We start from the raw sequence: 55,610 nt of genomic DNA, 5'->3' as shown, positions 1-55,610 counted from the left end.
TCTGGACGACGGCAAATCTGTGGCGGGAGACGCTGTTCGTCACCGTACTGGTTCTGGTCGTCTTCCTGGCATTGGACTTCTTCCTGCACTGGCGTGAGGAAGGCCAGCCGAAGATCAAGGATCCGACGCCGCATTCCAAGGTGCGCCTGCGCGGCCTGCCCAACCTGCCGTTGCTCGCCGGCGTGATTGCCGCGATCCTGCTCTCGGCTTCGTGGAAGCCGGGCATCGATATCCCGGTGTTCGGGGTGACGCTGGGACTGCAGAACTTGGTGCGCGACGCGATCATCCTGGCTCTCGCCTTCATTTCCCTGGCGGTCTCGCGCAGCGAATATCGCAAGGCCAACGGCTTCGCCTGGGGACCGATCGCCGAAGTGGCAAAACTCTTCGCCGCAATCTTCATCTGCATCGTGCCGGTGATCGCAATCCTGAAAGCGGGAACCGACGGCGCCCTCGCCCCGCTGGTTGCCCTGGTCACGGGAGCGGACGGAACCCCCAACGATCTCGCCTATTTCTGGCTGACCGGCGCGCTGTCGTCTTTCCTCGACAATGCGCCGACCTATCTCGTCTTCTTCGAACTGGCCGGCGGCGATGCGCGCCATTTGATGACGGAGCTGGCAACGACGCTCGCCGCGATCTCGGCAGGCGCTGTCTTCATGGGCGCCAACACCTATATCGGCAATGCACCGAATTTCATGGTCTACGCCATCGCACGTCACCAGGGTGTCAAGATGCCCGGTTTCTTCGGCTATATGCTATGGTCGGGCGCGGTGTTGATCCCGACTTTCATCCTCGCCGGGTTTGTCTTCTTCCGGTGAGGCTGTAGACCAAGCACAGGACGGCATTGCCACGTCGTCTCCAAAGACCAACGGCGAAAGGATAACAGATGACGCCAAAAGCCGTCTTCTGGGACATGGATGGAACGCTCGTGGACAGCGAGCCTCTGCACGATGCCGCGCTGGTTTCGGCGATGCGCAGCGTTGGCCTGACCGCGCCGGCCGACCTGCACGAACGCGTGCTCGGCAAGACCGCCGCCTTCGTCTACGACATGATGCGCGACGAGTTCGGCCTGACGCTGCCGTTCGATCAATGGATCGCGCTCAAATATGATTACTACATGGCCAATGTCGGCGGCCTGCAGCCACGACCGGGCGCGATCGAGATCTACCAGGAACTGAGGGCGCTCGGCGTGCCGCAGGCGGTGGTCTCGAACTCCGACCGGCTGATCGTCGATGCCAATCTCGGCGCGGTCGGTCTTTCGCATGCCGGCATGAAGACGGTGAGCCGCAACGACGTGCGTGAAGGCAAGCCGCATCCCGAACCGTTCCTGCGCGCTGCCTGGTTGTTCGATGTCGATCCAGGAGAAGCTGTGGCGATCGATGACAGCGTAACGGGTGCCATGTCCGGCCTGGCGGCCGGTATGAAGACGATCTTCTGGCCGGAACGGCCGATGCCGGGTCCGGACGGCGCGGTCGTCCTCAACACCGTGGAAGAGCTACGCGCCGAACTCGGGCTATAAACGTCAGTTCCGGTAGACTGGCTCCTGCTCATCGAGGATCGCCTTCAGTTCGGCAAGATGCCGTTCCGCCTGGCCCGGATAGTCGTCCATCTCGGACGCCGTCTTTTCGGCGACCTCGTCGGAAAGCACCCGCAGCGGCCGGCCCGTCCACAGAGCCTTGATATAGGTCTCGGCCGCACGCTCGAAATAGAACATGCGGTTGAAGGCATCGGCCACGCTGTCGCCGATCACCAGCACGCCGTGATTGCCCATGATCATCACCTTGTGCTTCGGATTGGCGAGCAGTTGCGAACAGCGTTCGCCCTCCTCCTCGAAGGCAAGTCCGCCATAGTGCTCATCGACGACGGTGCGGTTGAAAAAGGCGGCTGAATTCTGGTCGATGGGCGGCAATGTGGAATCGGCCAGCGACGCGAGTACGGTGGCATGGATCGAATGCACATGCATGACACAGCGCGCGTGCGGCACGTTGCGATGGATGGCGCCGTGCAGGCCCCAGGCCGTCGGATCAGGCGCATTGGGACCTTTCAGCGTTTCAGGGTCGTTGGCGTCGATCAGGATGAGGTCGCTCGCCTTGACGCGCGAGAAATGCACCTGGTTCGGGTTCATCAGGAAACGCGTGCCATCCTCGTTGACGGCCAGCGAGAAATGATTGGCGACCGCTTCATGCATATTCAGCCGCGCAGTCCAGCGGAAGGCACAAGCGAGGTCGACCCGCTCGTCATAGAAAGGCAGATTGGTCAGCGGGTCCTTCAAGCGTGCCAGGCTCATCGTCTCTTTCTCCGTGAAGAGGCAAGCATGCCGCGCCCTTGACCCAGCGGCAACCGGAAACAACTGATCCAGCTTTCGATCAGGTCGGAAACTGCGAAATGCCAATGATCGCGAATCCCGCACCGATCAGCAGGCAGAGCGGTGAATAGAGGCTCCGGTCGAGCCGCGCAAAGGGTTGCTCCGGTGTCTGCCGACGCCACCAGGGCGTGAAGCCCAGCATGCCTCGGCCGAAGAAAACCAACGCAATCATCACCGATGTCGCGGCAAGGCCTTGCTGCGGAAATGGCGTGGCGAAAACGCCCATCAGCGCCAGCGGCCACAAGGTCGCCAGAACCAGGCAGGCAGCAACAGCGAAACAGGCAAACGTCGGAGGCATCTCGCTGACACCGCGCGTGCCGACGACGGCGCGCGCGCAGGAGGCAGCATCACGACCGGGCCAGATTCCGCCGATGCCCCAATAGACATGCAGGGCCGTGATGAGAAGCAAGACGGCAGAAAGAGCGAAGGCGAGAATGGTCATGGAACGATGCCTGAGATTAGACGGCTGGTTTCGACGGCGGGCGCTATTGGAAGCCGCACACTGCCTGTGACCTCGCCCGGGCCGGGCGACCGAGCACACGGTCCATGTAGGCGTTGACCCGGTCGGATTCTATGCGGAACCTGCCGGCGCGCGCCCAGGCGCCCATATCTCCCAGCATTACGTCGACAGCGGAGAAACGATCGCCCAGCGCATATTGGTTTTCGCCCAAGCGACGATCCAGTGCCTTCACCTCCGAAGCAAAGTCATGGGCCGTAGCCGGGCCTACATCGACGCGAAGTTCGTCCGGCAAGATGAAGCGGTGGCGCAGCTTGTTCCACAGCGGAGCTTCGACCTCCGACTGCGCGAAATGCATCCAGGAATCCATTTCGGCGCGCCCGGCAAGCCCGATATTGGCGCCCATGCCTTTGTCCGCATGCTTGTCGGCCAGATAGGTGCAGATCGCGGCGGAGTCGGTGATGGTCAACTCGTCGTCGATCAGGATCGGCACCTTGCCGGACGGGTTCAGCGCATAAGCTTCCGGCGAGCGCAGCTTCACCGGAACGAACTCATAAGGTTCGCCCAGCTCTTCCAGCATCCACACAACGCGGGAAACCCGCGACCCACGCGATCCGACGGCCTTGTACATCCCCGAACTCCTTTGGACTGCGGAAACCTAGATCATCTTCGATGCCGGCCCAATCCAGCTCAGGCGATCGTGTCGAAGAGCCGCAGGATCCACCACGCCTGATAGATCAGCGTGAAAACAACGAAGCCGAGATGAAAGCGCCGGTTGGTGGTGAAGATGGCGATACCGCACAAAATGACGAACAGCGGTGTTCGGATCAGATATTCATGGCCGAAATGGGCAAAATGCGCTTCGCCTTTAAGCAGAGTGTCAACGACGTCAAGCAGATAGGTCGCCGCCAGCAGACCGAAAAACCAGTTACGGCGCGAGAAAAAATAGTCCTCGTAGCTTCGGTAATCCTGCATCGAATCGGGAAACAGGAAGGCGCATAACAGATAGAGCGTCACCGCGTAGCCGATGATGAAGAGGTACTTGCCGAAGGTCCAATGGACGATCTGATAGAGGCCGAACTCCCACCACCAAAAATGCACCAGCATCAGAAGCAGCGAAGCCACCCAAGCCAGATGCACGGGGTAGAGCTTGTACGCCTTGGGGTGCTGGACGATGCGGGCGACACCGGACAGCAGGCGTGTGACGCCAAGGCCAATCACCATGCCCATGACAATGCGCAGGTGCGGAAAAATGTCATGCGCTTGGGATAGAGACTGCTCCATCAGGATCCCCGGCTCTCTTCGCTGCGATTCCGTTGCCGGTTAACGGCTGCGCCCATCGAATTTCTGCGGCGTCAGCGCGTCGGGTTCGACTCCTTCGAGGCAGCGTGCATTGATGGCAATCGACGTCGTGCCATCCGGCTTGCTTCCGCGGGCGAACGATTCGATCCCGCAGACCCGGCAGAACAGGTGATGAATGACGTGCTTGTTGAACAGATAATCCGTCAGCACATCCTCGCCGGACAGCAAGGTGAAGTTTTCCGCCGGCGCGAAGGTCAGGATGCTGCCCAGCCTGCCGCAGCGCGAACAATTGCAGGAGATGGTGTGATCGAGGTCGACTGTCGCCTCATATTTCACTGCCCCGCAATGGCAGCTGCCCTTGTATGACTTCATCGCCATTCGAAATTCCCTCGCGCGTGTCGCAAAACCTTAGGCGGCGTCAGCCCGCGGCACGCAGCCTTCGGCCTTGAATACCCGCTTGGTCGATGCAGGATATTTCTGCAAGAGGGCGGCCGGCCGGACCGGCCGCGATGAAAAATTACCGCCGCAGTTCGGGCAAACACCCTTCAGCACCGTTTCGACGCAGTTTGCGCAGAACGTGCATTCGAAGGTGCAGATCATCGCGTCCCCGGCGTCAGGTGGTAGATCCTTGTCGCAGCATTCGCATCCAGGGCGCAGTTCGAGCATTTCGTTCTCCCAATCGTCGGAATCCAACGATGAAAGCCAACTTTTCCCCTTGTCGGGAAAAGTTAGCGGTCACGCAAGTTAAGCACATGAACGGGTTTGTCGAGATCGGTTGTTGCCTCACCCGGTTTCGGTTTCTATAGAGGAGGCAGCCTTGATGCTGCCACACCAGGCGGCTCTTCGCGACTATGCTTCTATCGGGAGCAATGAAAGCAGGGGCGTCGAGACGCCTGCCAGGCACGAAATGCGGATTTGGGGGAAGGACTTCGAATGGCTGACGAATTGGCAAACGAGATCATCGCCAAGATCAAGGCTCACGCCGAGCCTGGTGGCGAAGAGATCACGACCAATACCGAGCTGACGGCGCTCGGCATCCATTCGCTGGAGTTAACCGAGATCATCTTCGATCTCGAGGAAGCCTATGGCATCGAAATCGAGATGAATACGGTCGATGCCTGGAGCAATCTCAAGAATGTCGGTGACATGGTTGAGGCCGTTCGCGCGCTGATCGCGAAGAAAGCCTGACCGAGGCTCCATGCGTACACGCGTCGTTATCACCGGCATTGGCGGCATCTGCGGGCTTGGCACGGACGCGACCTCCATCTGGAACGAGATGAAGGCTGGCCGTCCGGCAATCGGACAGGTCGTCAACGCGGATCTGCATCAACTCAAAGTCCAGGTCGGCAGCGAGATCAAGGCGCTGCCGGAACATGGCCTCGAGCGCAGACGGCTGGTGACGATGGACCGCTTCAGCCTCCTCGCCATCCTTGCCGCCAAGGAAGCCATGCGGCAGTCGGGGCTGACGGTCGGTGCCGAGAACACCTATCGTATCGGCGCAACCGTCGGCGTCGGCGTTTGCGGCTGGGAAGCCATCGAGGAAAACTATCGGGCTCTGCTTCTGCAGGGCAAAAATCGCGCCGACATCTTTTCCGTACCCAAGGTCATGCCGGGCGCGGCGGCTGGCCAGGTCAGCATGGAGTTCGGCCTGCGCGGCCCGGTTTTCGGTGTCACCTCGGCCTGCTCGTCCGCCAATCACGCCATTGCCTCGGCCGTCGACCAGATCCGGCTCGGCAGAGCCGATGTCATGTTGGCGGGCGGTACGGATGCCCCGCTGGTATGGGGCATCATGAAGGCCTGGGAAGCCCTGCGCGTGCTCTCCCCCGATACTTGCCGCCCGTTCTCCGCCGACCGGCAAGGGCTGGTTATGGGCGAGGGCGCCGGAATGGCGGTTCTCGAGAGCTACGAACACGCCACGGCGCGGGGCGCCGTCATTCTTGGCGAAATCGCCGGCGTCGGCATCTCGGCGGATGCGTCGGATATCGTCGCGCCCACCGTCGAAGGGCCTGAGGCCGCCATGCGCTTCTGTCTCGCCGATGCCGGGTTCAACCCGGAGGATGTCGACTATCTCAACGCGCACGGCACCGGCACCAAGGCCAATGACCAGATCGAGACCGCAGCGATCAAGCGCGCCTTCGGCGACCACGCCTACAAGCTCTCTGTCTCGTCGACCAAATCGATGCATGGTCACGCGCTAGGCGCGTCCGGTGCACTGGAGATGATCGCCTGCGTCATGGCCATCCGCGAAGGCATCGTGCCACCAACGGCCAACTATCGCGAGCCTGATCCAGACTGCGATCTCGACATCACGCCGAACGTCGCGAAGGAGCGCCCGGTTCGCGCGGCGCTCAGCAATGCTTTCGCTTTTGGCGGCACCAATGCCGTGCTGGCGTTCAAGGCCGGCTGATCCCGGAGGTGTTTCCGTTTTCCACGGAAAGGCGGAGACGCTCCAGTTCCTTGTTTTATACAGTTCCGAGAGCAAAATCGCTGCGCGCTTTTTGCCGAATTGTTTTGGCGCGCCCCTTGAACGCGATGTCGGCGGGTCCAAATCCTGCAAACCACCCAGGCGGAGCGTTCGCGCCGCCCCATTTCCGAGGCAATGATGACCGATCTTTCCGCTTTCCCGATCAATTCGCGCTGGCCCGCGCAGCATCCTGACCGCCTGCAGCTCTATTCCACTGCGACGCCCAATGGCGTGAAGGTGTCGATCGTGCTGGAGGAAATCGGCCTGCCTTATGAACCGCACTTCGTCAACATCGGCCAGGACGAGAGCTGGACGCCGGAGTTCCTGTCGCTCAACCCGAACGGCAAGATCCCGTCGATCATCGACCCCAACGGACCGGGCGGCAAGCCGCTTCCGCTGTTCGAATCGGGTGCCATCTTGCTTTATCTCGCCGAAAAGACCGGCAAGCTGCTGCCTGAGGATCCCGCGCTGCGCTACGAAACCATCCAGTGGGTGTTCTTTCAGATGGCTTCGGTCGGTCCGATGTTCGGCCAGCTCGGCTTCTTCCACAAATTCGCCGGTCGCGAGATTTCCGACAAGCGCCCGCTCGAACGCTATCGCAACGAATCACGCCGCCTGCTTGGCGTGCTCGAAAAGCGTCTCGATGGCCGCAAATGGATCATGGGCGACGACTACACCATCGCCGACATCTCGATGCTGGGCTGGGTGCGCAATCTCGTCGGCTTCTATGAAGCCGGCGAGCTGGTTGGCTTTGCCGACTTCGGCAATGTCGCAGCCTGGCTGGAACGCGGGCTGGCGCGGCCCGCGGTTCAGCGCGGCCTCAACATCCCGGCAAAGCCCTGACCAGTAATCCCAGCGCAGGCGCGGCGGAACTTCTCTAATCAACCCTGCTGGATGACTAGGTCCGCCGCCCGTCGGCGGGCCAGAACGCGCTCGATGTTGGGCATGTCGTTGGACGCGATCCAGGCAATCGCGTCCTCGTCGCTACGCCCATGTTCGTGCCAGCGCTGGCGCAGCCGCCGCTCGAGCTCGCCGCGGGTAACCTCCACGAAAATGCTGAAATCGAAGAGTGGCGCGAGCCGAGCCCACGGCTCTTCGTCCAGCAGCAGGTAATTGCCCTCCACCAGTATGAAGCGAGTGTCGCTGCTCACGATCCCCGCTGCTGCCCGTGACAGCTCGATGCTGCGGTCGAAGACCGGGATGGCGATGTCGGGTTCGCCGGCGCGAATGCGCTTGAGCAGCACTTCGAACCCGGCGAAGTCGAAGGTCTCCGGCGCACCTTTGCGGGCACGCAAGCCCCGCTTCTCGAGGATCGCGTTGTCGTAGTGGAAGCCGTCCATCGGCACCACTTCCGCAGCACCGTCCGGCAAGACATCGTGCAAGGCAGCTGAAAGCGTTGACTTGCCGGAGCCGGGAGGTCCCGCGATGGCCACGACGAAACGCTTCGCCTTGGCAGCGCGCTTGAAGATCGTGGCGGCAATGGTGGCGATCTCGGACATGCGGAACTCCGTTGTCTGCCATTTCCGATTCTGACCTGGCGCGTCGCATCTTGCCGGCCATCCGTGAAACTTTCAAATCTCCGACGACAGGAAAATATCCGGATCAACGGCCTCCGCCGATGCCTAGGAACTCCGCATCATAAGGGGCATCAAGCACGACGTTTCCAACGCTCGTGACGTGGAGCCGGCCGGCGGAAGCGGTAACGTCGCCCACCACCTTGCCTTCCCCAGCCGCAAGCGCACCGATGACATGCCGGAAGGCGACCCGCCGCTCCGGGTCGAGTTCGAAAGCGGTGGCTATGCCTTCGCGCTTCAGCCAGTTGTCGCCCAGCGATGCCGCGTGTCCGACGGCGGTGCGCCCATCCTCGATACCAAGTACACCGCGATGGCGACCGTTCCACGGTGCGTAGTCGCGCCCACCGTTCGAAATCCATAGCATGGTGATCGGCAACTCGGCCGGGTTCTTCAGCACCAGCACGACGTCTTTCTCCGCAATGCGCGAGACCGCCGTCCAGCCAGGACCGCCATGGTCCGCCTCGATCAGCGTGACGAAGTCCTCGTGGCGCCGGTCCAGACGATAGTCGGCAAGGTCGACGACGGTGCCATCCCTGCCTGGAAAATGATGCAGGTCCTCGCTGCGAGCCGGATAGGCAAGCAAATAACTGCCTCTCGCCGGATCCGGCTCCAGCGGATTGGCGTCGGTCACGATCGCGCGTTTTGGTGAGAAGGCGAGGTGTCCGCCTTCGCGCATGATCGTCATCGGGTGATGCGCGACGGAGATCGCACCGTCTCCCCCGATGAAAGCATGCTCCTGATAGAGGAATGGATGGCCATCGCGCAGCGTGATTATCTTCTCGACGGTCGCGCCCATGACAGGGCGTTGCAGTCTGAAGACGGCGCGCCAGCCGTCTGTCGTCGCGGAATTGTCGACAAGCTTCCACGGGCTGTTGGCCGGCCAGCCGTGCAAGGGCGCTTCCTCGACATCGCTGCGTGAGAACGGCGCACAGAGGAAGTCGCCGGAAAGCCTCGTCACGCCATCGGGCAGACCTAGCGGCAGAGTTTCCTGCGGCTCATCGATCCAGGGGGCCCGATGCAGTGGCTTGAGGATACGATCGCCCGATTCGATGGTTAGATCTGCAATATGGCCGACGGCCGTGTCGATCGAAACCGAAATGCCTTTTGCTTTGAAGGTGACCGTGTCCATCGTCCGCTCCGATTCGCGCGCAGTCAGCAAAGCGCGGCAGGAGGCCCTTGCGCAAGATGCGCGAGCGGTAAGACCATCTGCGAGAGGTATTGGAGCGGGGACTTCTCATGACCAGAGGACGCCGCCAAGAGCCTGCGTGGCAGAAGGTGGCAGGAAGTACTGGAGGGTCGCTTGTTTTAAAAGGACTTGTCGGTAATCTCCGCAAAGGGGGCATTGGGGGCTAAAATGCTGGAAGGTATTGCGTTTAAATTTATATCCCAAAGTGAATCGTCGCTTAACGGCTTGAGTTATGGCCTTACTGTTGTCGGAGCCGTCATAGGAGCCTTCCTAATACGGTCCAAAACCGAAATGGCTCGCGCTCCTTATTTTGCTTACTCGGCCTTGATCGTGTTTCTGGCATCCGCCGCACAATTCGTTTGGCTCCAGACCTTTCCTGCGATGGCAGGGGGTTATTTGTGGCTGTTGGTGCTGACTTCGGTGGCAGCAGCACTGATCAGCGGCTTTACCTTGTGCAGTATCGCCAAAGCCCGGTCGCGCGACGCCTATGGACATGCCCGTCTGGCAGCACTCGCGTTCATACCGGTTGCGAATTTCTGGCTTCTGTTGACGCCCTCAAAGAACCGAGAACTTTCGAGCGGCGCTTCGACGCCGTCACTTGTGACAGGACCTATCGGAGTCGTGACCGGCTTTGTCTTGCTGGCGGCAGCCGCCGGAGTTACCGGCTTTTTCAAGCAACAGATGCGGCAGTTGGGCGAACAATCTCAAGTGGACCCCGCTGCCCAGCAGGCCGGAGTTGAATTCGCTATCCGATCGAACGGCCTTAAGGGGGCGCTGAAGATAATGGCCGAGCAGGCAGGAACGCCGATCAAGGTGGATGACAGAACGACGCTTGCCCGCATCGACGCCGAGGGAACGCAATTGAGGCGGACTATCGTCTTCGATGTGGAAGGGGCCACGATGACAGACGATATGCGTCAAAAAGGCATAAATCTCCTCTGCGCCAATCCGCCCTCCGCGCCGCTGTTCCGTGCGGGGGCGACGATCCGCGAGGTTTATGTAGAGCGAAGTGGCCGCGAGATCGGATCGATCACGATAACGCCTCAAGAGTGCGGATTCTGAGATCGGAGGGGCCTGCTCGCGGCGCGCCGTTGCTAGCAGGCCCCCTCGTTAACCACAAATCTCGCCCGGACAACTTAACCGCGTCCGAGTCGATCGGACTGCTTACGTCCGCCGCGGAATTGTGATCTCGATCGGAAGATTTTGGTGGAGCCAATCGGAATCGAACCGACGACCTCTTGAATGCCATTCAAGCGCTCTCCCAACTGAGCTATGGCCCCACTCCGGCTTCCGCCGGCCGCCGTTTCCGGCGGGATAGTCTGGCGAGGTTGGGACCCCGCCGGGTCAGTGCAGGGCGGCTTCTAGCGCCGCCTCGCAGCAATAGCAAGTCTTTCGAAACAGCTTTTTTCTGAAAGCCGGCTCGAAAGTCGGCGGGCGCTCGCACCCGCCTGAAAGTCAGAGATCTTCTTCGTCGTCGCCGACGCCGATCATGTCGGAAACGTCGTCGTCTTCCTCTTCCTCGTCCTCGAGGAAGGTGTCGTCGTCATCGTCGCCCAGGTCGACATCATCGTCGTCACCGAGATCAGGCAGATCGTCGCCGCCCTTCGCCTCGTCGTCGGCGTCCTCGAGCGATACGATCTCTGCGCCTTCGTCCTCGTTGTCGACTTCCTTGTCCTCGACCTCGTCCTCTTCATCGACAGAAGAGACCTTGCTGTCTTCGAAATAGGACCGGGGATAGCTCTTGCCCGTATAGGGAGAGACGATCGGATCCTTGTTCAGGTCATAGAATTTGCGGCCCGTCTCGGGGTCCACGCGTTTTGTGCCAAGTTCGGGTTTTGCCACGGCAAGCCTCGTACAAAAAGATTGGTCCCCTTAATCGCAGTTTGCCGCGCTGTCAAAGCCAAAAGCCGCCGCGTTTCGATGAGCCGTTTTGCCGCCTTTTTTTCGGGATGACGGCTTAGGACAGGCATGTTAGGAACATCCTTGCAAAAACGACCACCCGAGGCCTTGAGCCAAGCTCGGCCCGACAAATCCAGGACATCCGATATGGCGCACGACGCCACACCACAACCTGCGACCGCGCGGCGCTCGCCGCCGCTTTCCGGCACGGCCCGCGTGCCGGGCGACAAATCGATCTCCCACCGCTCTTTCATGTTCGGCGGGCTGGCCTCCGGTGAGACCCGTATCACCGGCCTGCTCGAGGGCGAGGACGTGATGCGCACCGGACAGGCCATGAAGGCCATGGGCGCTCATATCGAGAAACATGGCGACGAGTGGGTGATCCGCGGCACCGGCAACGGCGCGCTGCTGCAGCCGGAAGGACCGCTCGATTTCGGCAATGCCGGCACCGGCTCGCGCCTGACGATGGGCCTCGTCGGCACCTATGACATGGAGACCACCTTCATCGGCGACGCTTCGCTGTCCAGCCGGCCGATGGGCCGCGTCCTGGAGCCGCTGCGCCAGATGGGCGTGCAGGTGGTTGAAGCCGCGCCGGGCGACCGCATGCCGATCACCTTGCGCGGACCGAAACATGCCGCACCCATCACCTATCGCGTGCCGATGGCTTCCGCGCAGGTGAAATCCGCCGTGCTTTTGGCCGGCCTTAACACGCCGGGCATCACCACGGTGATCGAGCCGGTGATGACGCGCGACCACACCGAAAAGATGCTGAAGGGCTTCGGCGCCAATCTCACGGTCGAAACCGACGAACGCGGTGTGCGCCACATTTTCATAGAAGGCCAGGGCAAGCTCACCGGCCAGGTCATCGCCGTGCCGGGCGACCCATCATCCGCAGGCTTCCCGCTGGTGGCAGCACTCATCGTGCCGGGCTCCGACATCACCATCGAAAACGTGCTGATGAACCCGACGCGCACCGGTTTGCTTCTGACCCTGCAGGAGATGGGGGGTCAGATCGACATCCTCAATCCGCGCAATGCCGGGGGCGAGGATGTCGCGGACCTGCGTGTGCGCTATTCGGAACTCAAGGGCGTCACCGTACCCGCCGAACGTGCACCTTCGATGATCGACGAATATCCGGTTCTGGCGGTCGCAGCCGCTTTCGCCGAGGGCGAAACGGTGATGCAGGGCTTGGAAGAGCTCCGCGTGAAGGAGAGCGACCGCCTCGCCGCCGTCGCGAACGGCCTTAAGCTCAACGGCGTCGACTGCACGGAAGGCGAAGCATCGCTCAGCGTGCGCGGTGTGCCGGGCGGAAAGGGTTTGGGCGGCGAGCCGAAGGGGGAGGCCGTGAAGACCCATCTCGACCACCGCATCGCGATGAGTTTCCTGGTCATGGGGCTTGCCAGCGAAAAGCCGGTCACGGTAGACGACCGCGCCATGATCGCCACCAGCTTCCCGGAATTCATGGGCCTGATGACGCGATTGGGCGCCAGGATCGACTAACGGCCAAGATCTCTATCCTGTCATGGACCGGGTGATACAAGCCCGGCCCATGCTCTTCTATTCACTGCCAGGTCAGGCTTTGCCGCCTGGCATTTCAAAGAACGCTCCGAGCCACAAACCATGATCCGCCTCGAAAATATCGGCAAACAGAACGGCAAGCAGATCGTCTTCATCGAGGCTTCGGCCACGATCCAGCGCGGCGAAAAGGTCGGCCTTGTCGGCCCGAACGGCGCCGGCAAGACCACGCTGTTTCGCATGATCACCGGCCAGGAACAGCCGGACGAAGGCCAAGTCGCGATCGATCGCGGCGTGCGGATCGGTTATTTCAGTCAGGATGTCGGCGACATGGCGGGCCGCAGCGCCGTTGCCGAAGTGATGGACGGCGTGGGCCCCGTCAGCGCGCTGGCCGCGGAGATGGCCGAGCTCGAAGCCGCCATGGGCGACCCTGATCGTGCCGACGAGATGGACGAGATCATCACCCGCTACGGTGAGGTGCAGGGCCGTTTCGACGAGTTGGACGGCTATGCGCTGGACGGCCGCGCCCGCGAAGTGCTCGACGGCCTGGGTTTCAGCCAGGAGATGATGAGCGGCGATGTCGGCAAGCTGTCGGGCGGCTGGAAGATGCGCGTCGCGCTCGCCAAGATCCTTTTGATGCGGCCCGACGCCATGCTGCTCGACGAACCGAGCAACCACCTCGACCTCGAAAGCCTGATCTGGCTGGAGAATTTCCTGAAAGGATACGACGGCGCGATCCTGATGACGTCGCATGACCGCGAATTCATGAACCGCATCGTCGGCAAGATCGTCGAGATCGATGGCGGCGCACTGACGACCTATTCCGGCGATTATGAATTCTACCGCCAGCAGCGCGCCATCGCCGAAGTCCAGCAGCAGGCCCAGTTCGAACGCCAGCAGGCGATGCTCGCCAAGGAGATCGCCTTCATCGAACGGTTCAAGGCGCGTGCTTCCCATGCCGCGCAGGTGCAGAGCCGCGTCAAGAAGCTGGAAAAGATCGACAAGGTCGAGCCGCCAAAGCGCCAGCAGACCGTGCGCTTCGAATTCCAGCCCGCACCGCGTTCGGGCGAGGACGTGGCGACGCTGAAGAATGTTTCCAAGAGCTATGGCAGCCGCACCATCTATGACGGTTTCGACTTCCAGGTGCGGCGGCGCGAACGCTGGTGCGTGATGGGTGTCAACGGCGCCGGCAAATCGACATTGCTGAAGCTGGTAGCGGGCGCCTCGGAACCGGACAATGGAACGGTGTCGCGCGGCCCCAGCGTCAAGATGGGCTACTTTGCCCAGCATGCGATGGAACTGCTTGACGGTGAGCGGACCGTCCTGGAATCGCTGGAGGATTCCTTCCCGCAGGCCGGCCAGGCGCCGCTGCGGGCGCTCGCCGGGTGCTTCGGCTTCACCGGCGACGAAGTGGAGAAGAAGTGCCGGGTCCTTTCCGGCGGCGAAAAGGCGCGGCTGGTGATGGCCAAGATGCTGTTCGATCCACCAAATTTCCTGGTGCTGGACGAGCCGACCAACCACCTCGACATCGCCACCAAGCAGATGCTGATCGAAGCGCTGTCGCGCTACGAAGGGGCGATGCTGTTCGTCAGCCACGACCGCCATTTCCTGGCGGCCCTTTCCAATCGTGTCCTGGAGCTCACGGAGGACGGCATGCACGCCTATGGCGGCGGCTATACCGAATATGTCGAGCGCACGGGGCATGAAGCGCCGGGCCTGCGAGGATAAAAACAGGTCTCGTCGGCATCTAGGCTGGCGCGTACTCCAGCGCGACGATGCCGTTGCTGAAGGGCACGGCCGAAATCAATTCTAGTTTCTGCCGTTCGCCGGGCGCGAAGAACGGTTTCCCCTGGCCTACCACGAGGGGATAGCTGAGCAGCCTGATACGATCGACGAGACCGTGATGCAGCAATTGCTGTGCAAGGCTGATGCTGCCGTGGACATAGATGTTGCCGCCAGAGCTTTCTTTCAGCTGCCTCACGGCCGCGGGCAGAGGTCCCTCCAGCTTTGCGGCAGGTTTCCAATCGAGTTCCGTCAAAGTTGTTGACGCGACATATTTTGGCAACGCGTTGAACCGGTCGGCGAAATCTCCTGTTTCGGCGGGCCAGGAAGCAGCAAATATCTGATAGGTCGCGCGTCCCAGCAGCATGCCCCCGCTGTCCGCAAGCTCGTCTTCCTTGAACTTGTCCATCTCGGCGTTCCAAGCGACGCCCGTCAGCTTGTCGACTTCGGCAATGCCGTCGGCGCTGATGAATTCGGTGACGATGACTTTCCTCATTCTGCTCTCCATCGATGGGAAGCCGGAAGAAGGCAACAATAACGACAACGGGAACTCCGTCGAGCCGAGCACTCTTTCGATCCGAGAGAAGTTTGGCCAGGAACACACTTGCTTTCCTTTGGCGTCTCGGCTTGAAGCATGGCCATGCCTCTATCTCTCACCATCGCCATCGACGGTCCGGCAGGCGCCGGCAAGGGGACGCTGGCCCGACGGCTGGCCGACTATTACCACCTGCCGCATCTCGACACCGGGCTGACCTACCGTGCCTTGGCGCAGATGCTGCTTGCCAAGGGATGGCCCTTGGGCGACGAGCCGCATGCCGTGGAAGCCGCCCGCCTGGTCGATCTCAGCAATCTCGACCGTTCGGTGCTGTCGGCGCACGCGGTCGGTGAAGCGGCATCCAAGGTGGCGGTAATCCCCGAGGTGCGCCGCATCCTGGTCGAAAAGCAGCGCACTTTCGCCGTGCAACCGGGCGGTGCGGTGCTCGACGGACGTGATATCGGCACGGTGGTATGCCCCGATGCTGCGGTGAAGCTTTACGTGACGGCCAGTGCGGAAGTCCGCGCGCGGCGCCGTCTGGCCGAGATCGAGGCCAATGACGGTACCGGTGATTTCGCCGCCATCCTTGCCGACATCAACCGCCGCGACGAGCGCGACATGGGCCGCGCCGATTCTCCGTTGAAGCCTGCCGCCGACGCGCACTTGCTTGATACGTCGCAAATGTCTATAGAAGCCGCGTTTCTCGCGGCCAAGGCGATCGTTGACGACGTCCTGGCCAAGAAAGACGAAGCCTGATTGGGTTTTTCGCCGTCTGCGGTTGTTTGCAGCGCGAACCCACCCATATCCGGCAAAACCGGCCTGCCAGCATTCTACTGCGCCGAACTGCCGCTTGATCGCGGCCCAGGGTCTTGACCCGGAATACCGGCAGGTCATCGCAACGCTAACCCACGGCGCCAGCCTCCAGGAGAGGCTTTCAGGAGAAAGTATGTCTCAATCCATTCCGACTCGCGACGATTTCGCGAGCATGCTCGAAGAATCGTTCTCGGACGGTCACTCGGGCGAAGGCCAGGTCGTTCGCGGTATCGTCACCGCGATTGAAAAGGACATGGCCATCATCGACGTCGGTCTCAAGGTCGAAGGCCGCGTGCCGCTGAAGGAATTCGGCGCCAAGGGCAAGGAAGGCGGCCTCAAGCCAGGCGATACCGTCGAAGTTTATGTCGAGCGCATCGAAAACGCGCTGGGCGAAGCCATGCTCTCGCGCGACAAGGCGCGCCGCGAGGAAAGCTGGGTCAAGCTGGAAGAGAAGTTCGCCAAGGGCGAGCGCGTCGAAGGCGTTATCTTCAACCAGGTCAAGGGCGGCTTCACCGTCGATCTGGATGGCGCCGTGGCCTTCCTGCCGCGTTCGCAGGTCGACATTCGTCCGATCCGCGACGTCACCCCGCTCATGCACAACCCGCAGCCGTTCGAGATCCTCAAGATGGATCGCCGTCGCGGCAACATCGTCGTTTCGCGCCGCACCGTGCTCGAAGAGAGCCGTGCCGAGCAGCGTTCCGAGATCGTCCAGAACCTCGAAGAAGGTCAGGTGGTCGAGGGCGTGGTCAAGAACATCACCGACTACGGTGCGTTCGTCGACCTCGGCGGCATCGACGGCCTGCTGCACGTCACCGACATGGCCTGGCGCCGCGTCAACCATCCGACCGAAATCCTCAACATCGGTCAGACGGTCAAGGTGCAGATCATCCGCATCAACCAGGAAACCCACCGCATCTCGCTCGGCATGAAGCAGCTCGAGTCGGATCCGTGGTCGGATATCGGCACCAAGTTCCCGATCGGCAAGAAGATCACCGGTACGGTCACCAACATCACCGACTACGGCGCGTTCGTCGAGCTGGAGCCGGGCATCGAGGGCCTCATCCACGTTTCGGAAATGTCGTGGACGAAGAAGAACGTGCATCCGGGCAAGATCCTGTCCACCTCGCAGCAGGTCGACGTGGTCGTGCTGGAAGTCGATCCGGCCAAGCGCCGCATCTCGCTCGGCCTCAAGCAGACGCTGGAGAACCCGTGGCATGCCTTCGCCGCCAACCATCCGGTCGGCTCGACCGTGGAAGGCGAGGTCAAGAACAAGACCGAATTCGGTCTGTTCATCGGCCTGGACGGCGATGTGGACGGCATGGTGCACCTCTCGGACCTCGACTGGAACCGTCCGGGCGAGCAGGTCATCGAAGAGTACCAGCGCGGCCAGATGGTGCGCGCCCAGGTTCTCGACGTCGACATCGAGAAGGAACGCATCTCGCTCGGCGTCAAGCAGCTTGAGCGCGATACGGCCGGCGATGCCGCCGCTTCGGGCGAACTGCGCAAGAACGCCGTCGTTACCTGCGAAGTCACCGGCGTGAAGGATGGCGGTCTGGATGTGCGGCTGGTCGACAGCGGCATCGACACCTTCATCAAGCGCTCCGATCTGTCGCGCGACCGTGACGAGCAGCGTCCGGAACGCTTCACCGTTGGCCAGAAGGTCGACGCCCGCGTCATCGCCTTCGACAAGAAGACCCGCAAGCTGCAGGTCTCGATCAAGGCGCTGGAAATCGCCGAGGAGAAGGAAGCCGTTGCTCAGTATGGCTCGACCGACTCCGGCGCTTCGCTGGGCGACATCCTGGGTGCCGCGCTGAAGAAGCAGGGCGGCAACTAAGCCAAGCCTTGCAGCCGCCCCTGCGCGGCGCATAGCCAATGCAAAACCCGCCGGAGCGATCCGGCGGGTTTTTTGTTCCCTGCAACGAATGACCAGCCTTGCGAGTCGACAAGCAGCCGGGAACATCCCCTGCCGCCAGCATTCCGAAGCAGTCCTTCGAGGATCGATCCCGGCCGGCCGGCGGGCGCCTTCCGAACCTAGAGCGTTTCCGTTTTCACGGAACGCGGAGACGCTCTAGCTTTGTTCTCGCCGCATTTTGTAACGCCAAGTGATTCCACTTGGCTACCAAATGGTGTGGGGTTCGAGTTGCGACGTTCAGGCGCGTCCGTAGAGCGGCACCAGGGTTCCGCTCATCGCCTCGTTGCGCGGCGAGGCGAGATAGACGATCGTCTCGGCTGCCGCTTCCGGACTTACCCATTTCGAAAAATCGGCATCGGGCATATCGGCCCGGTTGGCGGGGGTGTCGAGTGTGGAAGGGGCGATGGCGTTGATCAGGATGCCTTTGCTCTTCAGCTCTTCGGCGAGCGCCACGGTCATGGCGGCCACCGCTGCCTTGCTTGCTGCATAAGCAACCATGCCGGCACCACGCCTGGGTTCCAGCCCCGCCCGCGCCGAAACATTGACGATGCGCCCGCGCGTACCGGAAGCGAGCATGGCGCGCACCGCGGCCCGGCTGCACAGGAAGGCAGTGCGGGCATTGGTGTCCATCATCTCGTTGTAGGCGGCAGATTCCGTCTTCTCGACAGGCGCCATCGCAAAACCACCGGCCAGATGGATCGAGGCCCAGAGATCCGGCACGCCGGCATAGAATGAAGTGACGGCTTCCGTGTCTTCGAGATAGACATTGTTCACCAGATGCACACGGTCATGCGTGGTGAAGGGGAAATGCGCGGGCGCCGCAGCATGGCTGTTCGGCACGTGGCAGATGGCACCTTCCTGCAGAAGCTGCGCCACCACGGCACTGCCCAGTGCGCCGGTTCCGCCGGTGACGACAACATGTTTTTGTTCCAGCGTAGCCGCCATCCGCGACAACTCCTGCTCAGTCATTTGATGGATATCTGAAAGTCGCGCCTTTCGCGCTCTCACTCAACCGAAATCTCTATGAGGAAAGGCTTTTTTGTCGCCCGCGCTCTGCCGAGAGCTTGTGCAAGCCCGGCAGCGCCCTCCAATCTCTGCGAACCGATACCGTAAGCATCGGCCAGTTTGCAGAAATTGGGCGGTGCAGGCGAGACGCCGACTGGTTCAACCCCGACGTCGCGCATCGAAGTCTCGATTTCGCGATAGCCGCGATTGTTCCAGACAACGAAGATCACCGGCGCTTCGGCGTCGAGCGCGGCGGCGATTTCCGGCAAGGTGAACTGAAAGCCGCCGTCACCGGTGAGACAGACCACGGGTGCGTCCGGTATAGCCAGAGCTGCGCCGATCGCGGCCGGTGGACCATAGCCCAAGGCGCCGAAACCCGTGGCCGCGTTGAACCAGCCGGCAGGCCGATCATGATCGTAATAGAGATTGGCGGCGTAGATCGGCTGCGTCGAATCCCCGACGATGATGGCGCCGGGCAAGCTGTTGCGGATCGTTTCGACCACCGCCACCTGCGCCTGCATGGCAGGGCCGATCTCGGCGAACGCGGCCAGCCGTGCCGCAGCAGCGCGTTCGGGGCCGCTGGCCGCTGCCTTTGGTCGATGGATTGCCGTGGCCAGTGCTTCTAGCGCTCCCGCACAATCGGCTTCGATGGCGACCGTGGCCGGATGCCGGGCAAGTTGGCCGGCATCGATGTCGATGCGTACCAGCCTGCCCGGCATGACGAACCCGCCGTCCCCATACATGTCATAGTCGGTGGGCCCGAACTCGGTGCCGGCAGCCAGTACGACATCGCTGCCCGAGATCAGCGCTCGCACCGCCTTGAGGCTGGGGCTGGCGGGAACCGTCAGCCCATGGCCATGCATGAGACCGCGCGCATTGGCAGTCTGGACAACTGGTGCGCCGAGACGTTCGGCCAGGTCCCGCAGCTGCGCCTCGGCGTGTCGTGCGCCGCCGCCGGCCAACACAAGGGGACGTTCGGCGCCGGCAAGCAACGCCGCTGCTTTGCGGATCGCGTCGGGATCAGCTTTTGTGGGTCGTTCTCCGGCGGGCATGATCTTCAGCGCTTCTGCCCGCAAGCCCATGACGTCGAGCGGGATTTCGATGTGCACGGGCCCCGGACGGGCCGAGTGGAAAAGGTCGAAAGCGCGAGCGAGGACGGCCGGCAACCGGGCGGGGTCGACAATCCGTTCTGAAAATACGGCCACCTTGGCCATCATGCCTTGCTGGTCGGGCAATTCGTGCAGATAGCCCAGGCCTTGGCCAAGGGTCGGCGTCGCGTTGACCCCAGAGATCACCAGCATTGGCACTGAGTCTGCCCGTGCCTGGCCCATGGCGGTGATGGTGTTGGTCAAGCCCGGGCCGGTGATGACGAAAGCAACGCCTGCTTTGCCGCTGGCGCGCGCATAGCCATCGGCCATGAAGCCGGCGCCCTGTTCGTGACGCGGCGTGACGTGGCGAATGCGAGAGCCGGCGAGGCCGCGATAAAGCTCGACCGTATGCACGCCGGGAATGCCGAAGACCATGTCGACGCCATGCGCCTCAAGCAGCGAAATCAACGCCTCCCCGACGGTGGTCATCCGCTTTCTCCTTTTTGAGCGAGACGCATGAGCTTCCTCCGAGAAGTCTGCGGCTTTTCGGGATCCTGCTCCGGCACAAGGCCGAGTTCGGCTTCGACGGCCCTGATGCCTATGGCCGCCAGCTCGCCGGGGGAGAACATCTCGCCGGCAAGGCAGCCTTCGATCCAGAGCCCATCGATGATGGCATTGATCGCGATCGCATGGTGGCGCAGCTGGCTTGTTTCCACCTTGCGCTGCTCGGCGGCGAGCACTTCGGCCACCACCGCCTCCACCTCGTCACGAAAGCCGAGATAGCCTTCGCGGTGAGCCTGCGCCAGGGCCGGATCCGCGCTAGCCCGGCCGATGAAGGTTGCCCAGAGCGAAAACACCCGCGCATCGATGATCGGTGCATTGAGATTGGCGGAAACGAAAGCGGCCAGGCGTTTGCGGGGCGATGCGTCTTCCATCGCCAGTGCGGCCTTCGCCTGCTCGGTCATGCGCTCGACCAGCGTTGTATAGGCTTCCTGCAGCAGCTCTTCCTTGCCGGGGAAATAGTGCCGGATCAGCCCGGCGGTAACGCCGGCGCGCAGCGCAATGGTGCGCAGGCTGGCGCCCTGAAGGCCATGCTCCGCTACGCTGTCCAGGGTCGCCTCGATCAGGTCCTGCCGCCGCCGCTCCTCGCCCTCGCGGCGGAATTTGCGACGGGACGGCGCGTTCATTGACGCAGGATCGGCCGCGTCAGACAGGTCGGCCCGCCTTCGCAAGCGATGCAGAGCGCGTCCGCCTCGAAAGTTTCGACCGTGCAGCCGGCGGCTTCCATCGCAGCCTTGGTCTTGGAGAAGCCGGCCACGGCGATGACCTTGTTCGGACTGGTCGGCAGCACATTGAGGCTGAGGCCGTTCGAGGCCGCAAACTCTTCTGCGTCGCCTTCGACCAGCCGGATGCCGCGTGCCTTCAGCATCTGATAGAACGGCGCCGGCAGCAGCGGCGAATAAACCAGCGCGAGGTCATCGGCCAGCGGGCTGATCACCGACATCAGATGCAGGCAGGCCTCCTCGCCCTGCCACAAGGGCAAATCGAAGCCATAGACGGAAATGCCGAGCGGCGTCAGCAGGTTGGATACCTGCTGGATGCCCTCCTGGTTGGAGCGAACCCCGCGCCCGATCGCCAGCGTGCGCGCATCCACCCATACGCAATCACCGCCCTCGACCTGGCCGGGAGCCTCGACGCGGCCCAGGATCGGAATGCCTAGCCTTTTGTAGGTTTCCTCGTGCAGGGAGGGTTCGTTGGCGCGCAAAGGCTTGCCCATGGACAGGATGAGCGCGCCACGGTCCGTCATCAGCGACGGATCGTGCGTGAACACCGAATCCGAGAGCCCGTCGGCCTTGTCCTCGATCCATTCGATCTCGGCGCCGGAAGCAGCAACCAGTTCGGCAAGCCTTGCATGCTGCGCCGCGGCTTTCGCCGGGTTGAAGCCCGGGCCATAATGCCAGGCAGCCCGATCGGCGTCCCGCATGGCGTTGGCCGCCGACCGCATCAGCACGCGCCGCAGCGGCGCCGCCATCGACTGTGATCCGAAAGCGCTCATCGATGCCCTTTTAAGCTGAAAAAAATCGAGAAAATTTCATCGAAAGCTATTTATACACTTGCACAACAAGGCCGCAAGTGCCGTAATGAGCAGGATTGACGGGCTCGCGCTGACGGGTCCATGCTGAAGTCTGGAGCGGGACATCACAGCGTATGTTGATTAGCCGGATAGACGTTCGACGAATTGACGTCGACCGTACGGAGGTCACCCGGTGAGCGTAGCTGGAGCTGCCGCAATCCCCGTTGGCCAGGCGCCAAATGGCGCTGCCGAAGCCATCCACGTCGAAAACCTGCACAAAAAATTCGGTGAGCTTCATGTCCTGAAGGGTGTGTCGCTGTCGGCTCGCGACGGGGAGGTCGTGGCCATCATAGGTGGCAGTGGCTCAGGCAAATCCACGCTACTGCGCTGCATCAACTGCCTGGAAAACCCGACGAGTGGCATCATCCGTGTCAACGGCGAGGAGATCAAGCTGAAGGCCGACAGCCACGGCCATACGGTGCCGGCGGATCGTCGGCAGATCGAACGTATCCGCTCGCGGCTGGGCATGGTGTTCCAGAGCTTCAACCTGTGGAACCATATGACGCTCCTGCAGAACGTCATTGAGGTGCCCGTGCATGTCCTGGGCGTGAAGCGCGAGGAAGCGATCGCCACCGCCGAAAAACTGCTCGCGCGGGTCGGACTCGCCGAAAAACGCGATGTCTACCCACACTTCCTGTCCGGCGGGCAGCAGCAACGCGCGGCGATCGCCAGGGCTTTGGCCATACAGCCCCGTGTCATGCTGTTCGACGAGCCGACCTCGGCGCTCGACCCCGAGCTGGTCGGCGAAGTGCTGAAGGTAATCGGCGATCTCGCGCGTGAGGGCCGCACCATGGTGCTGGTCACGCATGAAATGAAATTTGCCCGCGAGGTCGCGACGCATGTCATCTACCTCCACAATGGGCTGGTGGAGGAGGAGGGACCGCCGGAGCAGGTCTTCGGCGCGCCGAAATCCGAAAGATTGAAGCAGTTTCTGCGCAATGTCGGCTGACTCTCGAGATCAGGCGGCTGCGGGAGAAAGACTACGGGAACAGTCAAAAACAACGGGAGAACAAGGCATGAAAGCATTTCTGAAGACCGCGGTCGCTGCCGCTGCGATCGCGTTGGCGGGAACCTTCGCGGCCAGCGCCGAACAGGTGAAGGTCGGCTTCTCGCCCGAGGCCTATCCGCCTTTCTATTCGCAGGATTCGTCCGGCAAATGGGGTGGCTGGGAAGTCGAGATCGCCATGGCGATCTGCGCCGAAGCCAAGCTCGACTGCGTGTTGACGCCGATTCCATGGGATGGCCTGATTCCTGGCCTGAAGACCAAGAAAATCGACGCGATCATGAATTCGATGTCGATCACCGCTGAGCGCCAGAAGGAGATCGACTTCTCCGATAAGTACTACAACACGCCGACCGCGATCATCGGAGCCAAGGACCAGAAGTTCGACGCTTCGCCGGAGGGGCTCAAGGGTAAGATAGTCGGCGTCCAAGTATCCACCGTTCATGCCGCCTACGCCAAGAAGCACTTCGCTTCGACGGCGGCCGAGATCAAGGAATACCAGACACAGGATGAGGCGAACCAGGATCTCGCCGCCGGCCGCATCGACGCCACCCAGGCCGACCAGATTGCGCTGGATGCCTTCCTGAAGTCCGACCAGGGCAAAGGCTGCTGCGACATGAAGGGCACCGTGGCACCTGATCTCGAGGTTCTCGGGCCGGGCGTCGGCGCGGGCGTGCGCAAGGGCGACACCGAACTCAAGGACAAGATCAGCGCTGCCATCAAGGGTATCCGTGCAAACGGCAAATACAACGAGATCACCAAGAAGTATTTCGATTTCGACGTGTATGGCGAAGAGGCGCAGTCGAACTAGCGTCCCGATGGGATTAGAGCGTTTCCGATTTCTCGGAAACGCGGAAACGCTCTAACTCTGTTTCTGGCGCAATTCCGGACGGAAAACCGCTACGCACTTTTCCTGGAATTGCTCTGGGTCCCGCGTGACGCCCCCGAGAGGCGCCGCGCCATCCCGCCAGCGTTTCACGCCAGGTCGGGTCGTGAGCCGGCATGCCGGGGGGCGCGCCGGCTCATTCGAAATCCTCCAACGGCGGTATGCGGCGCTGTTCAGTCGGAGTGACGACGCTGACAGACATCTTCCTTTCGGCCTCGGCAGCCAGCCTTGCCGAACTTCTGGCATTCGATCCACCCGGATGGGGCGGCAATTTGCTGCGTGGCCTTCTGGCTTCGGTCGGCATCGCCTGCGGATCGTTCGGCCTCGGCCTGCTGATCGGCATCAGCGGCGCCTATGGCAAGCTCTATGGCAGCCCGATGGTGCGTGACCTGTTCGGCCTCTACACCACGATCGTGCGCGCGGTTCCGGAACTGGTGCTGATCCTGCTGCTCTATTTCGCAGGTACCGACCTGGTGAACCGGCTCCTAACGCTTCTCGGCTACGCGCCCGTCGACATCAACGGCCTGGTCGCCGGCATCTGCGTGCTCGGCGTCGTCCAGGGGGCTTATTCAACGGAAGTGCTGCGCGGCGCCATCCTCGCCATCCCGCAAGGACAGATCGAGGCGGCGCGCGCCTATGGCATGTCGCCTTCGCTGCAACTCAGGCGTATCACCTTGCCTGCGATGGCACCTTATGCCATCCCTGGCCTTGCCAATCTCTGGCTGATCGCCACCAAGGATACGGCGCTTCTCGCTGTCGTCGGCTTCAACGAGCTGACGCAGACGACGCGGCTGGCGGCCGGTGCCACCAAGGCGTATTTCACCTTCTTCATCGCCGCCGGCGTGCTTTACCTGGCGCTGACGCTTGTCTCCAATGTGATCATCTCCCGCTTCGAGCGTTATTCGCGGCGCGGCATGCCATCGGTCGTGGAGACACGCTGATGGGCGCTGCCCCCAAATCCGAATGGCTGCAGCCGCACCGCATCACCCTGATCATCCTCGCGGCGGCGATCGTGCTGGCCTGCGCCCTCACCATGCGATGGGACTGGCTGCCGGCCTATCTGCCGCTCGCCCTGCAGGGCATATGGCGCACCATCTGGCTGCTGGTGGTCACCGTCACGCTCGGCATTGCCCTCGCGATCCCGATCGGATTCGCGCAAGCGGCTGGCCCTGCTTTCCTGGCAGTGCCGGCACGGCTGTTCTGCACAATCATCCGCGGCACGCCGTTGCTCTTGCAGCTATGGCTGCTCTACTACGGGCTCGGCTCGCTGTTCCCGCAGTTTCCCTGGATCCGCGAATCGTTCCTGTGGCCCTATCTCAGACAGGCATGGCCTTACGGCGTGCTGGCACTCACCCTTTCTTATGCCGGATATGAGGGCGAGGTGATGCGCGGTGCCTTTGCCGGAGTGCCGAAAGGACAACTCGAAGCGGCTCGCGCCTTCGGCATGCGGCGCTGGACCGCTTTTCGCCGCATCTGGCTGCCGCAGGCGCTGCGGCGAGCGCTGCCGACGCTGGCCGGCGAAACGGTATTGCAGCTGAAAGCGACGCCATTGGTGGCGACCATCACCATGGTCGATATCTATTCGGTGGCATCGCGGGTACGGCAGGAGACCTTCGTCACCTATGAACCCTTGCTGCTTCTGGCACTGGTCTATATGGCCATTACCGGGGTAATCGTCTTTGCGTTCCGAAAGATCGAAGCGCGCATTCCGGCAAGGCTAGGCTAATTGCGGCCCGGATCGCGGCGTAAGTAGAATTACGGACGCAGCGAAGGGGTGGAAGCATGCAGCTCAGTCTCGAACAGGCTAGTGCGCTATGCCGCATGGCAGCGCTGGGTGCCGGTGCCAGCGATGAAACCGCCCGCTCCATCGCTGCCGCAGCAATTGCAGCCGAGGCCGAGGGCAACAAGGCCGTAGGCCTGTCCCACTACATCGACTATCTGGAAGCGCTTGAAGCCGGCCGCATCCATGGAAAGGCGGAGCCGGTGATCACCCGACCGGCGTTGGCCATTTACCTCTCCGACGCGCAAGGTGGGGCTGCCCATACCGGTTTCGACCGGGCCTTTGAAGATCTCGCCAAGACGGCGCGGCTGTTCGGTGTGGCGATCTTTTCGCAGAAAAATGCCTACACCGCTGGTGCACTTGGCTATTTCACCGGACGTCTTGCCGAGCAGGGACTGGTCTCCTTTGCCGCCACCAACGGCCCGGCGGTGCTCGCAGGCTCCGGTTCGACAAAACCGGTCTATTGTACCAACCCGATGTCCTTTGCCTGCCCGCAGGCTGGCGGCCCACCACTGATCATTGACCAGTCGTCGAGCGCGACCGCTTTCGTCAACATCCGCAAGGCTGCCGCCGACGGCAAAGCGATCCCCGAAGGCTGGGCGCTCGACGCCGACGGCAATCCGACAACCGAAGCCACTTCCGCCATGAAGGGCGCGCTGCTGGCCTTCGGCGGTGCACGCGGCGCCAACATCGCCTTGATGGTCGAAGTGCTGGCGGCCGGCCTTTCCGGCGCCAACTGGTCGCTCGATGCGCCCTGGTTCAGCGGCGGGCCGGACAGCCCCGGCACCGGCCTGTTCGTGCTGGCGATCGAACCCAAGCTGCTCGATCCCGGTTTCGAGACGCGCATGAGGGGCCAGATCGACCGTCTGGACCGCCGTTATGGCGTTCACATACCGGGGCTTTCCAAGGCTTCAGCAACCGAAAAAGCCGCAACGCGCGGCATTACCGTTTCCAAGGAAATTATCGAGCGCATCGCTGATTTCGCCGAGCGGCACAAAGGCTGAAGCGGTGTATCGGCCCCTTCGAGGGCCTGGCACGCCGACCGAATAAATGGCGCGGTATTTTGCGGGCGAGCCTCGAAGGAGGCACCCAAATGCGGCGACGTCCTGTCGCCCTTTGCCTTTGGCGAGAAACCGACTATGAAACGGCTTCAGCCAAGCTTTCGAGCGCCGGAGCCAGCCATGACCGAAATCCTGCAGACCCCCAAGCTTGTCGTCGTTTTCGGCGGTTCCGGCTTCGTCGGTCGGCATGTGGTGCGTGCCCTGGCCAAGCGCGGTTATCGCATCCGGGTCGCCTGCCGCCGTCCCGACCTTGCTGGTCACCTGCAGCCACTCGGCAATGTCAGCCAGATCCAGCCCGTCCAGGCCAATGTGCGTGTACGCTGGTCGGTCGACCACGCCGTGCAGGGCGCCGATCACGTCGTCAACCTGGTCGGCATCCTCTATGAAGGCGGTCGTCAGCGTTTCGGTGCGGTGCAGGATTTCGGCGCCCGCGCCATCGCCGAAGCCGCCCGTTCCGTCGGCGCCGGCCTGACCCATGTTTCAGCGCTCGGGGCTAGCGTCGATTCGGAATCCGCCTATGCCCGCACCAAGGCGCTGGGCGAGAAAGCCGTTCTCGAGACCATCCCAAATGCGGTGATCTATCGGCCCTCGATCAATTTCGGTCCGGAGGACGGTTTCTTCAATCGCTTCGCCGCCATGGCCCGCCTTTCGCCTGCCCTGCCGCTGCTCGGCGGCGGCGAGACTCGCCTGCAGCCGGTTTATGTCGGCGACGTTGCCGAGGCGATTGCACGTTCGGTGGATGGCGCCGTCGAGGGTGGCAAGATCTATGAGCTTGGCGGGCCGAAAGTGCTGACCTTCAAGGAGTGCATGCAGGAAATGCTGGCGGTCATTGAACGCAAGCGCCTGCTGATCTCGCTGCCTTGGTGGATTGCAAGGGTCCAGGCATCGATCCTGGAACTGCTTCCTAAGCCCCTGCTCACCAACGACCAGGTCACGCAACTGCAGTCCGACAATGTCGTCTCAGAAGAGGCGATCAAGGAAGGGCGTACCTTCGCCGCGATCGGCATCACGCCGCGCACGATCGGAGCGATCCTGCCGAGCTACCTCTGGCGTTTCCGAGCCACCGGCCAGTTCGACCAGCGCAGGCCGGCGGCCTGATCTTCCCGATCTTGTATTGCAGCAAAAGGCCGGAGCGATCCGGCCTCTTCTATTGCTTGGCCTAATTCAGGAAACGCGACTCGTTTTTTCCTGCTCAGCCCCAGATGAACAGGGCGACGAGCCCAACGCTGCCGATGATCAACCGCCACCAACCGAACAGCGAATAGCCATGCCGCGAGACGTAGCCGAGCAGGCTGCGCACGACGATGACAGCGGTGATGAAGGCGGCAATGAAGCCGACCGCGATGACCGGAAAATCGCCGTTCGAAAGCAGATGGCGATTCTTGATCAGGTCGAGCGTGAAGGCGCCGAGCATGGTCGGAATGGCAAGGAAGAAGGAGAATTCGGCGGCGGCGCGCTTGTCGACGCCCATCAGCAGCGAACCGACGATCGTGGCGCCCGAGCGCGAGGTGCCCGGGATCATCGCCAGGCACTGAAACAGACCGATCTTCAGACACATCGACAGCGGCAGCTCCGAGGCATCGTGATATTTCGGTTTCAGATCGAGCCGGTCGAGCCACAAAAGCACGATGCCGCCCAGGATCAGCATGATGCAGATCAGTTTCGGCGTCTCGAACAGAACTGTCTTGATGAAGTCATGCGCCAGCATGCCGATGACGACGGCCGGTAGGAAGGCCAGGAATACTCCGACCAGCAGGCGCACGCTGTGGTCGCTCGATATTTCCGGCGCGACGAACAGGTTGACGCGCCGACGTTTGACCGTCGCGGCGACGAGCTCGAAAGCGCAACCTGCCAGCCAGATCAGCGACGCAACGGCACCGATCGCTGCCTCGACCAGCAGGCCGAAAGCGCCCGGGCGGCGCAGGAAGGCCCATATGCGCCCCGAATAGATGCTGAGGATGGCGAGAATGGCGCCAAGCTGGATCAGCACCTCGAAGACCTTGCCGGTGGACTCGAAACCGAGGAAATGGCCGGCCAGCAGGATATGGCCGGTGGAAGAAACAGGAAGGAACTCGGTCAGGCCTTCAAGCAGGCCGAGCAACAGCGCTTCCACCAAAGTCTGGAAATTCATGAATACCTCGCGGGCGGCGCGATCGGCAAAGCGGGACCCGATCTTTGCGTCCGCTCGCGCTCGAATCTGTCGAACTGGCGCTTAGAACACTGTCAAAGTTGCAAAACTGTGACGAATGCGGCGCCAGGGCTTGCTTGTCAGCGTGCCCAACTGCTCCTATAGCTCGCAGCACCCTGATAACCCGTGGAATCGGGCAAGAAAGACTTATCGGCGCGGCCAGCGATTCGCCAGCGCATATATCATTCGGACAATGCTGACGCTTTTCCACCACCCCATGTTCGCCAGTTGCCGCTTCGTACGCCTCGCCTTCGGCGAATATGGCGAAGAGCTCGCGCTGATCGAAGAGAAGCCCTGGACGCGCCGAAAGGAGTTCCTGGCACTCAACCCGGCCGGCACGCTGCCGATTCTGCTCGCGGAAGGCGATGTACCGATCATCGGTGCCGGCGTGATAGCCGAGTATCTGGACGAGACGCGCGGCGTGCTGAAGCGCGACAAGCGCCTGTTCGTGGAAGGACCCATGGAGCGCGCGGAAATCCGCCGCCTCACCGACTGGTATCTCACCAAGACCGAAAGCGAAGTAACGCGCCATCTCGTACGCGAAAGGGTGCTGAAACCGCATATGCCGTCGGATGCCGGCGGCGGCTCGCCGGATTCGACCGCCATCCGCGCAGCGCGCGCCAACATCCGCCAGCACATGAAATACACCAACTGGCTGGCCGGCACGCGTCACTGGCTCGCCGGCAACCGCATCACCTATGCGGATCTGGCCGCGGCGGCCACCCTCTCCGTGCTCGACTATCTCGGCGAGATTGACTGGCGCGAGCACAATGCCGCGCGCGAATGGTACACGCGCGTGAAGTCGCGCCCCTCTTTCCGACCGTTGCTGGCCGACCGCGTGCGCGGCCTGTCGCCGGTGTCGCATTATGCGGACCTCGATTTCTGACCCGGCAAAGCTGCGCAAGCTGATCGACCGAGAGGCGCGGCGCGCCGGTTTCGATGCTGTCGCCATCACGACGCCGGGTGCCATTCCGCGGGCACCCGCGCGATTGGCCGAGTTCGTGGCGGCCGGCCATCACGGCTCGATGGGCTGGATGGCCGAGACGCTCGACCGCCGTGCCGATCCTTCCGTGCTGTGGCCGGATGTCCGCTCAATCGTCGTCCTGGCGATGAACTACGGCCCCGATCAAGACCCACGAGCGCTCCAGCAACGGCCCGATCGCGGTGCGATCTCTGTCTACGCCCGCAACCGCGACTATCACGACGTCATCAAAGGGCGGTTGAAGGAGATCGCCGGCAAGATCGTGGCGGCAGCGGGCGGCGACGTGAAGGTGTTCGTCGATACGGCTCCGGTGATGGAAAAGCCGCTCGCCGAGGCAGCGGGCCTCGGCTGGCAAGGCAAGCACACCAATCTGGTCAGCCGCGAACACGGATCGTGGTTGTTTCTCGGCACCATCTTCACCACAGCCGAACTTCAGCCGGATGCGTCCGAGGATGATCATTGCGGCTCCTGCCGCGCCTGTCTCGACGCCTGCCCGACCGATGCATTCCCCGCGCCCTACAGGCTCGATGCACGCCGTTGCATCTCTTACCTCACCATCGAAAACAAAGGGCCGATCCCGCGCGAATTCCGCGCCGCCATCGGCAACCGTATTTATGGCTGCGACGATTGCCTGGCGGCTTGCCCATGGAACAAATTCGCCCGGGCAGCCTCCGAGGCGAAGCTCGTTGCACGGGCCGACCTGCGCGAACCGGCACTCGCCGATCTGCTCAAGCTCGACGATGCTGGGTTCCGCGCCCTCTTCTCCGGTTCGCCGGTCAAGCGCATCGGCCGCGACCGTTTCATCCGCAACGTGCTGATCGCCACCGGCAATTCAGGTGATCAAGGCCTCGTCCCTGCAGTACGCGACTTGCTTGATGACGCTTCGCCCCTGGTTAGAGGTGCGGCGGTGTGGGCACTGTCGCGGCTGACGGCAGGCGATACAGTGCACGAGTTGGCGGCAGCTGCATTATCTGAAGAAGACGATATCGGCGTTCGAGACGAGTGGCATTTGGCGCTCGAAGGAGCGAACAACAACGGAAGGGTTGCATGAACGGCAACAAGGTCTTCATTTTCGGTGCCGGCTACTCTGCCCAGGCTTTCGCCAGCCAGAATCGAGAGTTCGGCCGCTTTATCGGAACGACGCGCTCGCAAGGCAAGTTCGAAGCACTCCGGCAAGCCGGTATCGAGCCATTGCTCTTCGAAGGAGAACTCACGCCTGAAATCGAAGCGGCATGCGCGGAAACCACACATCTGGTGATCTCGATCGCACCCGGGGCAGCCGGCGATCCAGTGCTGCGGACGGCCCGTGACACGCTCGCGACCCGAATGCCGCTATTGCGCTGGATCGGCTATCTGTCGACGGTGGGCGTCTATGGCGATCATGGCGGTGCATGGGTCGACGAAAAGGCGGAATGCCGGCCTGTGTCGGATCGCTCTATCCTGAGGCTGCAGGCCGAACAGGACTGGCAGAAGCTCGGCCGCGAAACCGGAGTGCCGGTCGCAGTGCTGCGCCTTTCCGGAATCTACGGCCCTGGCCGCAACGCTTTCGTCAATCTGAAAGACGGCACCGCCAGGCGGCTGATCAAGCCGGGCCAGGTGTTCAACCGTATCCATCGCGACGACATTGCCGGCGCGCTCCGTCATCTAGCCCAGCGTGATATCGGCGGCATCTTCAACGTCACCGACGATCTGCCTGCACCGCCGCAGGACGTTGTGAGCTACGCCGCCGCTCTGATGAAAGTACAGCCGCCGCCGGAGACGGATTTCGCCACCGCCCAACTTTCGCCAATGGCGCGGTCCTTTTATGGCGAGAACAAGCGTGTCGCCAACGCGGCGATCAAGGCCACGGGTTATTCGTTCCGCTTTCCCGACTACCGTTCTGCCTTCGACCAGATGTGGGCAAGCGGAAATTGGGACCAAGGAGCAGCGCGCAGCCCAATGAAGCGGTCGTGATCGCAGGTAACGGCCGCGCCGTGGTATGATTCGGACGGGCTAGCCAGGCGGGTCGCTCCAGATGGAATTGAAGGGACTGCGCAAGCAGGGAGAGGGTAAGTGACGAAAAGGCTGCGAACCATTGCTCGCAAAACGGTCCTGACGCTAGCGGGCCTGGCTGCCTTTGTGGGCGCATTCGAATTCGAGACGCGCCCGGTCATGGCCGAAGAACTGGCCAAGAACCTGTTCGGCGCCGAAAAGCTGCCGGCGGCGACGGAGCCACGATCCTTCGGCTTTTATTCGAAGGGCTGCTTCAGCGGTGGCGTTGCCATTCCGCTTGAAGGCGACACCTGGACGGTGATGCGACCTTCGCGCAACCGCCGCTGGGGCCACCCAGCGATGATCGCGCTGCTCGAGAAATTCTCGCGCGACGCCGAGGCCGACGGCTGGCCAGGCCTTCTGCTCGGCGACATCTCGCAGCCGCGCGGTGGGCCGATGCTCAGCGGTCACGCCTCGCACCAGATTGGTCTTGATGCCGACATCTGGCTGACCCCGAAGCCGAGCCGCGAGCTGACCATGGCCGAGCGCGAGAACAAGAGCGCCAGGCTGATGGTCGATCCGAAGACGCATCGCGTCTACGACCGGCTGTGGACACCCCAGCACACCCAGCTCCTCAAACGTGCGGCAAGCTACCCGGAAGTCGAGCGCATCCTCGTCAACCCAGGCATCAAGAAGAAGCTCTGCGACACGGTGACCGGTGACCGCAGCTGGCTGCGCAAGATCAGGCCGTTCTGGGGCCACGACTATCATTTCCATGTCCGAATCGGCTGTCAGCCCGGATCTCATGGCTGCAAGGAGCAGGCGGCGACAACGCCGGGCGATGGCTGCGACAAGTCGCTGGCCTGGTGGTTCACCGAGGAGCCATGGCGCCCGAACAAGAACCCGGACGCCCCAAAAGCGCGCGATATCATGACCATGGCAAGTCTGCCGAAGGAATGCCGTCTGGTGCTGCAGGCGCCCGCACCGGTGTCGGCGGAAGCCGTGACCTATTACGGCAATGGCCGGCCGCCGGTGGCGGTGGCTGCTTCGCCGGAACCGGCTCCAACCCCGCCGGGCACGATCGGCGAGACGCCCCTCACGCCGGTGACTGCCAGTGCTTTCGCGCCAACGCCGAAGATCGGCATTCCATTGCCGCGCCCACGCCCCGGCAACTGACTTCGGTCTGCGCGAAATCAAAAAAGCGCCCTTCCCTGGGCGCTTCTCCGAACCACCGGATTCAGCCCGAAAAGCGCTCTTTCAGGCACGCTTCTGTTTGTTTATAGCATTCAATCGATTGAGAAGGTTGCAGATCGCCGAATCGGCGTGAAGACTGCATTCACGTATCGGCCCGAAAATCGAAATCGATTTTCGTGAAGCACGATACGGGGCTCTGAAGTGCCGGGGTGTCCTTGCTCCCGGCGGACTGTTGCGAATACGAGGCGAGCCATCGCCGCGTCGAACCGGGGATGGGAATGACTGACGGAAGCGCCGGGCTGAGATTCCCGATCCTGATCGGCGACATCGGCGGCACCAATGCGCGGTTCTCCATCGTGCTCGACGCCAATGCCGAGGCGGGCGAACCCTTTATTGTCCAGACAGCTGATTTCGAAACGATCGACGCCGCCATCCAGGCAGCCGTCCTCGACCGCTCTTCCGTGCGGCCGAATTCCGCGGTGCTAGCCATTGCCGGTCCGGTAGATGGCGATGAGATTCCGCTCACCAACTGCCCCTGGGTGATCCGCCCCAAGGTGATGCTGCGCGACCTCGGCTTCAGCGAGGTCGTCGTCCTGAACGATTTCGAAGCCCAGGCCCTTGCCGTGGTGGCGCTCGGCGAAGAGCATATGGAAAAGATCGGCGGCGGCGAGGCCGAAGCGAACGCCAGCCGTGTCGTGCTTGGCCCAGGCACCGGCCTCGGCGTTGCCGGGCTGATCCACGCCCTCGGCCACTGGATTCCAGTTCCCGGTGAAGGCGGGCACATGGATATCGGGCCGCGCACACCGCGCGATTTCCAAGTGTTTCCGCATATCGAGAAGATCGAAGGCCGCATTTCCGGTGAACAGATCCTGTGCGGACGCGGATTGGTCAATGTTTATCGGGCCGTCGCCGAAGCCGACGGCAAGACGGCTTCTTTCACAAAGCCCGCCGAGATTACTGCTGCAGCACTGGCGAAATCCGATCCGGTGGCTGAAGAAGCGCTTTCACTCTTCGTCACTTGCCTTGGACGTACCGCAGGCGATCTGGCCTTGGTGTTCAAGAGCCATGGCGGCGTCTTCCTCACCGGCGGCATCGCGCAGAAGATCGTGCCGTCACTGAAAGCAGGCAATTTCCGCGCCGCTTTCGAAGACAAGGCGCCACACAGCGAGATGATGCGGTCGATGCCTGTCTATGTCATCACGCACCCCCTGGCGGCTTTGGCCGGTCTTGCCGCCTATGCGCGGGCGCCATCCTTGTTCGGCGTCGAGACCGAAGGACGACGCTGGAGCAGCTGAGCATTCCAGCAAAGGTGCGCCGCGGTTTTGCGACCGGAATTGCGCAAGAACAGAAAGATAGAGCATGGGAGGCGACCTTGTTTCGCCGAAAATGCGCTAGACCAGGCTGGCAAGCATTTTGCGCGCGTTGCCCATTGGCCATAGGCAAGGACGGCCGATGAGGCTAATAGGATGCCCGACGCTGAAGGGCGACCCGACGAATACAGTGCGCGGACTGAAATTTGGCTTCCAACGAACCAAAGAGAAGAGCTGACCCCAGCGAAGTCTTCGCTGTGTTGCGCCGCATCTACGACGAGGCGGGCCGCGGGCACCTGAAATCCTACTGGCTGGCGGCGTTCTGCCTGATCGCCCTGGCCGCCACGACCGGCGGCGCGGCCTGGATCATGCAGCCCATGATCGACGACCTCTTCTACAAGCATCAATACGACAAGGTGCCCTGGATCTGCGGCGCCATCATCGGCATCTTCCTGGTGCGCGGCCTTGCCACCTACGGTTCCGCCGTAACGCTCGCCAAGATCGGCAACAGCATCGTCGCCCATTACCAGAAGCGCGTCTTCGGCCATCTTATGAAGCTGGGCATCGACTTCTACACCGAAACACGGTCGGGGCAGCTGGCGGCGCGCATCAACGAAAACGTCGCCGGTATCCGCGACCTGTTCTCGATGACACTGAAATCGGTCGCTGGCGACCTCGTCGCCCTGATCGGCCTCGTGACCGTCATGGTCTATCAGGCTCCTTTCCTGGCAGCCAGCATCTTCCTGATCGGCCCGCCGCTGGTCTGGGCGGTCAGCTACATCATGCGCCGTGTACGCCGCGTGACGCGGGAATCGGTCGAGATCAACTCGCATCTGATCGGCGCCATGCAGGAATCGGTGCAGGGTATCGCCGTGGTCAAGGCCTTCACCATGGAAGAGCAATTGACCCGCAAGATCGGCGACCTCGTCGATCGGGCTGAGTCCCGCTACAACAAGATCGCCCGTGTTTCGGAGCGATTGGCGCCCGTCACGGAAATGCTGGCCGGTTTCGCCATTGCCGGCGTCGTCGCCTATTCGGTGTACCGTTCGGCCTATAGCAGCCAGCCGCCCGGCAATATCATGTCGTTCATCACCGCCTTCATGCTGGCTTATGATCCGGTACGGCGCCTTGCCCGTACGCAGGTCAATGTCGAGCGCGCGATGGTCAATGCACGCATGATCTACGAACTGCTCGACATCGAGCCCCGACAGGGCGATGCGGAAGGAGCGACGGAAGCCAGGATCGAAACCGGCGAGATCCGCTTCAACAATGTCACCTTTGGTTACACGCCCGACAAGCCGGTTATCCGCAACCTCACCTTCACCGCCGCAGCCGGTAAAACGACTGCGATCGTAGGCGCATCGGGCGCCGGCAAGTCGACCCTAGTTGCCTTGCTGCAGCGTTTCCACGACGTCAGTGACGGCACGATCGAAATCGACGGCCAGGATATCTCCAAAGTCACCAAACAGTCGCTGCGCCAGTCGATCGCCTTCGTCTCGCAGCAGCCCTATCTGTTTGAAGGCACGATCAGCGACAACATCCGCTACGGTCGGCCGGATGCCAGCGACAGCGAAATCCAGTTCGCTGCTCAACAAGCCGCAGCAGACGATTTCATCCGCCAACAGCCGCAAGGTTATGAGACACCGGTCGGCGAAAACGGCGTGACGCTTTCGGGCGGACAGCGCCAGCGCCTGTCGATCGCACGCGCCATCATCCGTCAGGCACCGATCCTGCTTCTCGATGAAGCGACCTCGGCGCTGGACAATGAATCTGAAGCGCGTGTCCAGCAGGCGCTGACCACCATCATGCGGGGTCGCACCACCATCGTGATCGCACACCGGCTGTCGACAGTGGTGAATGCCGATCATATCGTCGTTCTCGAGCAGGGCCAGTTGGTCGAGGAAGGCACGCACAATGAGTTGGTCGCCCGACCGAACGGCGCCTACGCTCATTTCTACAATCTGCAAGGCGGGCATGGGCTTGGCCTGGTCGACGACGATGCGGTCGAAGCGATCACGAACAAAGCAGATGGAACGACCGGGGGATAGCACATGAGCGAGATGAAGCTGGTTGTGGTGGGTGCGGCAGGCCGCATGGGCCAGGCCTTGGTCCGCGCCATCGCCACCATCCCAGGCGCAACTGTTGCCGCCGCCATCGAGCGACAAGGCTCGCCTCATGTCGGCAAGGATGTCGGCCAGATTGCGGGCATCGGCCCGATCAACGTGGCGATCAGTGACGACCCGTTGCCGGCCTTCGCCAAAGCCGACGGGGTGCTCGACTTCACCTCGCCCGCCGCCACCGTGGAGTTCGCCGGTTATGCGGCCCAGGCACGCATTGCCCACATCATCGGCACCACCGGTTGCTCAGACGAGGATGAGGCGGCAATAGCCGCCGCGGCACGCCACGCCACGATCGTTAAGTCTGGCAATATGAGCCTCGGGGTCAATCTGCTCGCCGTGCTTGTCGAGCAGGCGGCCAAGGCGCTCGACCCGGAGGATTTCGACATCGAGATCCTCGAAATGCACCATCGCCAGAAGGTCGACGCTCCATCCGGTACCGCCCTGCTGCTTGGCGAGGCCGCTGCTGCAGGCCGCGAGATCGCCCTTGCAGAGAACAGCGTGCGCACACGGGACGGCCACACTGGCGCACGCAAGGCAAAAACCATCGGTTTCGCCACGCTGCGCGGCGGTTCGGTGGTGGGCGAGCATTCGGTATTTCTTGCTGGTCCCGGCGAGCGGATCACGCTCAGCCACCATGCCGAGGACCGCGCCATCTTCGCTCGTGGCGCCGTGAAGGCGGCGTTGTGGGCTCATGGCCGCAAGCCCGGCCTCTATTCCATGCGGGACGTGCTCGGCCTTGGCCGGAACGCCTGAAGTCAAAGGAGAAAACATGTCGAGAACTCTCGTGCTCGTGCGCCACGGCCAGAGCGATTGGAACCTGAAGAACCTGTTCACCGGCTGGCGCGACGTCGACCTGACCGAACAGGGCCACGCTGAGGCCAAGGCAGCCGGAGCCAAGCTGAAAGCACGCGGGCTGAAATTCGACATCGCCTTCACCTCGGCCTTGCAACGCGCCCAGAAGACCTGCCAGCACATTCTCGACGCTGTCGGCCAGAGCGACCTGAAAACGGTGCGCGACCAGGCGCTCAACGAGCGCGACTATGGCGAACTGTCCGGCCTCAACAAGGACGATGCCCGCCAGAAATGGGGCGAAGAACAGGTGCATGTTTGGCGTCGCTCCTATGACGTGCCCCCGCCCGGCGGCGAGAGCCTCAAGGATACCGGCGCGCGCGTCTGGCCCTACTACCTGCACACGCTGCAGCCGCATGTGCTGGCCGGCGGCACCGTTCTGGTGGCGGCCCATGGCAATTCGCTGCGCGCACTCATCATGGCCCTTGACGGGCTGACGGGCGAAGAGATCGTCAAGCTGGAACTCGGCACCGGTGTGCCGATCATCTACGAGCTCAATGCCGACTCGACCGTCGCGTCGAAGGAAATCTTGGCCGACTAAGCCCTAATTCCACGCACCGCGCTTGCCGAAAATAACTTCGGTCTTTCGGCAGGCATGAGCGGTTGTGACAATTTGCCGGCGCCAGTCAGTGACAATTGTGCCGCGGCTCAGCATCGCTTGAAAAAAGCGCGTTGACAGGGTCGGTCTGCCCGCTTACATGAGCGCCCACCAGCCCAGATGGCGGAATTGGTAGACGCGCACGGTTCAGGTCCGTGTGCCGCGAGGCGTGGAGGTTCGAGTCCTCTTCTGGGCACCAAGTTTCCGCAGTTGCTTCGACAAGGAGCGGCTAGCATTTAAGAAGCCCGGCATTGCCGGGCTTTTTTAATTTCCGGCAAGCGTCGCCGGCCATCGCCACGCAACCGAAGCTTGTTTAATCACCCGAGATGATCCCTCTCAGCTGTGAACAGCGTCGCCTGTTTTGAACAGGCCCAATAATGCACTCTCGGCCGCTCCTGGTGTGATTGCACAACAGCAGAGATTACACTGAGAAATTCCAGAATTTTACTTGGAGATCAGACTCTCGCCCGCTAAGGCGATTCTGTCTTCCGGCACTGCGATTCGTAATCTCAACTGCAAAATTGTCAGACAATATTCTGACAGACTGTTTCCCGGTGTTTCAAAACGTGTGCACGCGCCACGAAATCGCCCGAAACACGCCAGATTTGCCGCCGCATTTGCCCCTAACGGCCTCCTATTCGATCAACGGAGCCGTTCCCCCGGAATGACAATCAACAAGAAGAAGGCCGCGCTTGCCGCGGCCACAGTCGCGGTCGGCCTTGTCGCCGGCGCGTCCACCTCCTCTGCCGCTGCACAGTGCGGCCGCGCTTCCTGGTATGCCTTGCATTCAAAGACCGCTTCGGGCGAGCGCATGAACCCTTCCGCCATGACCGCCGCACATCGCAGCCTGCCTTTCGGCACCCGGCTCAAGGTTACCAACAAAAACAACGGCAAGAGCGTCGTCGTGCGCATCAACGACCGAGGCCCCTTCATCAAGGGTCGCGTGCTGGATCTGTCGCGCGGTGCGGCACGACAGCTGGGCTTCGTCAGCTCCGGTCACGCCGCCGTCTGCATGGCCAGGGTCTGATCCGACCACATCCGCAACCAATCAAAAGCGCCGCCCAGTTGCGGCGCTTTTGATTCGCGACGCAGAAACCGTTCGCCGTCGCCCCACCCCGCCGAGGTGTGCCTTCGCATCTGCACCCATAGCCGGCTGGGCTGCTTGTTCGACCTTTTTCAAGGTTTTGGCCCAAAGTATGGGGATAACTCACGCAACGTGATCTATTGCGCCGCAACAATTTCTTGTTAACTTCGTTGCGACAGAGTGAAGCGGCTGGGCCGCTTGTAGCCCTTCTTTCCGAGGGCAGCGGAGACCGTTTTTAATGTTCTATCAGTTCTACGAGATGAACCATGCTGCCTTGCAGCCAGCGCGTGCTTACGCCGAAGCAGTGCGGGTTCTCTACACCAACCCCTTGAACCCGTTTTCGCACACGCCCTGGGGCCGTTCGGTGGCCGCAACGGCGGAATTATTCGAACGCACGACCCGTCGCTATGGCAAGCCGGCTTTCGGCCTGGACAAAACCGTGGTCGACTGGAAGACGGTGCCGGTTGTCGAACGCACCGTCTGGTCAAAGCCCTTCTGCAATCTGATCCACTTCCAGCGTGAAGTGCCGACAGGCCGACGCGCCGACCCCAAGCTCCTGATCGTGGCGCCGATGTCGGGCCACTACGCGACACTGCTGCGCGGCACGGTGGAGGCGATGCTGCCTCATGCCGAGGTGTACATCACCGACTGGGTCGACGCCCGCATGGTGCCGCTTTCCGCCGGCCCTTTCGATCTCGACGACTACATCGACTACGTGATCGAGATGCTGCACGCATTGGGCCCTGACACCCATGTGATGGCGGTGTGCCAGCCTTCGGTGCCGGTTCTTGCGGCGGTGGCACTGATGGAAGCGCGCGGCGATCGTTTCGCGCCGGCCACCATGACGTTGATGGGCGGGCCGATCGACACGCGCCGCAACCCGACCGCGGTCAACCTGCTGGCCGAAGAAAAGGGCATCGACTGGTTCCGCGACAACGTCATCATGCAGGCACCCTGGCCGGTGCCGGGCTTCGGCCGCGATGTCTATCCCGGTTTCCTGCAGCTTTCCGGCTTCATGAGCATGAACCTTGACCGGCATATCATCGCCCACAAGGACTTCTTCATGCATCTGGTGAAGAACGACGGCGACAGTGCCGAGAAGCACCGCGAGTTCTACGACGAATATCTGGCGGTGATGGATCTGACCGCCGAATTCTACCTGCAAACGGTGGAAACGGTGTTCGTGCGCCATTCCTTGCCGAAAGGACAGATGAAGCACCGTGGTACCAAGATCGACCCGGGCTCCATCCGCAATGTCGCCCTGTTCACGGTCGAGGGCGAGAACGATGATATTTCGGGGCTCGGCCAGACAGAGGCTGCGCACAGCCTGTGCGCAAATATTCCTGCCGACATGAAGGCGCACTACATGCAGCCGGCTGTCGGCCACTACGGCGTGTTCAACGGCTCCCGCTTCCGTGCCGAGATCGTGCCGCGTATCGTAGATTTCATCACCAGCTACGGCCGTAACAGCAAGGTTGCGGTGAAGCGGAAGGCAACCAAGCCGGCTCAAGCCTGATCACGTCTTTTTGAAGCTGCGGGCCGCTTGCTGCACGCAAGGACTGTTTTCTAGGAAATCGTCCAGCGCGTGCTGCTTTTTGGGCTGGATCTGGCATCCAGGCGAAAATCGCTTTCGTCCACTGTTGCGCAATCACCGCAATGACCGAGGCCTGATTAACCCTTTCGGCGAATCCGCCGTAAGGATCAATTGACACGCCATGTAAATAGTCATTAACGTTTCGTTAATAACAGGGGCGAGCGGGGGACTATGAACTCCTCACCAGCGACGCAAGGTTTGCGTGTCTTTGCGGCGGCCGCGATTGGGCTGGCTGCAGCGATCTGGGCGATGCCTTCGGCATCGGCAGCCGGAGCCATGGCGACAGGCGGCCGAACCACCCAGCCGATCGGCCACTATGAATTCTGCAAGACGCGACCGGCCGAATGTTCGGTTCACCCCAAGGACCTGGCGCCCGCAAGGCTGACCTCGGCACTCTGGAACAAGCTGGCAAGGGTAACCGCTGCGGTGAATGCCGCAGTCAAGCCGCTGAGCGACCAGGATATCTACGGCAAGGACGAGGTCTGGGCCTATCCGGACAAGGGCGTCGGCGATTGCGAGGACTATGTGCTCGAAAAGCGCCGCAGGCTGGCCAGGCAGGGCGTTTCGCTGGCCAACCTATTGGTGACGGTGGTTCGCAAGCCCGATGGCGAAGGCCATGCGGTGTTGACCGTGCGGACCGACAAGGGCGATCTGGTGCTCGACAACCTGACCGACAAGGTCAAACCCTGGGATCAGAGCGGCTATCGCTTCCTGAAGCGTCAGGCGATCGAAGACACCGGCCGCTGGGTTTCCATCCGCGATGGCCAACAGGTGCTGGTCGGCGCGGTTCAGTAACGACACCTAGAGCGTTTCCGTTTTTCACAAACGCTCTAAGGGCGTGTTTCGCCGCATTTTTGTAACGCCAAGTGATTCCACTTGGCTACAAAATGCTCTAACGGGCTACACTCTCTGCGCATCGCAAGGACAGGCGTCCTATGCCGCCTGCGACAAGCGGCCTGAAGCCATGCGGTAGGAAATCGCTTCGGCGAGGTGAATGCGCCCGACGGTTTCGCAATCATCGAGATCGGCCAAGGTGCGCGCCACTTTCAGCACGCGGTGGTAGGCCCGCGCGGAAAAGCCGAGTTTTTCGCTGGCTTCGCTAAGCAGTGCGAGGCCTGCGGCGTCCGGTGTTGCAATCGCTTCGACTAAGGCTGGCGAGCAATGGGCATTGAGCGTAACGCCCGTGATGCCCCGGACTTCGAAACGCCTGCGCTGGATGTTGCGTGCCCGCGCCACCCGTTCGGCAACCACCGCGCTCGTCTCGGGCTGGCTCGGTCGGATGAGGTCGCTGGCCGAGACGGCCGGTACGTCGACCCTGAGATCGATACGATCGAGCAGTGGACCCGAGATGCGGGCCTGATAGTCGGTCCGGCAGCGCTCGCCCCTCAGGCAGCGATAGCCGGGTTCGCCTGCCATGCCGCACCGGCATGGGTTCATCGCTGCGATGAGTTGGATGCGCGCAGGATAAGTGACGCGGTGATTGGCGCGCGCGATCATGCAGTCGCCGGTTTCCAATGGCTGGCGCAAGGCATCGAGGGTTTGCGGCGTGAATTCCGGGAATTCGTCGAGAAAAAGAACGCCATTATGGGCCAGCGAAATCTCGCCGGGGCGAGCTCTCAATCCGCCACCGACCATCGCCGCCATCGAGGCCGAGTGATGCGGCGCACGAAATGGTCGCCGGTCGGTCAGCTTTCCTTCGGCGAGTTCGCCGGCAACGGAGGCTATCATCGAGACCTCCAGCAATTCCTTCGGCTCCAGTGGCGGCAGGATCGAGGGAAGGCGCTGTGCCAACATCGACTTGCCGGAGCCCGGCGGGCCGACCATCAGCATATTGTGTCCGCCGGCCGCCGCCACCTCCAGTGCGCGCTTGGCACTTTCCTGGCCCTTGATATCGGCAAGGTCCGGCAAGTCGCGGGCGCTGCGATGGACACCAGGTTCCGGGCGCGACAATACCTGCGTGCCGCGAAAATGATTGGCCATGGCAATCAGGCTGTGCGGCGCGATGATATCGATATCGGCGCCTGCCCAGGCCGCCTCGGCACCGCATGCTCGCGGACAGATCAAACCACGTCCCTCGGCATTGGCGCCGACCGCCGCAGGCAAAGCACCCGCAACCGCCGCGATCGTGCCGTCCAGCGAAAGTTCCCCCAGAACGACATAAGAAGCCAGCATGTCGCCAGGAATGGCGCCGAGTGCGGCCATCAGGCCAAGCGCAATCGGCAGATCGTAGTGGCTGCCCTCCTTGGGCAGATCAGCCGGCGCCAGATTCACTGTCACCTTGCGGGCCGGCATCGATAGGCCCGAGGCATGGAGAGCGGCCTGAACGCGCTCGCGGCTCTCGGCCACGGCCTTGTCGGGCAGGCCAACGATCGACATGCCGACCTTGCCCGGCGCGATCATCACCTGGACATCGACCGGAACGGCCTCGATGCCTTGGAACGCCACCGTGCGAACGCGCGAAACCATCGAAGCCCCCAAGGCGGACACCCCGTCCGCGTGGCCGGAATGGCCACAGGGTCAAAAAAGCATGGTTTCCTGTTCAGATCAAGAACAATACAGGAACAAAGGGGTACGGCTGCAAGGCAGCTAGCCGCGCTTGGCCTCGACGGCATCCCAGAACAGCGCTGCGATGTCGGCGCCGCCGAAGCGCTTTACTTCTCGAATGCCCGTCGGCGAGGTTACGTTGATCTCGGTCATGTAGTCGCCAATGACATCGATGCCGACAAGGATGAAGCCGCGTTCCTTCAAGGAAGGGCCGATGCGCGCGCAGATCTCGCGCTCGCGTGCGGTCAGTTCGGTCTTCTCGGCGCGGCCCCCGACATGCATGTTGGAACGCGACTCGAATTCGGCTGGCACACGGTTGATCGCCCCGACCGGTTCACCATCGATCAAGATGATGCGCTTGTCGCCCTTGCGCACATCCTTCAGGTACCGCTGGACAATATAGGGCTCGCGGAACAGCTGGCCGAACATTTCAAGGAGGGAAGCCAGATTCCGGTCCGCTTCGTGCAGATGGAAGATGCCGGCACCGCCATTGCCGTAGAGGGGCTTGACGATGATGTCGCCGAACTCCTTGCGGAACGCGGACACTTCCTGCGGATCCTTGGTGATCAACGTTTCCGGCATCAGGTCAGCGAACTCGGTGACGAAGATCTTTTCGGGGCTGTTGCGCACCCAGGCCGGGTCGTTCACCACCAGCGTCTTTGGATGGATGCGCTCCAGAATATGCGTGGTGGTGATGTAGTTCATGTCGAAGGGCGGGTCCTGACGGAGCAGAATGACATCCATCTCCGAAAGATCCGTGCGCACAGCTTCACCAAGTGTGAAATGGTCGCCTTTCACGTCGCGCACCTGCATCGCCTCGATGCGGGCGAACACCTTGCCGTCGCGCAACGACAGCCTGTCAGGCGTGTAGTGATACAGTTCATGCCCGCGCCGCTGCGCTTCGAGAGACAATGCAAAGGACGTGTCGCCCGCGATATTCACGGTCGAGACATGGTCCATTTGGACGGCGACTTTCAGCGGCATACGGGGTCTCCAGAAGAAGGTCTGTCGCCAGCATGTATAGGCTTGCCGTGTTCCTGCCAATCCTGCTGCATGGGGCCAGCGTCAGCGATCGAAGACCAGCCGTGAATAGCCGAGGAATGAAAACCCCATGGCGACCACGGAGGCAATGGCGAGAGCCGCCAGGGGGACCATCGATGGGACCGCCAATATGAGCGCCGCGTAGACGGCATAGTTCAGCGCACTGCTGGCTATACCGACGCCGCCGTAACGTGCGCCTTCCACCACGGCCCCACGGCTGCTCGGCGCAAAAGTCAGATATCGGTTGAGCAGCCAGGTGACGAACAGCGCGAGGCCGATCGATACCAACCGGGCACTGATCGGATCGAGCAGCGTCGTTGCCAGCAACGACTGCAATATCGCCGCATCAGCCAGGAAGCCGACTCCACCAACGAGACCGAAGCGCAGCAGTCTCTTCATGCCGCGTGCTGGGAGCGTTCCGAAGCAAGAGACTTCGCCGCGCCGCCGGCAGGGCGGCCAGCCGACAGCGACAAATAGACGAGGCGTTTCTGTTCGGCCCGCCCACGCGAGACGGAATCGAGGATCAGCCCGGTAACCGCCATCAGCATGGACAGGATCACCAACGCTACGGAAAGCACCCAGGTCGGCAGGCGCGACACCAGTCCAGTCTCGAAATATTCGATCAGGACTGGCGCCATGAACAATAAGCCGGCGATCATGAACAGCTCGGCAAAGGCCCCGAAGAAGCGCAAGGGTTGCGTTTCCTTCATCAACATGGCGAACATCCAAAGGATTTTGGCGCCGTCCCGCCATGTCGACAGTTTCGAAGATGAGCCCTCGACGCGGCGGCCGTAGTCGAGCGCGATCTCGCTGACCGGCAGCTTGAGTTGCGAAGCGTGCACCGACATTTCCGTTTCGACCTCGAATCCCCCGGATACCGCCGGGAAGCTCTTGACGAAACGCCGGCTGAAGACACGGTAGCCCGAGAATATGTCCGTGAAGTCGCGCCCGAACAATCGCTTGTACAGGCTGTTGAATATTCGGTTGCCGAAGGCATGGCCTTGGCGGCCGGCATCGTTTGTGACGCCGCGCCTCGTACCGACAACCATATCACAGCGCTCGGTGAGCAGCGTGTTGATGAGCAACGGCGCATCCTCCGGCGCATAGGTACCGTCGCCATCTGCCATCAGATAGATGTCGGCATCGATGTCGGCGAACATACGCCGTACGACATTGCCCTTGCCCTGCCTTGGTTCGCGCACCACGACAGCGCCCGCGGCGCGCGCCCTGAGGGCGGTCAGGTCTTTCGAATTGTTGTCGTAGACGTAGATGGTTGCGGACGGCAGCGCCTCGCGAAACCGCTGCACGACGTCGGCGATCGTCGGCTCCTCATTGTAGCAGGGCAGCAGGACCGCAATCGTGGGTTCATAGCGGACTTCGTGTACCATCGCTGTTTCTCGCCGGCCCGGGGGCGACCAAGCGCCAGCGAGCTGGGCTTTACTATTTGTTGAAGCCGTTAAGGCTACGTTTAAAACATCTGCGGGTTGGGGATTCTGCGATGTACGCGGCCGAAAATGCGGCTTCCGGCTGGCGGCGCGACCTTGCCTGGGCATTCGTCACCGCATTCATCGCACTCGCTATCAGTGCCGGCGGTGGCTTTCGGGCTATGACCGAAGGCAATGGCGACAATGACAGCCTGCTCAGATTGGTACAGGTACGCGATCTCCTGGCCGGTCAGGACTGGTTCGATCTGCATCAGTACAGGATGGGTCCGAAAGGCGGCTTCATCATGCATTGGTCGCGTCTGGTGGACGCACCGCTTGCAGCGCTCATCACAGTGGCCGAGACATTCGGCTTTTCTTCGTCCGCCGCTGAAACCTTTGCAAAGATCGTCTGGCCGACGCTGATATACGCTCCTACCGTTTTCTTCCTCGTCCGGGCAACGCGGCGCTTCGGCGGGGAACTCACAACCCTCCCGGCCCTGGTGGTCGCTGCAGCCGCGCTTTTCTTCCTGGCTATCTGCGAGCCGGGGAACATCGACCATCATAACGTCCAGCTGATGCTCGTTGCAGCGAGCCTGCATTTCCTGCTGGCGGCGCCGGGTCGACAATCGGCAGCGATCCTGTCCGGCGCCTGTGCCGCATCGACCCTTGCGATCGGCATGGAAACCGCACCGCTGGTCGCTGCGATCGGCCTTTGTGCGGCAGGCGAATTCCTGCTGCGAGACAACCATGGGGCAAATGTCGCACGCGGCTTTGGACTCGGCTTCGCCGGGATTTCAGCGGCCGTCTTTGCAGCAACCGTTGCTCCAGCGGCCTGGAGCACCGCCGCCTGCGACAGCTTTTCCCTCGTGCAGCTGGTGCTTGCAGCCGTTTCGGGTCTCGGTCTTACCGTAATGGCATCAATTGACGCTGTTCGTTCAAGTCCGCTGCGCAGATCTGTCGCACTGTGCCTGCTTGGGCTGGCCGTCATTGCCGCGATCACGCTGCTTTTTCCGCAATGTCTGCGCAGCCCCTACAACGATCTCGATCCGCGCCTGCGTTCGCTATGGCTGGATAATGTCTCCGAGGCGCAATCCTTCCTGCAGCTTGCGCTCGAAAAACCCGCAACGGCGATTGGGGCTTATGCCACGCCGCTGATCGGCCTTGCACTCGTTTTGCGTAGCCTCATGCGAGGCGACCACCGCCGCGAGGTGTGCATCGTCGGGACGCTTCTCGCCGCCGCCTTCGCTGTCAGCGTCTGGCAGGTGCGCGGCGCGAACTTCTCGATCGCGCTCGCCGTCATACCGCTGGGGAGCTGGGTGGCTCGTTGGCGCGAAAATGTGAGGACAGCACCTTCGGCAAAAGTCACGGTCGCGATGATCATGGCCTGGCTGGTTTCGTTAAACGGCGTCTGGAGCGTCAGCGCCGCCTCGATCTCAACGTTCGCTGGCGGCAAAGCGAAGCCGATCGCGAGCAGCCTCCGCTACACCTGCGAAGCCCCGGGCGATTATGCAATGCTGGCAACGCAACCGGCTACCACCGTTCTTGCGGTATCCAATCTCGGATCGCCGATCCTCGTCCACACCCAACACCGTGTGTTGGCCGGGCCATATCATCGCAATGTCAAAGGCAATCTTCTCGTGCTGGACACGTTCAGCAGCCCTTCCGCTGAGGCGGAGCGGATCGTACGCGACCAGCATGTCGGCCTGATCGCGCTTTGCCGAGCCGATGCCGAAACCAGTTATCTTGCTGGCCTGGCACCAAATGGTTTCCTTGCAACGCTCATGAAGGGGCCGTTACCATCCTGGCTTGAGCCGGTAGCCGCCAGCATGGGTAAGCCGCTCGAACTCTACCGCGTCAAGCCCGGCTAACCTTCAGCGGTGTCGACGCCGCTTGAGTGAAAGTGCCGGCTTATATTCGAGATACCTTTCTTAAACGGTTTGATGTCACTCTGATAAGAAATTCCAGAATAAGAACAGGGACGCCGATGCAAACGTCGTTTGGCACCGGGCAGACGCATAGGGAAAACACGGATCTGGCCTTCACCGATCCGTTGACAGGCCTTGGCAACCACCGTCGCTTTTTCGACAAGGTGGAGCGTCTCATCGCGGACCGCTCGGACGACCCCGCCCCTTTCGCCGTCGGCATCCTCGACCTGGACGGCTTCAAGCCCATCAACGACCTGTTCGGCCACAAGGCCGGCGACGACATCCTGATCCAGGTGGCAATGCGCCTGCGCGCGTCGATGGACAGCCATTCCACGGTCTGCCGCATCGGCGCCGACGAATTCGCCTTCCTCTATCCAATGGTCTTCAGCGAGGAGGCCGCCACCGAACGGGCGCGCATGCTGATCGAAATCCTTTCGGCGCCCTACGATGTCGGTGAGCGCACCGCCAGGCTTTCGGCTTCCGCCGGCTGCTCGCTGTTCTATTCCGGCGAAGAGACGACCGACATCCTGCTCAACAAGGCAGAAACCGCGCTCTACCACGCGAAGCGCTCGGGGCGCGGCAAGGTCGTCGTCTACACCCGCGAGATGGAAGAGGCTGCCAAGCGCGTCACCCGCATAGAACAGGCTCTACGGCGTGCTGTCTCCGCCGGTGAGGTCGAACCGCATTTCCAGCCCATCGTCGATCTCGGCACACGTCGCACCATCGGTTTCGAGGCGCTTGCCCGCTGGTCGGACCCGGATCTCGGTCCGGTTTCGCCTTCCGTCTTCATTCCGATCGCCGAGGAGCGCGGTATCATCGGTCCACTCTCGCAGTTGGTACTGCGCAAGGCTACCGAGGCGGCGCGCGGATGGCCCGGCGATCTTTTCCTGTCCTTCAACCTGTCGCCGTCACAGCTTGTGGACCAGAACACCGGCCTGCACATCCTGTCGATCCTGGATCGCACCGGTTTCGATCCGCGTCGGCTGGAAATCGAGATCACCGAGACCGGCTTGATGAACGATCCGGTCTCGGCCGAAAAGATCGTCGAGGACCTGCGCCGCGTCGGCATCCGTGTTTCACTCGACGATTTCGGCACCGGCCAATCGTCGCTGGGCCGCCTGCGCGAATTCAATTTCGACAAGCTCAAGATCGACCGCGCCTTCGTTTCCTCCATCCTCGACGATCGGCCGTCAGAGCATATCATCCGTGCCATTCTCGCCATGTGTGAGGGACTCGGCATGGACGTGGTGGCAGAAGGTATCGAACAGGAGGCCCAAGCCGACCGCCTCGTCCAATTCGGATGTGCCGGCGGACAGGGTTACCTGTTCGGCAAGCCCGCCGATGCCGACTCGACGCTGGGTTACCTGCGGGATTCCTTCCGTGGTGCCCTGCGCGCCAAGGCGATCTAGCATCTGGACCAGCCTATGCCCGCCAGCCGATGCGGATTGGCTGCTTCTTCCCGGTTACTATTTGTCTGACAAAAGATGCGATAAGCATTTTCAAGCTTGCTCCGGCCAAGCCGCTGGCTAGGATGCGGCGCCGTCATTCAAGCGGGAGGAAGCGATATGATGCCATCGGTGCGGTTCGCCGATCTGGAAGGCGCGTCGGTGTTGATCACCGGCGGCGGCACGGGCATCGGCGCCAGATTGACGGAAGGCTTTGCCCGTCAGGGCGCGAAGGTCGCTTTCATCGACATTGCCGAAGCACAAAGCCGCACGCTGTGCGGCGAGGTCGCAGACCTTACCGGAAGCAAACCGCTATTCCTCAACGCCGATCTGCGCGACATCGATGCACTGCGGGCGGCGGTGAAAGCCGCAGAGACTGCGCATGGGCCGATCAGCGTGCTGGTCAACAACGCCGCCAACGATATCCGCCACGCTGCCGAGACGGTGAGCGTCGACGAATGGGACGACAATCTGGCAATCAATCTCAGGCCGCATTTCTTCACCGTGCAGGCTGTCGTGCCCGGCATGAAGGAGATCGGGCAAGGCGCCATCGTCAACTTCACCTCGACCTCCTTCATGTTGAATATCGGTGACATGCCGGCCTACACGGCCGCAAAGGCGGGTATCATCGGCCTGACCAAGGGTCTTGCCGGCCGCTACGGCAAGGACGGCATTCGCGTGAACGCAATCGCACCCGGCTGGGTCATCACCGAGCGCCAGCGCCAGCTATGGGCCGCTCCCGGCAAGGTGGAGGCCCATGTCGCCCGCCAGGCTATCCCCCGCGAAATGCATCCCGACGACATGGTGGGGCCCTGCCTGTTCCTGGCTTCGGATGCCTCGGCCATGCTGACGGCGCAGACACTGATCGTCGACGGAGGCGTGCTGTGAGCGAGACGCCCGCCATCGCCGCCGTCGACTGGGGTACCACCCGATTGCGCGTCTGGCTGCTTGCCGGCGACGGTAAGGTTCTGGCCGAGCGGCGTGGCGACGACGGCCTGATCACGGCCCGCGAAGCCGGCTTCTCAAACGTGCTCGAGCGACACCTCGCCGTCATGGCGGCACCAGAAACTTTGCCGGTTGTCGTCTGCGGCATGGCGGGTTCGCGGCAGGGCTGGATCGAAGCGCCTTATGTCGATGTGCCATCGCGCATCGATGCCATCCTGCAGGGCGCCATCCGCGTGCCCGATACCACACGCGACGTGCGTATCGTCCCCGGTCTGGCGCAGCGGCAGGCGGATGCACCGGACGTCATGCGTGGCGAGGAAACGCAGCTGGCGGGCGCAGCTCTCCCAGCCAAGGGACAACATCTCGTCTGCATGCCAGGCACCCACTCGAAATGGGTGGTGGTGGAAGATGGGGCGGTCACCGGCTTCAGCACCTGGCCAACAGGGGAATTGTTTTCCGTCCTCGCGACCCATTCGATCCTGCGTCACTCGCTCGGCGAACGGCCTGCAGCGGTCACCGCAGGCAACGAAGGCTTCCGGTATTGGTGCCGGCAGGCTCTCGAAGACGGCGGCGATGTCTCGTCGCGGCTGTTTGCCATCCGCGCCGCCGGATTGCTGCAAGATTTGAAGCCGGATGAATCAGCTGCCCGCTTGTCAGGGCTGCTCATCGGTGGGGAGATCGCTTCCGCAAGGCGTCGTCATGGGACCGAAGGCGGTTCGGTGGTGCTGGTCGGATCGGGCGCACTCGCCGCGCTTTATGCCGAGGCGTTGGCTTTGGCCGGGCTTCAGATCCGGTCCGTCGATGCCGATGCTGCCGTGCGCGCCGGCCTGTTCGCTGCCGCGCAAGAAAACGGCATGATTGCCCGGAAGGAAAAGACCACATGAGCCTCACGGCGCCATTTCCACAATTGAAGCGCGGTCTCGTCGCCATTCTGCGCGGCCTGCGTCCGAACGAGGCAGTGGCTGTTGCCGAGGCGATTTACCGGGCCGGCATCGAAGCCATCGAGGTGCCGCTGAACTCGCCCGATCCGTTCTTGTCCATCGCCTCCATCGCGAAGGCGCTCCCGGCCGAAGCATTGGTTGGTGCCGGCACGGTGCTGACCGCCGAGGATGTAGACGCATTGAAGCGGGCTGACGGGCGGCTTCTCGTCAGTCCGAACATCGACGCCGATGTCATGCGCCGTGCCGCGCATCACGGCATGGTCACCATGCCGGGAGTTTTAACGCCGAGCGAGGCCTTCCAGGCTATCCAGCTTGGTGCATCTGCGCTCAAATTCTTTCCTGCGAGCGTGCTGGGCCCTGGCGGGATTGCCGCAATGCGCGCAGTCCTGCCGGCCGGAACACTGGTGGGCGCGGTCGGCGGTGTCTCCGAAAAGGACTTCGCCGGCTATAAGGCGGCTGGCGTCAGTGTCTTCGGGCTGGGCTCCAGCCTGTTCAAGCCGGGCATGACAGTGGCCGACGTCGCCGCGCGTGCGGAAGCCGCCGTCGTCGTCTGGGATCAGGTTTTTGGAGAACAAAAATGACCGGTATCGTCTCGGTCCTGTCCGACCACGTCTGCGAACTCGGTGAAGGTCCGAGCTACGATCCCACGACGGGCAAGCTCTTCTGGTTCAACATCGTGCATGGCCAGTTGCTGGAACGCGGCCGCAGCGGCGCTACAAAGGTACATGACCTCGGCCAGATGGCGAGCGCCATCGCCATTGTCGACGACAAGCGGCAGCTGGTTTTCACCGAGACCGGCCTGCATCTGCGGGACATCGCGACCGGCAAGCTCACGCTTCATACGCCGATCGAAGCTGAGAACGGAAGCACGCGCTCCAACGATGCACGCGTGCATCCGTGCGGTGCCTTCTGGCTCGGCACGATGAGCAAGACACACGAGAAGAAGGCCGGCGCCATCTACTGGTTCTTCAAGGGTGAGTTGCGCAAACTGTATGACGGGATCACCGTGCCGAACTCCATTGCCTTCAGCGAGGATGGAGCTGTCGCCTACTATGTCGACAGCGAGGAGAAGCTGCTGATGCGGGTCGACTGTGACCCAGCTACCGGATTGCCGCTCGGCGAACCCAAATTGTTCGGCGACCATCGGCAGAGCGTCGGTTATGTCGATGGTTCGGTTGTCGATCGTGACGGCATCCTCTGGAATGCCTGCTGGGGCGCTTCTACCGTCAATGCCTTTGCGCCGGACGGCAAGTTGGTGCGTTCCATCCCGATGCCTGTCAGCCAACCCTCCTGCCCGGCGTTTATCGGCGCCGAAGCCGATCGTCTGGCCGTCACTTCAGCTTGGGCCGATCAGAACGAAGCCCAGCGGGCTGCCGATCCCGATGCCGGGAAGACCTTCCTGATCGATTTTCCGGTCCGAGGCCGGTTTGAGCCACGCGTGCTGATCTGAACGGCCCCGAAAAGCTGATCCTGTGGAAGGGCGCTTCCGGCTAACCTGTGTCCCGTAGGATCAACAAGCGCCGGCGATCAGCAAGCGAAATTGTTCCATCACCTCAGGGTTCGCCGGACTGTAGACCATCATGTTGAGGTCGGACCGGCCTTCGACCGCGAAGGTCGAGAACTCCAGCTCGATCGCTCCAAGGTCCGGGTGGTGAAGGCGTTTGATGCCTTCGCGCGTGGCCGCGATCTCATTGTCGTTCCACATCGCCTTAAATTCCGGGCTGATAGCGGAGAGCTCATCGACCAACTGCCGGATTTCCACCCCCGCGCCGGCGCGCGCAGCGTCAGCTCGGAATGCGCCGACGACATAACGGGCAACGTTGCGCCAGTCGTCCTGCGCCGCGCGCACGCGCTCATCGGAGAACATCATGCGAAGAATATTGCGCCGTTCCTTCGGCAGCCTGGAATAGTCCGTCAGGATTACGGTCGCGGCCTTGTTCCACGCCACCACATCCCACGTCGCTGTCCTAACGATGGCAGGACTGAAAGGCATGGCGTCCAGCACGTGCTGCAGCCGTGGCGTGATCCCGTCTTGTTGCCGGTAACGCGGCCCGGGAGGATGGCCGAAGGCAAGGATATGCAGGTGATCGCGCTCGGGCTCGGTCAGCATTAATCCCCTTGCGATGCGATCAAGCACATGGGCGGACGGTGCCCCGCCTCGCCCCTGCTCCAGCCAAGTATACCAAGTCGGGCTTATATTGGCGCGCTGGGCGACTTCCTCACGGCGCAGGCCCGGCGTACGCCGGCGTCCGGCCTGGAAACCGAAGACAGCCGGATCGAGACGCATGCGCCGGTCGCGCAGGAATGTGCCAAGTGCATTTTCGGAAGCGTTCTCGCTCATGCGATCCTGCTGATAATTATACCATGATAAAGTCACTACTTTAACAGTACAATTTTCTATGAGATCTGCCTGTGCGTCAATGCAGGAGATTTCGCATGCGTGTTTTTCTAACTGGTGCCTCCGGGTTTATCGGCTCCCGGATCCTTCGCGAACTGCTGACCGCGGGTCATGAGGTGATCGGCCTCACCCGTTCCGACTCGGGAGCGAAGGAACTGGCCAATAGAGGTGCATCTGCTCATCTTGGAACGCTGGAAGATCCCGTTGGCCTGGCGAAAGGAGCCGAGAATGCCGACGCGGTTATTCACACCGCGTTCGACCATGACTTCTCGAATTTCGCGGCCAACTGCGAAAAGGACCGCCGCGTCATCGCCGCGCTTGGGTCCGTTCTAAGGGGATCGAACCGGCCGCTGCTCATCACTTCGGGCGTCGGCATCGGTGATCCAGGCAATGGCGAGCCCGCTCGCGAGGATGTGTTCGACGCTCACCATTTCAATCCTCGCATAGCCTCGGAACTGGCCGGCCAGGAGCAGCTCGAAGCGGGCGTCAACCTCGGCGTCGTTCGACTTCCCCAGGTGCACGACACCGTCCGACAGGGCCTCATCTCACCCTATATCGAGATGGCGCGCCAGAAGGGCGTCGTCGCCTATGTCCACCAAGGTGCCAACCGCTGGGCCGCAGGTCACGTGAACGATGTGGCGAAGCTCTACGTTCTGGCGCTCGATCGTGCCGAGCCTGGCGCCCGCTACAATGCTGTAGCGGAAGAGGGGGTGGCCGCGCGCGATATCGCCGACGTTATCGCAACCGGGCTTGGGGTGCCTGCAATCTCGATTCCGAAAGACAAAGCTGAAGCCCATTTCGGCTGGTTTGCCATGTTCGCTTCAGCGGACATCACGGCTTCCAGCATCATCACGCGAAAAAAACTGGGTTGGACACCGACAGGGTCAAGTCTCCTTGAGGACCTGAAAGACATGGACTATTCGGCAACGTAGCCCTGGACCACACATCCCGCCCACGATGGCAGCTTTCAGGCTACGGTGGGGGGCACCTTCGATAACTCCGCTCTGGTCGCTGGCGTTGCCGCGTAGGTCGGTTTCGTCGGAACCGGATGACGGAGCAGCAGCGACACTGGCGCCCAATTTCACTGGTCTTCAGCCGCCATGCCGCAGCCGCGCCTCTTCCTTGTCTACGAACCGGAAAAAGCCTGCTTCGGTCGGCTGCTCGAGCAAGGTTATCCGCAGGAACGCGCGGCGGAGATTGCATCCTACCTTGCCCAATCGACCGACCTTGCGCCTGAATTTGCCGAGATCTGGCGCGAGGCAAACAAGCGAGGCATCACGTTCACGCCGGTGGAACTGGCCGAAGCAGCCGCTGTGATGGCCAGCGCAGATTCCGACAGCTCGCTGGTCTGGACGCTGACGGATGGCATCGCCTATTTCCGAGGCGGGGCCGCTCCCGCCTTGGCCCGGCTTGCCGGGTTGAGGACACTCGGTGCAGACGATTCGCTTTTTGCGCTTTGCCAGGACAAGTTTCGCTCCGGTGCGGTGCTTGCGGCTCTCGGCCTGCCGGTGCCGCGAGCCGGCCTTGCTCGTGACGGCCGCTGGCTGGTCGAGCCACCTGCTAGCGAAAACGGCTGGTTCGTGAAGCCGAACCGGCTCGGCGCCAAGATAGGCATCTGGCCGGATTCGCATTGTCACGATCTCGGACATGCGCTGGAGCTCAGCCGCCGCGTCTTCTCGCATTACCGCGACGATGTCGTCGTGCAGCCCTATGTTTCCGGCCGCAACGTGCGCGCAAGCTTCCTCGACATGACGGGACAGGCCGACATGTCGTCGCTAGGGGTTTTCCTGGTGGAGTCTGGCGCGGATTTCCAGACCATGGCCGACAGCCTGGCGCTTTATGGCGACACCGGCGCCGATGCCAAGGCAACCGGTCTCTATGCCGAGCCTTCACTTGTTCCGTTAGCCGCAACCCAGCCCTCTGCCGATGCCCAGATCCGCAGCATCGCCGAAGGGCTGATGGATGGGCTTGGCCTGCGTGACGTCTTTTCCATCGATCTGCGCGTCGATGCGGACGATACGGTTCATCTCATCGAATTCGAGGTCTGCCCCGGCTTGCCCTGTTTCGATTTCCGCGCCTATTGTCGCGCGCAGTGGGCGATGAGCCTCGCCGAGGCCATAGCCGAAACCGCTGCTCGCCGTCTGGTGAGCTGAAATCAAGACAATCCGATGCGATCGGATGGTTCTGTGCCGGACGGCGCAGACGAGGGAAGGAAGCACGACATGAGCGAAGCCTATATCTGCGACTATGTTCGCACGCCGATCGGCCGGTTTGGCGGAGTGCTTGCCTCGGTTCGTGC

At 62.1% G+C, this 55,610-nt stretch carries 55 protein-coding genes and 2 tRNA genes (1 of these 57 running past the window's edge); 36 read left to right on the top strand and 21 right to left on the bottom strand.

All coding sequences use genetic code 11. The annotated features are described in order from the left end of the window. Together L4923_RS15580 and L4923_RS15575 are read left to right on the top strand one after the other, a co-directional pair. Positions 1-815, top strand: partial view of a sodium:proton antiporter gene (locus tag L4923_RS15580; protein WP_425530958.1) — the 3' portion only. 592 nt of this gene lie to the left of the window's left edge; 815 of the gene's 1,407 nt are visible here — the last part of the coding sequence; the start codon falls outside the window, past its left edge; the stop codon is at positions 813-815. Between the two features lie 68 nt (positions 816-883). Beyond that, positions 884-1,516 carry an HAD family hydrolase gene (locus L4923_RS15575; protein WP_239366641.1) on the top strand — a complete coding sequence of 211 codons (633 nt, stop codon included), beginning with the start codon at positions 884-886 and terminating at the stop codon, positions 1,514-1,516. A gap of 3 nt (positions 1,517-1,519) precedes the next feature. Here the strand turns inward: L4923_RS15575 and L4923_RS15570 are convergent, their stop codons facing one another. From L4923_RS15570 to L4923_RS15545, 6 genes are all read right to left on the bottom strand, one after another. Then, a complete protein-coding gene (locus L4923_RS15570) occupies positions 1,520-2,284 on the bottom strand; it encodes a class II aldolase and adducin N-terminal domain-containing protein (protein WP_239366638.1) in 765 nt (254 codons plus the stop codon). Between the two features lie 79 nt (positions 2,285-2,363). Beyond that, positions 2,364-2,804: a DUF3995 domain-containing protein gene (locus L4923_RS15565; protein WP_239366635.1), complete on the bottom strand. Its 441-nt coding sequence runs from the start codon at positions 2,802-2,804 to the stop codon at positions 2,364-2,366. A gap of 43 nt (positions 2,805-2,847) precedes the next feature. Then, complete coding sequence (locus tag L4923_RS15560) at positions 2,848-3,450, bottom strand: glutathione S-transferase family protein (protein ID WP_239366633.1); 603 nt, start codon at positions 3,448-3,450, stop codon at positions 2,848-2,850. 59 nt (positions 3,451-3,509) lie between these two features. Beyond that, a complete protein-coding gene (locus L4923_RS15555; protein ID WP_239366631.1) occupies positions 3,510-4,103 on the bottom strand; it encodes a hypothetical protein in 594 nt (197 codons plus the stop codon). A 39-nt stretch (positions 4,104-4,142) separates the two neighbouring features. Continuing rightward, positions 4,143-4,499: a GFA family protein gene (locus L4923_RS15550; protein WP_239366629.1), complete on the bottom strand. Its 357-nt coding sequence runs from the start codon at positions 4,497-4,499 to the stop codon at positions 4,143-4,145. 30 nt (positions 4,500-4,529) lie between these two features. Then, the gene (locus L4923_RS15545) at positions 4,530-4,787 is read right to left on the bottom strand and encodes a DUF1272 domain-containing protein (protein ID WP_239366626.1); all 258 of its coding nucleotides are present in this window, start codon (positions 4,785-4,787) and stop codon (positions 4,530-4,532) included. Positions 4,788-5,054: 267 nt separating this feature from the next. Between L4923_RS15545 and L4923_RS15540 the strand changes: the two genes are divergently transcribed. The 3 genes from L4923_RS15540 to L4923_RS15530 all read left to right on the top strand — a co-directional run bounded on the left by L4923_RS15540 (position 5,055) and on the right by L4923_RS15530 (position 7,428). Beyond that, the gene (locus tag L4923_RS15540; RefSeq protein WP_054310099.1) at positions 5,055-5,309 is read left to right on the top strand and encodes an acyl carrier protein; all 255 of its coding nucleotides are present in this window, start codon (positions 5,055-5,057) and stop codon (positions 5,307-5,309) included. A 10-nt stretch (positions 5,310-5,319) separates the two neighbouring features. Then, positions 5,320-6,528: a beta-ketoacyl-[acyl-carrier-protein] synthase family protein gene (locus L4923_RS15535; RefSeq protein ID WP_239366623.1), complete on the top strand. Its 1,209-nt coding sequence runs from the start codon at positions 5,320-5,322 to the stop codon at positions 6,526-6,528. Between the two features lie 195 nt (positions 6,529-6,723). After that, positions 6,724-7,428 carry a glutathione S-transferase N-terminal domain-containing protein gene (locus tag L4923_RS15530; protein WP_239366620.1) on the top strand — a complete coding sequence of 235 codons (705 nt, stop codon included), beginning with the start codon at positions 6,724-6,726 and terminating at the stop codon, positions 7,426-7,428. A gap of 38 nt (positions 7,429-7,466) precedes the next feature. On the opposite strand, the gene L4923_RS15525 is transcribed toward L4923_RS15530, so the two are convergent. Both L4923_RS15525 and L4923_RS15520 read right to left on the bottom strand, forming a co-directional pair. Beyond that, positions 7,467-8,084 (bottom strand): nucleoside triphosphate hydrolase, encoded by a 618-nt coding sequence (locus L4923_RS15525; RefSeq protein WP_239366618.1) that lies wholly within the window; start codon positions 8,082-8,084, stop codon positions 7,467-7,469. Positions 8,085-8,187: 103 nt separating this feature from the next. Further along, positions 8,188-9,288: a hypothetical protein gene (locus L4923_RS15520; RefSeq protein ID WP_239366616.1), complete on the bottom strand. Its 1,101-nt coding sequence runs from the start codon at positions 9,286-9,288 to the stop codon at positions 8,188-8,190. A 225-nt stretch (positions 9,289-9,513) separates the two neighbouring features. Here L4923_RS15520 and L4923_RS15515 point away from each other — a divergent pair, with 225 nt between their 5' ends. Further along, positions 9,514-10,407 carry a hypothetical protein gene (locus L4923_RS15515; protein WP_239366614.1) on the top strand — a complete coding sequence of 298 codons (894 nt, stop codon included), beginning with the start codon at positions 9,514-9,516 and terminating at the stop codon, positions 10,405-10,407. Positions 10,408-10,549: 142 nt separating this feature from the next. On the opposite strand, the gene L4923_RS15510 is transcribed toward L4923_RS15515, so the two are convergent. Further along, positions 10,550-10,625 (bottom strand) — tRNA-Ala (locus tag L4923_RS15510). A 175-nt stretch (positions 10,626-10,800) separates the two neighbouring features. Next, positions 10,801-11,187 carry a TIGR02300 family protein gene (locus L4923_RS15505; RefSeq protein ID WP_239366612.1) on the bottom strand — a complete coding sequence of 129 codons (387 nt, stop codon included), beginning with the start codon at positions 11,185-11,187 and terminating at the stop codon, positions 10,801-10,803. A gap of 204 nt (positions 11,188-11,391) precedes the next feature. On the opposite strand from L4923_RS15505, the gene aroA reads away from it, so the two are divergent. Together aroA and L4923_RS15495 are read left to right on the top strand one after the other, a co-directional pair. After that, positions 11,392-12,744: a 3-phosphoshikimate 1-carboxyvinyltransferase gene (aroA, locus tag L4923_RS15500; RefSeq protein WP_239366610.1), complete on the top strand. Its 1,353-nt coding sequence runs from the start codon at positions 11,392-11,394 to the stop codon at positions 12,742-12,744. A gap of 120 nt (positions 12,745-12,864) precedes the next feature. Further along, on the top strand, positions 12,865-14,487 hold the full coding sequence (locus tag L4923_RS15495; RefSeq protein WP_239366608.1) for an ABC-F family ATP-binding cassette domain-containing protein: 1,623 nt from the start codon (positions 12,865-12,867) through the stop codon (positions 14,485-14,487). A 19-nt stretch (positions 14,488-14,506) separates the two neighbouring features. Here the strand turns inward: L4923_RS15495 and L4923_RS15490 are convergent, their stop codons facing one another. Beyond that, positions 14,507-15,037, bottom strand: coding sequence for a dihydrofolate reductase family protein (locus tag L4923_RS15490; protein ID WP_239366606.1), 531 nt, complete (start codon positions 15,035-15,037; stop codon positions 14,507-14,509). Positions 15,038-15,181: 144 nt separating this feature from the next. Between L4923_RS15490 and cmk the strand changes: the two genes are divergently transcribed. Continuing rightward, the gene (gene cmk, locus L4923_RS15485) at positions 15,182-15,832 is read left to right on the top strand and encodes a (d)CMP kinase (RefSeq protein WP_239366604.1); all 651 of its coding nucleotides are present in this window, start codon (positions 15,182-15,184) and stop codon (positions 15,830-15,832) included. Between the two features lie 190 nt (positions 15,833-16,022). Then, positions 16,023-17,723 (top strand): 30S ribosomal protein S1, encoded by a 1,701-nt coding sequence (rpsA, locus tag L4923_RS15480; protein ID WP_239366602.1) that lies wholly within the window; start codon positions 16,023-16,025, stop codon positions 17,721-17,723. Between the two features lie 315 nt (positions 17,724-18,038). Here the strand turns inward: rpsA and L4923_RS15475 are convergent, their stop codons facing one another. The 4 genes from L4923_RS15475 to L4923_RS15460 are packed head-to-tail and all read right to left on the bottom strand — an operon-like array spanning position 18,039 to position 21,950. Continuing rightward, positions 18,039-18,746, bottom strand: coding sequence for an SDR family NAD(P)-dependent oxidoreductase (locus L4923_RS15475; protein ID WP_239366599.1), 708 nt, complete (start codon positions 18,744-18,746; stop codon positions 18,039-18,041). 59 nt (positions 18,747-18,805) lie between these two features. Continuing rightward, a complete protein-coding gene (locus L4923_RS15470) occupies positions 18,806-20,383 on the bottom strand; it encodes a 5-guanidino-2-oxopentanoate decarboxylase (RefSeq protein ID WP_239366596.1) in 1,578 nt (525 codons plus the stop codon). Then, a complete protein-coding gene (locus L4923_RS15465; RefSeq protein WP_239366593.1) occupies positions 20,380-21,081 on the bottom strand; it encodes a TetR family transcriptional regulator C-terminal domain-containing protein in 702 nt (233 codons plus the stop codon). Before L4923_RS15465 ends, L4923_RS15470 begins: the two co-directional genes overlap by 4 nt. After that, positions 21,078-21,950, bottom strand: a complete 873-nt coding sequence (locus L4923_RS15460) for a dimethylarginine dimethylaminohydrolase family protein (protein WP_239366590.1) — start codon at positions 21,948-21,950, stop codon at positions 21,078-21,080. The genes L4923_RS15465 and L4923_RS15460 overlap by 4 nt, the downstream gene beginning before the upstream one ends. Before the next feature lie 211 nt (positions 21,951-22,161). On the opposite strand from L4923_RS15460, the gene L4923_RS15455 reads away from it, so the two are divergent. From L4923_RS15455 to L4923_RS15430, 6 genes are all read left to right on the top strand, one after another. After that, the gene (locus L4923_RS15455) at positions 22,162-22,977 is read left to right on the top strand and encodes an ABC transporter ATP-binding protein (protein ID WP_343303358.1); all 816 of its coding nucleotides are present in this window, start codon (positions 22,162-22,164) and stop codon (positions 22,975-22,977) included. A gap of 67 nt (positions 22,978-23,044) precedes the next feature. Continuing rightward, positions 23,045-23,842, top strand: a complete 798-nt coding sequence (locus tag L4923_RS15450; protein ID WP_239366587.1) for a transporter substrate-binding domain-containing protein — start codon at positions 23,045-23,047, stop codon at positions 23,840-23,842. 236 nt (positions 23,843-24,078) lie between these two features. Continuing rightward, positions 24,079-24,858 (top strand): ABC transporter permease, encoded by a 780-nt coding sequence (locus L4923_RS15445; RefSeq protein ID WP_425530957.1) that lies wholly within the window; start codon positions 24,079-24,081, stop codon positions 24,856-24,858. Beyond that, positions 24,858-25,643 carry an ABC transporter permease gene (locus L4923_RS15440; protein ID WP_239366585.1) on the top strand — a complete coding sequence of 262 codons (786 nt, stop codon included), beginning with the start codon at positions 24,858-24,860 and terminating at the stop codon, positions 25,641-25,643. The genes L4923_RS15445 and L4923_RS15440 overlap by 1 nt, the downstream gene beginning before the upstream one ends. A 56-nt stretch (positions 25,644-25,699) precedes the next feature. Next, positions 25,700-26,701, top strand: a complete 1,002-nt coding sequence (locus tag L4923_RS15435) for an Ldh family oxidoreductase (RefSeq protein WP_239366583.1) — start codon at positions 25,700-25,702, stop codon at positions 26,699-26,701. Between the two features lie 177 nt (positions 26,702-26,878). Continuing rightward, positions 26,879-27,856 carry a complex I NDUFA9 subunit family protein gene (locus L4923_RS15430; RefSeq protein ID WP_239366581.1) on the top strand — a complete coding sequence of 326 codons (978 nt, stop codon included), beginning with the start codon at positions 26,879-26,881 and terminating at the stop codon, positions 27,854-27,856. Positions 27,857-27,950: 94 nt separating this feature from the next. Here L4923_RS15430 and L4923_RS15425 read toward each other — a convergent pair whose 3' ends face one another. Further along, entirely contained in the window at positions 27,951-28,889 is a 939-nt protein-coding gene (locus L4923_RS15425; protein ID WP_239366579.1) for an undecaprenyl-diphosphate phosphatase, read from the bottom strand. A 250-nt stretch (positions 28,890-29,139) separates the two neighbouring features. On the opposite strand from L4923_RS15425, the gene L4923_RS15420 reads away from it, so the two are divergent. The 12 genes from L4923_RS15420 (at position 29,140) to L4923_RS15365 (ending at position 41,443) form a co-directional block, all read left to right on the top strand. Then, positions 29,140-29,832, top strand: a complete 693-nt coding sequence (locus L4923_RS15420; protein ID WP_239366577.1) for a glutathione S-transferase family protein — start codon at positions 29,140-29,142, stop codon at positions 29,830-29,832. Beyond that, positions 29,813-30,979: a tRNA epoxyqueuosine(34) reductase QueG gene (gene queG, locus L4923_RS15415; RefSeq protein WP_239366575.1), complete on the top strand. Its 1,167-nt coding sequence runs from the start codon at positions 29,813-29,815 to the stop codon at positions 30,977-30,979. The genes L4923_RS15420 and queG overlap by 20 nt, the downstream gene beginning before the upstream one ends. Continuing rightward, a complete protein-coding gene (locus L4923_RS15410) occupies positions 30,976-31,881 on the top strand; it encodes an SDR family oxidoreductase (protein WP_239366573.1) in 906 nt (301 codons plus the stop codon). Before queG ends, L4923_RS15410 begins: the two co-directional genes overlap by 4 nt. 99 nt (positions 31,882-31,980) lie before the next feature. Then, positions 31,981-33,075 (top strand): penicillin-insensitive murein endopeptidase, encoded by a 1,095-nt coding sequence (gene mepA, locus L4923_RS15405; protein ID WP_425530956.1) that lies wholly within the window; start codon positions 31,981-31,983, stop codon positions 33,073-33,075. Between the two features lie 290 nt (positions 33,076-33,365). Next, entirely contained in the window at positions 33,366-34,388 is a 1,023-nt protein-coding gene (locus L4923_RS15400) for a glucokinase (RefSeq protein ID WP_425530955.1), read from the top strand. A gap of 221 nt (positions 34,389-34,609) precedes the next feature. Next, positions 34,610-36,451 (top strand): ABC transporter ATP-binding protein, encoded by a 1,842-nt coding sequence (locus L4923_RS15395; RefSeq protein WP_425530954.1) that lies wholly within the window; start codon positions 34,610-34,612, stop codon positions 36,449-36,451. A 3-nt stretch (positions 36,452-36,454) separates the two neighbouring features. Beyond that, on the top strand, positions 36,455-37,276 hold the full coding sequence (gene dapB / locus L4923_RS15390; RefSeq protein WP_239366565.1) for a 4-hydroxy-tetrahydrodipicolinate reductase: 822 nt from the start codon (positions 36,455-36,457) through the stop codon (positions 37,274-37,276). A gap of 16 nt (positions 37,277-37,292) precedes the next feature. After that, positions 37,293-37,913, top strand: a complete 621-nt coding sequence (locus tag L4923_RS15385; RefSeq protein ID WP_239366562.1) for a 2,3-bisphosphoglycerate-dependent phosphoglycerate mutase — start codon at positions 37,293-37,295, stop codon at positions 37,911-37,913. Between the two features lie 171 nt (positions 37,914-38,084). After that, positions 38,085-38,169, top strand: a tRNA-Leu gene (locus L4923_RS15380). 465 nt (positions 38,170-38,634) lie between these two features. Further along, positions 38,635-38,997, top strand: coding sequence for a septal ring lytic transglycosylase RlpA family protein (locus tag L4923_RS15375; protein ID WP_239366560.1), 363 nt, complete (start codon positions 38,635-38,637; stop codon positions 38,995-38,997). A gap of 295 nt (positions 38,998-39,292) precedes the next feature. After that, entirely contained in the window at positions 39,293-40,570 is a 1,278-nt protein-coding gene (locus L4923_RS15370; protein WP_239366558.1) for a polyhydroxyalkanoate depolymerase, read from the top strand. A gap of 249 nt (positions 40,571-40,819) precedes the next feature. Next, positions 40,820-41,443 (top strand): transglutaminase-like cysteine peptidase, encoded by a 624-nt coding sequence (locus L4923_RS15365; protein WP_239366556.1) that lies wholly within the window; start codon positions 40,820-40,822, stop codon positions 41,441-41,443. A gap of 138 nt (positions 41,444-41,581) precedes the next feature. On the opposite strand, the gene L4923_RS15360 is transcribed toward L4923_RS15365, so the two are convergent. From L4923_RS15360 to L4923_RS15345, 4 genes are all read right to left on the bottom strand, one after another. Beyond that, positions 41,582-43,114 (bottom strand): YifB family Mg chelatase-like AAA ATPase, encoded by a 1,533-nt coding sequence (locus L4923_RS15360; protein ID WP_239366555.1) that lies wholly within the window; start codon positions 43,112-43,114, stop codon positions 41,582-41,584. Between the two features lie 120 nt (positions 43,115-43,234). Further along, positions 43,235-44,176, bottom strand: a complete 942-nt coding sequence (gene gshB, locus L4923_RS15355) for a glutathione synthase (protein ID WP_239366554.1) — start codon at positions 44,174-44,176, stop codon at positions 43,235-43,237. Positions 44,177-44,257: 81 nt separating this feature from the next. Continuing rightward, positions 44,258-44,632 (bottom strand): GtrA family protein, encoded by a 375-nt coding sequence (locus L4923_RS15350; RefSeq protein ID WP_239366553.1) that lies wholly within the window; start codon positions 44,630-44,632, stop codon positions 44,258-44,260. Next, positions 44,629-45,621 (bottom strand): glycosyltransferase, encoded by a 993-nt coding sequence (locus tag L4923_RS15345; RefSeq protein ID WP_239366552.1) that lies wholly within the window; start codon positions 45,619-45,621, stop codon positions 44,629-44,631. The genes L4923_RS15350 and L4923_RS15345 overlap by 4 nt, the downstream gene beginning before the upstream one ends. A gap of 110 nt (positions 45,622-45,731) precedes the next feature. Between L4923_RS15345 and L4923_RS15340 the strand changes: the two genes are divergently transcribed. The 6 genes from L4923_RS15340 (at position 45,732) to L4923_RS15315 (ending at position 52,363) form a co-directional block, all read left to right on the top strand. Next, the gene (locus L4923_RS15340; protein ID WP_239366551.1) at positions 45,732-47,525 is read left to right on the top strand and encodes a GtrA family protein; all 1,794 of its coding nucleotides are present in this window, start codon (positions 45,732-45,734) and stop codon (positions 47,523-47,525) included. 116 nt (positions 47,526-47,641) lie between these two features. Next, positions 47,642-48,991 carry a putative bifunctional diguanylate cyclase/phosphodiesterase gene (locus tag L4923_RS15335; protein WP_239366550.1) on the top strand — a complete coding sequence of 450 codons (1,350 nt, stop codon included), beginning with the start codon at positions 47,642-47,644 and terminating at the stop codon, positions 48,989-48,991. Between the two features lie 156 nt (positions 48,992-49,147). Continuing rightward, positions 49,148-49,915 (top strand): SDR family NAD(P)-dependent oxidoreductase, encoded by a 768-nt coding sequence (locus L4923_RS15330; protein ID WP_239366549.1) that lies wholly within the window; start codon positions 49,148-49,150, stop codon positions 49,913-49,915. Continuing rightward, positions 49,912-50,856: a 2-dehydro-3-deoxygalactonokinase gene (locus L4923_RS15325; protein WP_239366548.1), complete on the top strand. Its 945-nt coding sequence runs from the start codon at positions 49,912-49,914 to the stop codon at positions 50,854-50,856. The genes L4923_RS15330 and L4923_RS15325 overlap by 4 nt, the downstream gene beginning before the upstream one ends. After that, positions 50,853-51,494: a 2-dehydro-3-deoxy-6-phosphogalactonate aldolase gene (locus tag L4923_RS15320; protein WP_239366546.1), complete on the top strand. Its 642-nt coding sequence runs from the start codon at positions 50,853-50,855 to the stop codon at positions 51,492-51,494. Before L4923_RS15325 ends, L4923_RS15320 begins: the two co-directional genes overlap by 4 nt. After that, positions 51,491-52,363 (top strand): SMP-30/gluconolactonase/LRE family protein, encoded by an 873-nt coding sequence (locus tag L4923_RS15315; RefSeq protein ID WP_239366544.1) that lies wholly within the window; start codon positions 51,491-51,493, stop codon positions 52,361-52,363. Before L4923_RS15320 ends, L4923_RS15315 begins: the two co-directional genes overlap by 4 nt. Before the next feature lie 60 nt (positions 52,364-52,423). Here the strand turns inward: L4923_RS15315 and L4923_RS15310 are convergent, their stop codons facing one another. Then, positions 52,424-53,254, bottom strand: coding sequence for a helix-turn-helix transcriptional regulator (locus L4923_RS15310; protein WP_239366541.1), 831 nt, complete (start codon positions 53,252-53,254; stop codon positions 52,424-52,426). A 95-nt stretch (positions 53,255-53,349) separates the two neighbouring features. On the opposite strand from L4923_RS15310, the gene L4923_RS15305 reads away from it, so the two are divergent. Beyond that, positions 53,350-54,243: an SDR family oxidoreductase gene (locus tag L4923_RS15305; protein ID WP_239366539.1), complete on the top strand. Its 894-nt coding sequence runs from the start codon at positions 53,350-53,352 to the stop codon at positions 54,241-54,243. Between the two features lie 168 nt (positions 54,244-54,411). Next, a complete protein-coding gene (locus L4923_RS15300) occupies positions 54,412-55,464 on the top strand; it encodes a D-alanine--D-alanine ligase family protein (RefSeq protein ID WP_239366537.1) in 1,053 nt (350 codons plus the stop codon). Positions 55,465-55,610: the final 146 nt, after the last annotated feature.

Origin of the sequence: Terribium retamae, from assembly GCF_022347545.1 — a bacterium.
GTDB classification, from domain to species: Bacteria; Pseudomonadota; Alphaproteobacteria; order Rhizobiales; family Rhizobiaceae; genus Mesorhizobium; species Mesorhizobium retamae.
This window is presented reverse-complemented; position numbering and strand designations above follow the sequence as displayed.

Excerpts from the sequence above, each read along its gene's own strand:
- L4923_RS15320 (WP_239366546.1), top strand. The coding sequence starts at position 50,853 with ATGAGCCTCACGGCGCCATTTCCACAATTGAAGCGCGGTCTCGTCGCC.
- L4923_RS15420 (WP_239366577.1), top strand. The coding sequence starts at position 29,140 with ATGCTGACGCTTTTCCACCACCCCATGTTCGCCAGTTGCCGCTTCGTA.
- L4923_RS15545 (WP_239366626.1), bottom strand. The coding sequence starts at position 4,787 with ATGCTCGAACTGCGCCCTGGATGCGAATGCTGCGACAAGGATCTACCA.
- L4923_RS15460 (WP_239366590.1), bottom strand. The coding sequence starts at position 21,950 with ATGAGCGCTTTCGGATCACAGTCGATGGCGGCGCCGCTGCGGCGCGTG.
- L4923_RS15385 (WP_239366562.1), top strand. The coding sequence starts at position 37,293 with ATGTCGAGAACTCTCGTGCTCGTGCGCCACGGCCAGAGCGATTGGAAC.
- L4923_RS15445 (WP_425530957.1), top strand. The coding sequence starts at position 24,079 with ATGCGGCGCTGTTCAGTCGGAGTGACGACGCTGACAGACATCTTCCTT.
- L4923_RS15300 (WP_239366537.1), top strand. The coding sequence starts at position 54,412 with ATGCCGCAGCCGCGCCTCTTCCTTGTCTACGAACCGGAAAAAGCCTGC.
- L4923_RS15530 (WP_239366620.1), top strand. The coding sequence starts at position 6,724 with ATGACCGATCTTTCCGCTTTCCCGATCAATTCGCGCTGGCCCGCGCAG.
- L4923_RS15360 (WP_239366555.1), bottom strand. The coding sequence starts at position 43,114 with ATGGTTTCGCGCGTTCGCACGGTGGCGTTCCAAGGCATCGAGGCCGTT.
- L4923_RS15570 (WP_239366638.1), bottom strand. The coding sequence starts at position 2,284 with ATGAGCCTGGCACGCTTGAAGGACCCGCTGACCAATCTGCCTTTCTAT.
- L4923_RS15350 (WP_239366553.1), bottom strand. The coding sequence starts at position 44,632 with ATGAAGAGACTGCTGCGCTTCGGTCTCGTTGGTGGAGTCGGCTTCCTG.
- L4923_RS15345 (WP_239366552.1), bottom strand. The coding sequence starts at position 45,621 with ATGGTACACGAAGTCCGCTATGAACCCACGATTGCGGTCCTGCTGCCC.
- L4923_RS15450 (WP_239366587.1), top strand. The coding sequence starts at position 23,045 with ATGAAAGCATTTCTGAAGACCGCGGTCGCTGCCGCTGCGATCGCGTTG.
- L4923_RS15535 (WP_239366623.1), top strand. The coding sequence starts at position 5,320 with ATGCGTACACGCGTCGTTATCACCGGCATTGGCGGCATCTGCGGGCTT.
- L4923_RS15430 (WP_239366581.1), top strand. The coding sequence starts at position 26,879 with ATGACCGAAATCCTGCAGACCCCCAAGCTTGTCGTCGTTTTCGGCGGT.
- L4923_RS15440 (WP_239366585.1), top strand. The coding sequence starts at position 24,858 with ATGGGCGCTGCCCCCAAATCCGAATGGCTGCAGCCGCACCGCATCACC.
- cmk (WP_239366604.1), top strand. The coding sequence starts at position 15,182 with ATGCCTCTATCTCTCACCATCGCCATCGACGGTCCGGCAGGCGCCGGC.
- L4923_RS15340 (WP_239366551.1), top strand. The coding sequence starts at position 45,732 with ATGTACGCGGCCGAAAATGCGGCTTCCGGCTGGCGGCGCGACCTTGCC.
- L4923_RS15575 (WP_239366641.1), top strand. The coding sequence starts at position 884 with ATGACGCCAAAAGCCGTCTTCTGGGACATGGATGGAACGCTCGTGGAC.
- L4923_RS15515 (WP_239366614.1), top strand. The coding sequence starts at position 9,514 with ATGCTGGAAGGTATTGCGTTTAAATTTATATCCCAAAGTGAATCGTCG.
- L4923_RS15525 (WP_239366618.1), bottom strand. The coding sequence starts at position 8,084 with ATGTCCGAGATCGCCACCATTGCCGCCACGATCTTCAAGCGCGCTGCC.
- L4923_RS15470 (WP_239366596.1), bottom strand. The coding sequence starts at position 20,383 with ATGACCACCGTCGGGGAGGCGTTGATTTCGCTGCTTGAGGCGCATGGC.
- L4923_RS15560 (WP_239366633.1), bottom strand. The coding sequence starts at position 3,450 with ATGTACAAGGCCGTCGGATCGCGTGGGTCGCGGGTTTCCCGCGTTGTG.
- L4923_RS15310 (WP_239366541.1), bottom strand. The coding sequence starts at position 53,254 with ATGAGCGAGAACGCTTCCGAAAATGCACTTGGCACATTCCTGCGCGAC.
- rpsA (WP_239366602.1), top strand. The coding sequence starts at position 16,023 with ATGTCTCAATCCATTCCGACTCGCGACGATTTCGCGAGCATGCTCGAA.
- L4923_RS15425 (WP_239366579.1), bottom strand. The coding sequence starts at position 28,889 with ATGAATTTCCAGACTTTGGTGGAAGCGCTGTTGCTCGGCCTGCTTGAA.
- aroA (WP_239366610.1), top strand. The coding sequence starts at position 11,392 with ATGGCGCACGACGCCACACCACAACCTGCGACCGCGCGGCGCTCGCCG.
- L4923_RS15370 (WP_239366558.1), top strand. The coding sequence starts at position 39,293 with ATGTTCTATCAGTTCTACGAGATGAACCATGCTGCCTTGCAGCCAGCG.
- gshB (WP_239366554.1), bottom strand. The coding sequence starts at position 44,176 with ATGCCGCTGAAAGTCGCCGTCCAAATGGACCATGTCTCGACCGTGAAT.
- L4923_RS15520 (WP_239366616.1), bottom strand. The coding sequence starts at position 9,288 with ATGGACACGGTCACCTTCAAAGCAAAAGGCATTTCGGTTTCGATCGAC.
- L4923_RS15400 (WP_425530955.1), top strand. The coding sequence starts at position 33,366 with ATGGGAATGACTGACGGAAGCGCCGGGCTGAGATTCCCGATCCTGATC.
- L4923_RS15410 (WP_239366573.1), top strand. The coding sequence starts at position 30,976 with ATGAACGGCAACAAGGTCTTCATTTTCGGTGCCGGCTACTCTGCCCAG.
- L4923_RS15490 (WP_239366606.1), bottom strand. The coding sequence starts at position 15,037 with ATGAGGAAAGTCATCGTCACCGAATTCATCAGCGCCGACGGCATTGCC.
- L4923_RS15335 (WP_239366550.1), top strand. The coding sequence starts at position 47,642 with ATGCAAACGTCGTTTGGCACCGGGCAGACGCATAGGGAAAACACGGAT.
- L4923_RS15315 (WP_239366544.1), top strand. The coding sequence starts at position 51,491 with ATGACCGGTATCGTCTCGGTCCTGTCCGACCACGTCTGCGAACTCGGT.
- L4923_RS15365 (WP_239366556.1), top strand. The coding sequence starts at position 40,820 with ATGAACTCCTCACCAGCGACGCAAGGTTTGCGTGTCTTTGCGGCGGCC.
- dapB (WP_239366565.1), top strand. The coding sequence starts at position 36,455 with ATGAGCGAGATGAAGCTGGTTGTGGTGGGTGCGGCAGGCCGCATGGGC.
- L4923_RS15565 (WP_239366635.1), bottom strand. The coding sequence starts at position 2,804 with ATGACCATTCTCGCCTTCGCTCTTTCTGCCGTCTTGCTTCTCATCACG.
- L4923_RS15555 (WP_239366631.1), bottom strand. The coding sequence starts at position 4,103 with ATGGAGCAGTCTCTATCCCAAGCGCATGACATTTTTCCGCACCTGCGC.
- L4923_RS15330 (WP_239366549.1), top strand. The coding sequence starts at position 49,148 with ATGATGCCATCGGTGCGGTTCGCCGATCTGGAAGGCGCGTCGGTGTTG.
- L4923_RS15435 (WP_239366583.1), top strand. The coding sequence starts at position 25,700 with ATGCAGCTCAGTCTCGAACAGGCTAGTGCGCTATGCCGCATGGCAGCG.
- L4923_RS15495 (WP_239366608.1), top strand. The coding sequence starts at position 12,865 with ATGATCCGCCTCGAAAATATCGGCAAACAGAACGGCAAGCAGATCGTC.
- L4923_RS15475 (WP_239366599.1), bottom strand. The coding sequence starts at position 18,746 with ATGGCGGCTACGCTGGAACAAAAACATGTTGTCGTCACCGGCGGAACC.
- queG (WP_239366575.1), top strand. The coding sequence starts at position 29,813 with ATGCGGACCTCGATTTCTGACCCGGCAAAGCTGCGCAAGCTGATCGAC.
- L4923_RS15305 (WP_239366539.1), top strand. The coding sequence starts at position 53,350 with ATGCGTGTTTTTCTAACTGGTGCCTCCGGGTTTATCGGCTCCCGGATC.
- L4923_RS15375 (WP_239366560.1), top strand. The coding sequence starts at position 38,635 with ATGACAATCAACAAGAAGAAGGCCGCGCTTGCCGCGGCCACAGTCGCG.
- L4923_RS15540 (WP_054310099.1), top strand. The coding sequence starts at position 5,055 with ATGGCTGACGAATTGGCAAACGAGATCATCGCCAAGATCAAGGCTCAC.
- L4923_RS15465 (WP_239366593.1), bottom strand. The coding sequence starts at position 21,081 with ATGAACGCGCCGTCCCGTCGCAAATTCCGCCGCGAGGGCGAGGAGCGG.
- L4923_RS15550 (WP_239366629.1), bottom strand. The coding sequence starts at position 4,499 with ATGGCGATGAAGTCATACAAGGGCAGCTGCCATTGCGGGGCAGTGAAA.